Source organism: Chryseobacterium cucumeris (genome assembly GCF_001593385.1).
Classification (GTDB): Bacteria; Bacteroidota; Bacteroidia; order Flavobacteriales; family Weeksellaceae; genus Chryseobacterium; species Chryseobacterium cucumeris.
In genome coordinates, this window is the sequence record NZ_LUVZ01000044.1 from 1 (window position 1) to 57,671 (window position 57,671).

The 57,671-nt window shown below is 36.5% G+C and carries 50 protein-coding genes; 19 read left to right on the top strand and 31 right to left on the bottom strand.

The features are described from left to right. Positions 1–399 precede the first annotated feature (399 nt). The 10 genes from A1704_RS19275 to A1704_RS19320 form a co-directional block, all read right to left on the bottom strand. On the bottom strand, positions 400–963 hold the full coding sequence (locus tag A1704_RS19275; protein ID WP_131797545.1) for a hypothetical protein: 564 nt from the start codon (positions 961–963) through the stop codon (positions 400–402). Positions 964–970: 7 nt separating this feature from the next. Continuing rightward, a complete protein-coding gene (locus A1704_RS19280) occupies positions 971–1,504 on the bottom strand; it encodes a hypothetical protein (RefSeq protein ID WP_062675676.1) in 534 nt (177 codons plus the stop codon). Beyond that, the gene (locus A1704_RS19285) at positions 1,501–4,254 is read right to left on the bottom strand and encodes a COG1470 family protein (protein ID WP_062675677.1); all 2,754 of its coding nucleotides are present in this window, start codon (positions 4,252–4,254) and stop codon (positions 1,501–1,503) included. Before A1704_RS19285 ends, A1704_RS19280 begins: the two co-directional genes overlap by 4 nt. After that, on the bottom strand, positions 4,247–5,047 hold the full coding sequence (locus tag A1704_RS19290; protein WP_062675678.1) for a WxL protein host-binding domain-containing protein: 801 nt from the start codon (positions 5,045–5,047) through the stop codon (positions 4,247–4,249). The genes A1704_RS19285 and A1704_RS19290 overlap by 8 nt, the downstream gene beginning before the upstream one ends. A gap of 104 nt (positions 5,048–5,151) precedes the next feature. Continuing rightward, a complete protein-coding gene (locus tag A1704_RS19295) occupies positions 5,152–5,730 on the bottom strand; it encodes a hypothetical protein (RefSeq protein ID WP_062675679.1) in 579 nt (192 codons plus the stop codon). 172 nt (positions 5,731–5,902) lie between these two features. Next, positions 5,903–8,248: a phosphocholine-specific phospholipase C gene (locus A1704_RS19300; RefSeq protein ID WP_062675680.1), complete on the bottom strand. Its 2,346-nt coding sequence runs from the start codon at positions 8,246–8,248 to the stop codon at positions 5,903–5,905. Between the two features lie 82 nt (positions 8,249–8,330). After that, positions 8,331–9,851, bottom strand: coding sequence for a SusD/RagB family nutrient-binding outer membrane lipoprotein (locus A1704_RS19305; RefSeq protein ID WP_082798836.1), 1,521 nt, complete (start codon positions 9,849–9,851; stop codon positions 8,331–8,333). Positions 9,852–9,871: 20 nt separating this feature from the next. Continuing rightward, positions 9,872–13,012, bottom strand: a complete 3,141-nt coding sequence (locus A1704_RS19310) for a SusC/RagA family TonB-linked outer membrane protein (protein WP_062675681.1) — start codon at positions 13,010–13,012, stop codon at positions 9,872–9,874. A 302-nt stretch (positions 13,013–13,314) separates the two neighbouring features. Beyond that, a complete protein-coding gene (locus tag A1704_RS19315; protein ID WP_238590661.1) occupies positions 13,315–14,973 on the bottom strand; it encodes an autotransporter assembly complex protein TamA in 1,659 nt (552 codons plus the stop codon). Positions 14,974–15,041: 68 nt separating this feature from the next. After that, a complete protein-coding gene (locus A1704_RS19320) occupies positions 15,042–15,836 on the bottom strand; it encodes an SDR family oxidoreductase (RefSeq protein ID WP_062675682.1) in 795 nt (264 codons plus the stop codon). A gap of 395 nt (positions 15,837–16,231) precedes the next feature. Here A1704_RS19320 and A1704_RS19325 point away from each other — a divergent pair, with 395 nt between their 5' ends. The 3 genes from A1704_RS19325 (at position 16,232) to A1704_RS19335 (ending at position 22,604) form a co-directional block, all read left to right on the top strand. After that, positions 16,232–19,120, top strand: coding sequence for a SusC/RagA family TonB-linked outer membrane protein (locus A1704_RS19325; RefSeq protein WP_062675683.1), 2,889 nt, complete (start codon positions 16,232–16,234; stop codon positions 19,118–19,120). Positions 19,121–19,145: 25 nt separating this feature from the next. Continuing rightward, complete coding sequence (locus A1704_RS19330; protein ID WP_062675684.1) at positions 19,146–20,654, top strand: RagB/SusD family nutrient uptake outer membrane protein; 1,509 nt, start codon at positions 19,146–19,148, stop codon at positions 20,652–20,654. 123 nt (positions 20,655–20,777) lie between these two features. Continuing rightward, positions 20,778–22,604 (top strand): alkaline phosphatase, encoded by a 1,827-nt coding sequence (locus A1704_RS19335; RefSeq protein ID WP_062675685.1) that lies wholly within the window; start codon positions 20,778–20,780, stop codon positions 22,602–22,604. A gap of 221 nt (positions 22,605–22,825) precedes the next feature. Here the strand turns inward: A1704_RS19335 and A1704_RS19340 are convergent, their stop codons facing one another. The 5 genes from A1704_RS19340 to A1704_RS19360 all read right to left on the bottom strand — a co-directional run bounded on the left by A1704_RS19340 (position 22,826) and on the right by A1704_RS19360 (position 27,941). Beyond that, positions 22,826–23,824, bottom strand: a complete 999-nt coding sequence (locus A1704_RS19340; protein ID WP_117753118.1) for a phosphatidylinositol-specific phospholipase C — start codon at positions 23,822–23,824, stop codon at positions 22,826–22,828. Positions 23,825–24,155: 331 nt separating this feature from the next. Further along, positions 24,156–24,836, bottom strand: coding sequence for a hypothetical protein (locus A1704_RS19345; protein ID WP_062675686.1), 681 nt, complete (start codon positions 24,834–24,836; stop codon positions 24,156–24,158). Between the two features lie 79 nt (positions 24,837–24,915). Then, positions 24,916–26,136 carry a 3-phosphoshikimate 1-carboxyvinyltransferase gene (locus A1704_RS19350; RefSeq protein ID WP_062675687.1) on the bottom strand — a complete coding sequence of 407 codons (1,221 nt, stop codon included), beginning with the start codon at positions 26,134–26,136 and terminating at the stop codon, positions 24,916–24,918. Between the two features lie 69 nt (positions 26,137–26,205). After that, a complete protein-coding gene (locus A1704_RS19355) occupies positions 26,206–26,532 on the bottom strand; it encodes a nucleotide pyrophosphohydrolase (protein ID WP_047385875.1) in 327 nt (108 codons plus the stop codon). Then, the gene (locus A1704_RS19360; protein WP_062675688.1) at positions 26,532–27,941 is read right to left on the bottom strand and encodes a hypothetical protein; all 1,410 of its coding nucleotides are present in this window, start codon (positions 27,939–27,941) and stop codon (positions 26,532–26,534) included. Before A1704_RS19360 ends, A1704_RS19355 begins: the two co-directional genes overlap by 1 nt. A 184-nt stretch (positions 27,942–28,125) precedes the next feature. Here A1704_RS19360 and A1704_RS19365 point away from each other — a divergent pair, with 184 nt between their 5' ends. From A1704_RS19365 to A1704_RS19400, 8 genes are all read left to right on the top strand, one after another. Beyond that, positions 28,126–28,377, top strand: coding sequence for a type B 50S ribosomal protein L31 (locus A1704_RS19365; protein WP_002976190.1), 252 nt, complete (start codon positions 28,126–28,128; stop codon positions 28,375–28,377). 103 nt (positions 28,378–28,480) lie between these two features. Continuing rightward, positions 28,481–29,641 (top strand): GlmU family protein, encoded by a 1,161-nt coding sequence (locus A1704_RS19370; protein WP_174525210.1) that lies wholly within the window; start codon positions 28,481–28,483, stop codon positions 29,639–29,641. Between the two features lie 99 nt (positions 29,642–29,740). Continuing rightward, a complete protein-coding gene (locus A1704_RS19375; protein ID WP_002976192.1) occupies positions 29,741–30,250 on the top strand; it encodes an RNA polymerase sigma factor in 510 nt (169 codons plus the stop codon). Beyond that, on the top strand, positions 30,225–30,914 hold the full coding sequence (locus A1704_RS19380) for a hypothetical protein (protein ID WP_062675690.1): 690 nt from the start codon (positions 30,225–30,227) through the stop codon (positions 30,912–30,914). Before A1704_RS19375 ends, A1704_RS19380 begins: the two co-directional genes overlap by 26 nt. 16 nt (positions 30,915–30,930) lie before the next feature. Beyond that, a complete protein-coding gene (locus tag A1704_RS19385; RefSeq protein WP_062675911.1) occupies positions 30,931–32,217 on the top strand; it encodes a DUF4252 domain-containing protein in 1,287 nt (428 codons plus the stop codon). A 13-nt stretch (positions 32,218–32,230) separates the two neighbouring features. Further along, positions 32,231–32,734 (top strand): DUF4252 domain-containing protein, encoded by a 504-nt coding sequence (locus A1704_RS19390; protein ID WP_062675691.1) that lies wholly within the window; start codon positions 32,231–32,233, stop codon positions 32,732–32,734. A 241-nt stretch (positions 32,735–32,975) separates the two neighbouring features. Further along, a complete protein-coding gene (gene guaB / locus A1704_RS19395; protein ID WP_062675692.1) occupies positions 32,976–34,436 on the top strand; it encodes an IMP dehydrogenase in 1,461 nt (486 codons plus the stop codon). A gap of 348 nt (positions 34,437–34,784) precedes the next feature. Beyond that, complete coding sequence (locus tag A1704_RS19400; RefSeq protein WP_062675693.1) at positions 34,785–36,653, top strand: GEVED domain-containing protein; 1,869 nt, start codon at positions 34,785–34,787, stop codon at positions 36,651–36,653. 54 nt (positions 36,654–36,707) lie between these two features. On the opposite strand, the gene A1704_RS19405 is transcribed toward A1704_RS19400, so the two are convergent. The 5 genes from A1704_RS19405 to ruvC all read right to left on the bottom strand — a co-directional run bounded on the left by A1704_RS19405 (position 36,708) and on the right by ruvC (position 40,240). After that, a complete protein-coding gene (locus A1704_RS19405; RefSeq protein WP_062675694.1) occupies positions 36,708–36,905 on the bottom strand; it encodes a KTSC domain-containing protein in 198 nt (65 codons plus the stop codon). Positions 36,906–37,001: 96 nt separating this feature from the next. After that, positions 37,002–37,685 carry a T9SS type A sorting domain-containing protein gene (locus tag A1704_RS19410; protein WP_062675695.1) on the bottom strand — a complete coding sequence of 228 codons (684 nt, stop codon included), beginning with the start codon at positions 37,683–37,685 and terminating at the stop codon, positions 37,002–37,004. 5 nt (positions 37,686–37,690) lie between these two features. Next, positions 37,691–38,284, bottom strand: a complete 594-nt coding sequence (locus A1704_RS19415) for a phage tail protein (RefSeq protein ID WP_062675696.1) — start codon at positions 38,282–38,284, stop codon at positions 37,691–37,693. 175 nt (positions 38,285–38,459) lie between these two features. Continuing rightward, positions 38,460–39,530, bottom strand: a complete 1,071-nt coding sequence (locus A1704_RS19420; protein WP_062675697.1) for a DUF4407 domain-containing protein — start codon at positions 39,528–39,530, stop codon at positions 38,460–38,462. Between the two features lie 155 nt (positions 39,531–39,685). Then, positions 39,686–40,240, bottom strand: coding sequence for a crossover junction endodeoxyribonuclease RuvC (ruvC, locus tag A1704_RS19425; protein WP_034692903.1), 555 nt, complete (start codon positions 40,238–40,240; stop codon positions 39,686–39,688). 100 nt (positions 40,241–40,340) lie between these two features. On the opposite strand from ruvC, the gene A1704_RS19430 reads away from it, so the two are divergent. Together A1704_RS19430 and A1704_RS19435 are read left to right on the top strand one after the other, a co-directional pair. After that, positions 40,341–40,826 carry a hypothetical protein gene (locus A1704_RS19430; protein ID WP_131797546.1) on the top strand — a complete coding sequence of 162 codons (486 nt, stop codon included), beginning with the start codon at positions 40,341–40,343 and terminating at the stop codon, positions 40,824–40,826. Positions 40,827–40,828: 2 nt separating this feature from the next. Next, positions 40,829–42,187: a T9SS type A sorting domain-containing protein gene (locus A1704_RS19435; protein WP_062675699.1), complete on the top strand. Its 1,359-nt coding sequence runs from the start codon at positions 40,829–40,831 to the stop codon at positions 42,185–42,187. Between the two features lie 30 nt (positions 42,188–42,217). Here the strand turns inward: A1704_RS19435 and A1704_RS19440 are convergent, their stop codons facing one another. After that, positions 42,218–42,742 carry a 2'-5' RNA ligase family protein gene (locus A1704_RS19440; protein ID WP_062675700.1) on the bottom strand — a complete coding sequence of 175 codons (525 nt, stop codon included), beginning with the start codon at positions 42,740–42,742 and terminating at the stop codon, positions 42,218–42,220. 81 nt (positions 42,743–42,823) lie between these two features. On the opposite strand from A1704_RS19440, the gene A1704_RS19445 reads away from it, so the two are divergent. Both A1704_RS19445 and A1704_RS19450 read left to right on the top strand, forming a co-directional pair. Continuing rightward, positions 42,824–43,147, top strand: coding sequence for a PadR family transcriptional regulator (locus A1704_RS19445; RefSeq protein ID WP_062675701.1), 324 nt, complete (start codon positions 42,824–42,826; stop codon positions 43,145–43,147). Beyond that, the gene (locus tag A1704_RS19450) at positions 43,144–43,863 is read left to right on the top strand and encodes a hypothetical protein (protein ID WP_123279029.1); all 720 of its coding nucleotides are present in this window, start codon (positions 43,144–43,146) and stop codon (positions 43,861–43,863) included. The genes A1704_RS19445 and A1704_RS19450 overlap by 4 nt, the downstream gene beginning before the upstream one ends. A 17-nt stretch (positions 43,864–43,880) precedes the next feature. Here A1704_RS19450 and A1704_RS19455 read toward each other — a convergent pair whose 3' ends face one another. The 3 genes from A1704_RS19455 to A1704_RS19465 form a co-directional block, all read right to left on the bottom strand. Further along, positions 43,881–44,993 carry a serine hydrolase domain-containing protein gene (locus A1704_RS19455; RefSeq protein ID WP_062675703.1) on the bottom strand — a complete coding sequence of 371 codons (1,113 nt, stop codon included), beginning with the start codon at positions 44,991–44,993 and terminating at the stop codon, positions 43,881–43,883. A gap of 211 nt (positions 44,994–45,204) precedes the next feature. Further along, complete coding sequence (locus tag A1704_RS19460) at positions 45,205–45,915, bottom strand: Dph6-related ATP pyrophosphatase (RefSeq protein WP_062675704.1); 711 nt, start codon at positions 45,913–45,915, stop codon at positions 45,205–45,207. Between the two features lie 69 nt (positions 45,916–45,984). Then, entirely contained in the window at positions 45,985–49,332 is a 3,348-nt protein-coding gene (locus A1704_RS19465) for a methylmalonyl-CoA mutase family protein (RefSeq protein WP_062675705.1), read from the bottom strand. Between the two features lie 135 nt (positions 49,333–49,467). Between A1704_RS19465 and A1704_RS19470 the strand changes: the two genes are divergently transcribed. Further along, complete coding sequence (locus tag A1704_RS19470) at positions 49,468–49,920, top strand: hypothetical protein (protein ID WP_311228365.1); 453 nt, start codon at positions 49,468–49,470, stop codon at positions 49,918–49,920. A gap of 38 nt (positions 49,921–49,958) precedes the next feature. Here A1704_RS19470 and A1704_RS19475 read toward each other — a convergent pair whose 3' ends face one another. Then, a complete protein-coding gene (locus tag A1704_RS19475) occupies positions 49,959–51,056 on the bottom strand; it encodes a DUF3667 domain-containing protein (RefSeq protein ID WP_062675706.1) in 1,098 nt (365 codons plus the stop codon). 349 nt (positions 51,057–51,405) lie between these two features. Here A1704_RS19475 and rplM point away from each other — a divergent pair, with 349 nt between their 5' ends. From rplM to rpsB, 3 genes are all read left to right on the top strand, one after another. After that, positions 51,406–51,861 carry a 50S ribosomal protein L13 gene (gene rplM / locus A1704_RS19480; RefSeq protein WP_002976217.1) on the top strand — a complete coding sequence of 152 codons (456 nt, stop codon included), beginning with the start codon at positions 51,406–51,408 and terminating at the stop codon, positions 51,859–51,861. Between the two features lie 6 nt (positions 51,862–51,867). Beyond that, positions 51,868–52,254: a 30S ribosomal protein S9 gene (gene rpsI, locus A1704_RS19485; RefSeq protein WP_002976218.1), complete on the top strand. Its 387-nt coding sequence runs from the start codon at positions 51,868–51,870 to the stop codon at positions 52,252–52,254. 207 nt (positions 52,255–52,461) lie between these two features. After that, positions 52,462–53,223 carry a 30S ribosomal protein S2 gene (gene rpsB, locus A1704_RS19490; protein WP_062675707.1) on the top strand — a complete coding sequence of 254 codons (762 nt, stop codon included), beginning with the start codon at positions 52,462–52,464 and terminating at the stop codon, positions 53,221–53,223. A 73-nt stretch (positions 53,224–53,296) separates the two neighbouring features. On the opposite strand, the gene A1704_RS24665 is transcribed toward rpsB, so the two are convergent. The 6 genes from A1704_RS24665 to A1704_RS19515 form a co-directional block, all read right to left on the bottom strand. Continuing rightward, positions 53,297–53,482, bottom strand: coding sequence for a bacteriocin-like protein (locus A1704_RS24665; RefSeq protein WP_131797547.1), 186 nt, complete (start codon positions 53,480–53,482; stop codon positions 53,297–53,299). A 387-nt stretch (positions 53,483–53,869) separates the two neighbouring features. Further along, positions 53,870–54,310 carry a DUF6759 domain-containing protein gene (locus A1704_RS19495; protein WP_062675708.1) on the bottom strand — a complete coding sequence of 147 codons (441 nt, stop codon included), beginning with the start codon at positions 54,308–54,310 and terminating at the stop codon, positions 53,870–53,872. A gap of 6 nt (positions 54,311–54,316) precedes the next feature. Then, positions 54,317–55,006 (bottom strand): DUF6759 domain-containing protein, encoded by a 690-nt coding sequence (locus A1704_RS19500; RefSeq protein WP_062675913.1) that lies wholly within the window; start codon positions 55,004–55,006, stop codon positions 54,317–54,319. 17 nt (positions 55,007–55,023) lie between these two features. Continuing rightward, positions 55,024–55,701, bottom strand: coding sequence for a tRNA (guanosine(46)-N7)-methyltransferase TrmB (gene trmB / locus A1704_RS19505; protein WP_034692928.1), 678 nt, complete (start codon positions 55,699–55,701; stop codon positions 55,024–55,026). Between the two features lie 96 nt (positions 55,702–55,797). Next, positions 55,798–56,562 carry a DUF6759 domain-containing protein gene (locus A1704_RS19510; protein ID WP_062675709.1) on the bottom strand — a complete coding sequence of 255 codons (765 nt, stop codon included), beginning with the start codon at positions 56,560–56,562 and terminating at the stop codon, positions 55,798–55,800. A 295-nt stretch (positions 56,563–56,857) separates the two neighbouring features. Then, positions 56,858–57,652 (bottom strand): hypothetical protein, encoded by a 795-nt coding sequence (locus A1704_RS19515; protein WP_062675710.1) that lies wholly within the window; start codon positions 57,650–57,652, stop codon positions 56,858–56,860. Positions 57,653–57,671: the final 19 nt, after the last annotated feature.

The window sequence follows — 57,671 nt, forward strand, 5'->3', positions numbered from 1 at the left end:
AGTATTCTTCATTAAAATGCTTCGACTCCGCTCAGCATGACAATGCTAATACTAAAGGCTAAAAAAAATGTAGATATTATCCTGTTATCTTACATCCTTTAAACCTCTAATAAATAAGTCTGGATTCTTGAGGAATGAAATAATTGGAATAAACGTGCATCCTTACACTTGCAATTCTGGGATCTAATCGCTGTACCTCGTACCCCGGAAATTAGGAACTCTATCTTTTAAGGCCGTAAATCGCTTATTGTGGTTGAAAGCTGATTCAAGTATATAAACGAGATTTAATCCCTCAGAATTCACCTTATTTTAAGTCAAAAGAAATAAAAAAACCGCTTCTCTAAAGAAACGGTTCTTATGGGTTACATTTTGATTGTAATCTAGCTTACCAATGATGACTTAGTTTGCTGCTATCGTAAAGACGATTTGTGTGCTATAAGATGCTGCAGGAATAGTCACAGAAACACCTCCTATTTGGAGCTGAACACTAATGGCTGAGTAATCTACACTATTATTGACACCCAATAATCCACTAAAGGTTATTGTTGATAATGTGACGGCGCCAGCCTGTGGAATTTCTATAAAATTTGCACTACCTCCATTGATAGAAGCGGTACAAAGGACACAAAGACCATTGATTATTGCTGTTCCTCCACTTCTTTTTGCGGACAGTTTCAGGGAACTGTTCCAGGAAGTCGGGTTAAGTTGCATGGTTATTTTGGCTCCGGAGGCTGAAAGAAGATTAAGAAAAGATCCTGGTAAATGACCAGATATTGTTAATTGTGCAGGGTTCTCATAAGTTCCGATATAATTACTTCCTGCCTCAGTAATGGTAGGTACACTCACAGTCCAGTTAGTTCCGGCAATACTTATGGTTTGCCCTTCAAGATAGCTTCCCATTATTAAAGCAATAATGTAAAGAGATCTTTTTAAGAACTGTTCTTTGAGAAAGAGACTTTTCATTTTCATTTTATTCTGTGATGGTATAAGTGATGACGATTGCTGTATTGGCCTGAGCCTGTAAATTGGCATAAGTATTAGTAGCAAGTGAAATGGTAAGAGCATGGCCGTTATTCGCTCCGTTTCCTGTATATGCTCCGCCAATACCACTAATGATGGTAGTAGGAGTTGTGGTGAGAATTATTTGCCCTGAAGATGTTCCCAATGTTCCGCCGCCAGCTCCTGAAGCCGCCGCCGCCTGAATTCTTATATTGACACCTGCGATAACTTTATTTACTGAGGCCGTAATCCTTCTGGTAAGACCTCCGGAAGCAATAGCTGAAGTATAGTTGATCCATTTGGATGTATTGGGAGTAGGTGCTCCAAGAGCATTTCCAGCTTCTGTAGGAGCTGTAAAATTTAACACAATATTGCCTGTAGGCTCAATGTCCATTAAAGTTACTACAGGCAATGTAAGACTAACAGTAGTATTTGCGGTCTGGGAATAGATTGGCCCGGATACAACACAAAATGCAATTAATAATAGGGTACGGATCAGAATCATCTCTTCTTTTTTATTTCATTATATCCTACTTTCAAGGATTCCTTTTGATATTTGATCTCTATCTGTTGCTTAACAACATTGATGCTTATTTTTTTTGTTTCCGAAGGCTTTAAAGTAAACAGAAACTTGTCTGATGAAATTTTATATCGTTTATCAAGCCCGTTACGATAGACTTTAATAGTCCAGTCTCCAGGCCTAAGATAAGTAAAGTCGAAGTTTTCTCCAATGAGACAGATCTTACGGTAAGTCTGATCATTATTGGTAGCTTCCACAATAATACTTTCTTTTTTCTTTTTTCCTTTTTCAGATTGTATCTGGTCAAAATCAGGTTGATCTTTTTCTCCTGTCTCTAAGAATTTAACGTGGCCCTGAACATTTGCAGCTGTGGTTAATCCAAAGTTAAAAGTGTTTTCCTTATTGATCAATGAAAGAGCAGCAGGAAACGTTTGAGTCGGAATATCATTGATTTCCGTAGTGGAGCGGTCAATTTCAAGAAAATAATTCCCTGGGATAACGTTTTTAAATATATAATTTCCTTCCTTATCCGTAATGGATAGATAACTTCCAAGCATTAATCTTATGCCTTCAGTCTTTTTTATACCCAGGTTACCAACATTTCCAGACAATGAAATATATTCGGCAGTTTTCTGTACAGGAATATTGGGACGCCATGTATAACGCATGGAGAATATAAAATCTTTATCTCCGATTTCTCCTCTTTGCAATGAATATCTTCCGGAAAGATCAAGTTCATTTCCGGGAAATAACTGCTGGTGAAATAGAAGTTCAAACAGATTTCTGTCTTTAAAATACTCCTCAGGCATATAATTATTCTGATAAAATATACTTAAGCTGGTCTTATCAGAAAATCGACTAAAGATTCTGGCTCCATAATAGATATTTCTCTGATTTTTAAGCTGATATCTTGAGCTGATGGCATAACTTCCGAAGATGTTAAAAGATGTTCTGAGCTTTTGAAATGACAGATTTGCGGAATAAAAGCTTGAATTGCCACTGAATCCCGTCAGATAATTATCTGTTTTTCCAAATTGTCCATCCACATTTACCTGAAATACCCCAATCTGCTGATTAATACTTACTTTAAAGTAACGTTCATAATAATCAAACTGTTTAGGTTCTAAACGGTCTTTATAGGTTTGATATCCATTATTAAGGATAATGAAACCACTCGGTATATATTTGTACTGTATACCATATTGAAAATACTTTCTATAGGGTGCTGCCAGGAGCAGTGTATCTCTTTGGAAATTTTTGGCATCCTGCATATAATTGGCAAAGAAACTTATTTTCTTTGTGAGATTGTAGGAAATATTACCATTAAAAGTATTTGTATTGGTAAAATATCCTCCGAAATCAGGACTGGCTTTCATGTACATGAAATTTCCATTCAACTTTTTAAAAACGGCCTCAGCCTGTAGTAAATAAGCTGTTCCATCTGTTTTTTGTGTAGTACTGTATGCCAATTCTCCAGAAAAAGTTATATTGTTTGAAACCTTAAATTTTCCCTTGGCGTAAGGTAAATGAGCATTAGAATCAAGTCTTACTTCACTATATCTGATTTCTTCTTTTCTTGGAGTTTTGTAAAGGTATCCTACAGAAATTTCGGACTCTTTTCGGATTTTAAAGGCTGAATAGAAATTGAATTCATCTTTAATATCTCTGAAAAATCTCGGATGGTTATAGAATCCACCGAAGCTCACTTTATCAAAGTTATACCGGATTTCTGCCCCGCGACCATATCTTGCAAATTCTGTAAGATAGGATGAAGAGTAGGTTTTATCACCTAAATGAATAGAAAGATTGTTTCGTTTATAATTCACAAAATATTCTTCATATTGAGTAAATGTATTGAGTTCTACAGGATTGTGAGTAACCGCCCTAAACTCAATCTGATTCTTATTGTCTTTGTCAAGTGCTCCTTTACCATAGATTTCTCCCTGAAAACCATCATTATACACTCCCATATTCTGCATGCCAATAAAAGATAATGAGAAAGCAACAGGAAGCCTGTGATAAATATCTTTCTCAGAAGGTTTTGCTGATATCACCTGAGTACTCACATAGACATCCTGATTTTCTTTGGGATTACCCTTTGAGTGCACCGAAAGGTTTAGGTTTTGAAATTCATTTTGAGCGAGTTCAGGATTTGTTACTTTATGAATAGTAATTGTTTTGGACTCATTAGGCTCCAGTACCAGTGATGTTTCATTATCGACAATAGCATTTTTACTTTCGAGAACAATACTTTCTGTTACATTACCATTATTTTTTAAAAGAAAAGAGGCACGGATTGTTTCTCCTGCTCTTACAAATTCAGGTGTATTTAAAGCGGTAACTAAAAGATTCCTGTGTCCGGAAACAATGATTTTTGAATTTTTTGTAAAAGATATTCCGTTATGGCGATCAGTTACATTCATTATCACGGAATAAATACCCTGTCCTGTTTCTGTTCCCACCCGTAAAGGAACAAGATATACAGAGGTTTCATGAGGAAGAATCTGAAATTCTCCTTTTGCTAAAATAGGATTAATAGAGGAACTTGATGTGGTAATTGAAATATCATAGGTCTTGGCTTCATCCGAATTGTTTTCTAAAGTGAAGGGAATAGAAGTAGACATTCCCGGCATTAAACTATCTTTTTTACTGATCAATCTATTGGATTGCTCTTGAGAAAAAATAAATACCGGGAATAATGATATGATAATAAATAAAGTCCAAGTTCTACTCATTTTTTACTTCTAATTCCACATTGAGTGCAAAAGCATTCTCTTCTTCATCGGCAGCTATGATAGCAGCTTTATATTTGTCTGGTGGTACTTTACTAATGTCAATGTAAAATGTTTTGGAGGTGTTGGGTAACAGCCCCATCGTTAAACTTGAATAAGTTCCCACCTTCTCACCCGTTTTTCGGTTATAGATTTCTATGGAAGCAGTCGGTTTACAGTAAAGATTACCATTATTGGCTATTGCTATCTTTGCCGTTTGTTTTCCTTCCTGTTTTTCCACCTTGATACTTTCAAACTTAAGATCCGGTTTTGCTTTTTCTGTTTCAAAATCTGTAATGACCTGAATGGCATATCGTATAATAGAAGTGATGCTGACTCCTGGTTTACTGTCACTGGGTTTTATATCTTCTACCGGTTCTACAATGATCACACTCCAATAGCTTCCCGGATCCATTGCCTGATTGGGAATGGTTATTTCATAGAAGATCTCAGTCTTTTCTTTACCTTTAAGGGTAACAAGATTAGTGTTGAGTTTCAGCCACTCTCCGTTACTTCGTTTATTGGTACGTAATGCTGTATAATTGATCGTTCCGTCCGCATGGTAGGTATAATCCTGTAAAAATATTTTTACGCTTTGAGGATTGCTGCCCGTGTTTTCAATGGCAACTTTTCCCTTATAAACCTTTCCGTTTTCTATTTTGTAAGAATGCGTAAGTCCGTTGAGAATCACAATACCGGCATGTAAAAAGCTGAACTGCAAAATCAGGGTGATCAAAAGAAGGATACGCTTTATCATTGTGTAAAGTTTGAAGTTAAATCATGAATAATACAAAACCAGGAAGAAACTGGATACTAATTTCTTCTTGTTTTTGAAACGTAAAATAGAATTTTAATTAAATTCTAATTGTCTGATATTGTATAAGTAACGGTAGCAGCAACAGTAGCTGTAGCCTGTAAATCTGCATACGCGGCTACCCCTCCAGGACCACTTCCTGCAGCGAGTGCATAGGTAAGATTATGACCGTTATTAGCTCCATTTCCTGTATAAGCACTTCCAATACCAGAAATAATTGTCTGGTCAGTACCAGTTAATGTAAGCAGTCCTGCGGAAGTTCCCAATGTGCCTGCTCCTGCTCCGGTGGCCGCCGCCGCCGTTACATTAAGATCTACTCCAGGAATGATAGCATTCATTTTTACGCTTACGTTACGGGTAGGATCTGCCACAGATTTAATAGAAGAATAATTAAGCCACAACGTAGTGTTGGCCGCAGAGGGAAGAATAGGATTTCCTGCTTCAGTAGGAGCTGTAAATCCAAGAGTAATGTTTTTGGTTGCTGCTGGTTCAATATCGACCAATGCGACTTCGGGAATAGAAATGGTAACCGTATGGTTATCTGTAGCGAGATCTTGGGCACTAAGATTCCCGGATAGAGCAAACGCAAATAAAGACGCTGCAATAGTTAAATTTAGTTTTTTCATGACACTGTTAATTAGTAAAGTGAAGATAACAAAATTCAATATGTTTTAAAAAAAATATACCACATATTTTTTATAATTGCTTATTTCTCATATGTAATGCATTATAAGATGAAATAACTCAAAAAAAATACTGCACAATTTTGTGCAGTATTTTATGAATATATAGGCGTTTTTAAGCCCAATGCGGGTCAGAAACGGAAACTTTTCCGGTTTCTATTCTTCCGGCAAAGTGCCACAGATGATCGTTTAATTTTAGCTGCAAATCATACCAGCCTTTGTATTTATCAAGGTCAATAATGATTTTTTCTTCCATTTTTTGTACAGAAATTGTTCTTTCGCTTCTTGTATAAAGATCTTCCAGACTGATGGAAAAATTTTTCTTTTTGTGATTTTTGATAATTAATTCAATCTGATTTTTTGAGGTCATATTCGTCAAGATCACCTCTGTTTCTGCAGTTTTATTTCCCTTAAATTTCCTGAAAAAGCCATTGGGACCGAAAACTTCATAATCATAAGCTCCCGGCTGCACAGTATGGGATAGCGTTTGCTTTTCATATAAAGCATATGAAAAATGATAATTATTATTGTCGAATTGAGTTCTGTCATATACCAAAAGCGGAACCCCATTATCTTTCAGGTTAGTCATTTTTATATGGTCTCCTTCCAGATTTACATGGAAATGATAAGGCAATGGGTTGGAAGGTTTCAGTCCTTTTTCCTGAATGTCAAGCAGGCTATCTTTAAGTTCATCTTCAGAATACCATTTCAAATTAGGGACAGGTTTATTTTTAGCTGCGTTGATGGTTTTAGCATAATCCTTCTGATTCAGATAATCCATTTTCGGAACTTTCACGCTGGAAGAATTGAAAGCGGAAGTAAGATCTCCACATATCGCTCTTCTCCAGTCACTGATATTTTCTACACGGACATCCTTTTTGAATTTCTTCATAATGAATTTTTCCAAAAACTGCAGGACAGACGTGTGATCCGATACTTCAGAATTGACAAAACCTCCTTTCGTCCAGGGAGAAGCGATGATCATAGGGACTCTGTAACCCAATCCGACAGTTCCTTCTACTTTTTCATAGCTTTTTAAAGAAGGAGAGCTCATATATTCCTGAGTTTTATCCACATATTCTACCCCTTCTTTTCCGTTCATATCTACGGGCTGGCTTGGATTCACTGGTGGGGCAAAAGGCAATACGTGATCAAAATACCCGTCATTCTCATCATAATTGATGATAAATATGGTTTTCTTCCAGGTTTCAGGATCTTTGGTCAGAATATTCAGAACTTCAGAAATATACCAGGCTCCGTACCATGGTGAACCCGGATGATCAGAAAAATGTTCCGGAGCTACCAGCCATGAAACCAACGGAAGCTTTTTCTCTTCCACATCTTTACGGAACTGAAATAATACATCACCTTCCGGAACAACAAGCCTTTCTCCGTTTTCATCCTTTCCAATTTCCAGTTTCCAGTAATCAGGATCGTTGGAATTAGTGGTAAAGGCTTTTTCATGAAGATTTTTTTCTTCTTTTGAAAGTTTGGAATAATTGTCAGGGTGGTATTTCACCTGATCTTCCTGAACTTCAGCCAGCATGGCTTCCAGTCTTTCTTTCTGATTAGGATTTTTTTCAATCTCCTTCTTCAGATAGGCGATGATATTGGGAATATTCTGATAATATCCTTTTGAAAATTTAACGTTGAATTTTGAAAACCACTCAATCGGGTTATCTGTAAAATTACTCAGCCAGGCTTCCTGTTCTCCGGACATTCCTTTTGGAAGACTGATTTCATTCTGATAAATTCTCCACGAAACATTTTGCTGCTCTAATATTTCCGGGAAACTTTTCCATTTTGCCTGCCTCGCTTTATCATAATCAATATTTTCATTGACAACATTGGCTTTTACCTTTCCATTTTGCTGTTCTCTCAATGTTCCGGACCAAAGAAACAGCCTGTTGGGAGTAGTTCCGGTAAGCGATGAGCAGAAATACTGATCGAATATGGTGAAGGCATCTGCCAGCTGATAATAAAACGGAAGGTCTTCGCGGTTGTAATATCCTAACGTAAGCGGAATATTTTTATAATCTTTATTTCCTGAAGCTTTCGCCTGAAGCCATTGGTCAAATTTACCTTTGTTCAAAGCTTTCTGCTGATCTGCCCATGAGTGTGGCAGTGAGCTCATCCAGGTAGATTTTGTATTTCTTAAATCCAGACGGGCAGGAGAGGCATATTTTCCTTCGTCACTTTTTTGAAAGAAAACAGAATGGCCGTCCTGTTTTATAAAAGCTCTTTTATCCAAAAAACCTCTTACTCCTTTAAGAGCACCAAAAGCATGGTCAAATGAACGGTTTTCCTGCATCAGGATGACAACATGCTCTGCATCATAAAATGTAGACTGGGCAGCCGGATCAATGGCTAAAGCTTTTAAAATGGAAGGATGTAAAACATTTGAGGTTCCTAATCCTGCTAATAAAAGACTTGATTTCTCTAAAAATTCTCTTCTGTTCATGTTCAATCGTAATAAGAAAGAAACCGCAAGTTAATAGGATTTTCCTGCGGTTTCTTTGTTTTATATAAAATTAATCAGATTTTTATTGTAACCACCAAGGTTTGGAGCTGATATTATCATTTCCTCCATACTGAGCCGTTAAAGCAGCTTTTAAATTATTGCTGTTGTAATTATATTCAGATTGCGGATACCTGAACCTGAAAGGAGCTGCGACTCCTGCTTTTAAAGGATAATTTGGAAAGCCTGTTCTTAAATAATCAAAGTAAGAAGTCCACTGTGCCTGATGGAACATCGTCATGTATTTTTGAGTCATGATCTTTTCCAGTTGTGTTTGTAGTGGATCAGCATCATTATATACTACCAAAGGAGTTGCAAGATATTGGTTGACATCAAAGCCTGAGAAATATTGTCCCGGATTTTTTACATAGGTCTGATAAAAATTGAAACTTGCTTTGATCGCATTATCATAATGTGTTTTTGCCGACCCGGAAATCCAGCCTCTTGCTGTAGCTTCAGCCAGAATAAACTCAAGTTCTGAATAACTTAATACAGAAGCAGGTTCATTGGTAGGGTCTTTATAAAAACGATCGTTTACTTTGGAAATGTTTTTTGCAGTGATCAGTGCTGCATTATCAGAATACGGAGAAGTAGGATTTCCTCCGTTATATCCTGTATAGTCTGTGATGGCTTTTCCTGCTTCTTTTGCTCCTGTAGTCTGTGCTGCAAACGTGAACAAACGTGGATCATGCCTGTCTTTGAACATATTAATAAAATAATCAGCCATGTACAAACTTGAACCATATCCACTGTTGTTAAACATCGTGTATCTGCTGTCTGCTGCATCAGCAAACTTAAGTTCACCGTTATCTGCAATAGAGGTCATGAGAGACTGGCTTCCTGCAATAGAAGCAAATTCTGCAGTGATATTATAACTTCCTACTGTCGTTTTTTTAGATAAAGTGATCAGAATTTTCAGACGGAATGAATTAATCAGCTTTTTCCACTTTAAAGCATCTCCGTTGTAGACAATATCACCTTCAATTTTATCGGTGGTATTAATAAGATCATTGGCTTCTTTTAATTCTGATAAAATTCCGGACATGATAGCTTCCTGTGTATCATATTTAGGCTGGGTAATGCCGGATTCACCCTTTGCTGCTTCAGAATAAGGAGCACTTCCAACTTTTAAACTGATATTGAAGAAATGATACGCTCTCAAAAATTTTCCGATGGCCAGATAATTTTTGTTTCCTCTTTTTTCAGCTTCCTGCATCATTTTTCCAGTGTTCAGAAGTCCTTTGGTATAGACTTCAAAAGAAGTATCATTCCATTTCATATACTGGTATGAATTTTCACCATCAGTACCAATCATCATTCTGGAGGCATACATATTGTCCCCGTTTACCTGAAAAGTATATTTTTCAACGTAAGTCAATAGATTTTTGGGATCAATACTGGCCTGGTCATTAGGATTTTCATTGATGGTATCAAGGTTAGATTCACATGATGCTAATGTCAGAAGTCCGGCTGCAAATAAAGATTTCATCAGCCATTTTGCTGTTTTACCTTTTTGCTCTGTCACTTTGTTTATATTATTTTTCATTGTCTTGACGTACTTTTTAGTTAAAACTTAAGATTAAATCCGATTCCAAACCATCTGCTGGATGGATCCTGAATATCATTGTCTGTTTTTGTCTGGAAGTCTGGATCAGAATAAAGGTTTTTTGATTTTTTCCACATCGCCAGATTGTAAGCAGAAATATTGGCGGTGAAACCTTTCACCATTCCTCTTGGGTTGAGTAATGAAGAGAAGTCATATTCTAATACTACAGATCTAAGCTTGACGAAAGTTCTGTCAAAAACGTTAGCAAACTCTTCGCTTTCGTCCTGTGTTACTCTTGCACGGTAGGGATAATTTTGCGCCCAGTCCTGGTAGCTGATAGCTTTTGTGTGTGGAGTATAGGTTCCGGTTGCCGGATTGTAGTTAACCCCATCAGGTACAAAATAATACGTTCCCGGATTTGCATATTCAAGATCTCTGTACGCTACAGAATTAGGGTGTTTTCCTCCCCACCACATTTTTTCCACAACCTGGGATCTCATCACACCTCCGATGCTTCCGTCAATTCCGATGTTTAAAGTGAATTTTTTATATTTGAATGTGTTGTTGAAACCGAAAGTCCAGTCAGGATTGAAATGTCCCAGATTACTTGGGTTATTAGCTCTTGTCGGCATTCCTGTATTCGCATCAAGAATTACTTTTCCATCCGGAGACTTTTGCCATGTATAGTCGTAATAGCTATCCATTCTTTCGCCTAGCTTAATATTTTTGTAGTTCGGCATATTATCATAAATGGAAGTCAGCTTTTGTTCATAAGTACTCCAGTTGATTAATGTTTTCCAGCTGAAATCAGAAGTTTTTACCGGAACTAAACCAAGGGAAACTTCAAATCCTTTGGTTGTATATTCATTTCCGTTTACATATTGAGAAGTGAAACCGGATGATTCTGCAGCAGGAAACTGGAGAATATTATTATAATCTAATGTTCTGAAATAAGTAGCGTCTAAAGTGATTCTGTTATTCAGGAACCCTGCGCTTAAACCTAATTCATAAGATTTTGTCTGCTCCGGTTTCAAAGAATTTTCTACATTTAGAGTGGTTGGATAATAATAAGTAGGATTTCCATTGAATGTGATTCCCCCATTGTTCAGATAATAATTTCTGATGGAATAAGGCTGGAAGTCATACGCTACTTTCGCCCATGAAGCAGAAAGTTTCAACATATTGATAGATTCCGGCATTTTTACCAGGTTGGAAATAACCGCACTGATGGAAGCAGAAGGATAGAAGTAAGATCTGTTGGCCTTAGGTAGTGTAGAAGACCAGTCATTACGCCCGGAAACATTGATGAAGAAAGCATTGTACAACCCGATATCAATCGTTGAATACGCACTGTAAATCAACTTTTCCTTCAGATAAGTGTAATTTTTCAGTGCTCCGATAGAGTTCTCAAAAGTGTATACTTCGGGAATTTTTAATCCATCCGTAGACCTTTCATTGTTGTTGTTTTTATAATAGAAAGCAGAACCTCCCGCATTGATTGTAAAATCAAAATTTTCAGATATCTTTTTCTTGTAAGTTGCCAACACATCATAATTGAGGTTCCATGTTTTATTATCCTTCAAAATATAACCGCCACTTCTTGGTGCATCATAATTGAAATAGGAATAAGGGCTCAGAATTTCCGTTTTGCTATGGTTTTCGACAAGAGATATTTTCCCTTTTACCGATAGATCCTGTGTCGCTTTATACTCTAGACCTGTCTGGGCATTGATAATATTGGTTCTGTTCTGGTTCTTGTAATACTCGGCTCCGAACCATGGGTTGTTGTACCAGGCATAGTTCCAGTTGGCTTGTGCTCTTCCTTCCTTTCCTGGGATCCACATATGATTTTTCAATGCTTTTCCATCTACATCTCCTCCCATCCAGATCAGGATGGTGTACATGTGTCCGCTTGGATTATAATCATAGTTGGGAATATTAGGAGTAAAAGCCTGGTTGAAGTTGAATTTTGTATCGAAGGTTAATTTATCTCCTAAATGGTTTTCAGAAGAGAAGTTGATTCCATATTTCTGAAGATAAGAATTGGGAACTCTGTCGTCATAATTCATGAAATTCCCGGAGAATCTGTATACGTCTTTATTGCTTCTATAGCTGATCGCGAAGTTATTATTGTTGATTACTGCTGGTTTTAAGAACGTACTTAAGTTATCATGGTATTTCCAGTCAATCGGAATTCTTTCATATCTTGATTTATCATCATACTGAGTTCCTGTTACTGCTCCATACCACGGAACAACCTGCCCTGTTACTTTATCTCTGATAGGGCTGTTCCATTGAGCGATCTGTAATCCCGGAACAAATTTTGGTCCCCAGATCATATCTCCGTCATTTACCCCGCCATCGGCTCCGTCCCAGAATTCGTATTTTCCATGGGAACCGTTACCATATTCAGTCTGGGTTTTCGGAAGATTGGTAAATCCTGCTGTAATCATGGTGTTTTGGGAGAATTCTACAGAAAAGCCTTTCTTTTTAGCATTTTTTGTGGAGATTAAAACAGCTCCGTAACGACCTCTTGAACCATAGAGAGCAGAAGCGGTAGCTCCTTTCAGGACGTTGATGTTTTCGATATTATTAGGATCTAAATTCTGGAAAACCTCTTTTTCTACAATCACACCATCAATGACGAAAACCAGATTGGAGTTTCCTCTCAGCGTAAACTGTGGAGCCTGCTGCATTCCAGTAGGATTGGAAACGTTCAATCCTGCTACCTGTCCGGAGAATAAATTTCCAATACTTGGAGTAGTGATGGTTTCAAACTGTTTTGTTCCTACTTCCTGAGTAGAATATCCGATTTTTTCTTTCTTTTTGGCAATACCTAAAGCGGTAATAACAACGCCTTCAATCTGCTTTTCGTTTTGCTTTTTTAAGACAACAGAATACTGTTTTTTGGAAGAAACCTCAACGGTATAAACGGAAAAATCAGGAGCAAAAAATTCAAGAATATCTTTGGGGTTTGCAGAAATGGTGAAATTACCATTTTCATCTGTAGTAGCAGTCTTTCCTGTGTTTTTGTCGGTGATGTTCACACCGGAAACACTAGAACCGTTTTCTGATTTTACATTTCCTGAAATATTGATTTCCTGGGCAGAAAAATAAAGAGGAAGTAAAAAAACGGCAAAAGTGGCTAGAGTTTTCTTCATTTTTTTGAAGGCAAATTTAGCAGTGCACTGTTACCAGTACTTTAATGATGTATTAAAATAAAAATACGATTTAATATTTTTTAACAATAAGAATTAATAAATAAGTAAAATGAAAAATGTCCTTTGTATAGGGACTTTTGCTTTATTATATAAATATTAATATAATGAAGGAGGCTGGAGAGGAGTGCTGGAGGTTGTTATCGTGTTATAAGATTAACATAAAACCTTTTAAAAATACTGGGATAGTGAAACCGTGACCTCAATAACTTGCGGCATCACGCTTCCCACTTCCTTCTTTTTTTCTAAAACCTACTCAGAATTCCCCAATGGATTTTAATATCATTAAATTTAAAAGGATTTCCGAACTCATTACCATTAGACAGCTGGAAACTCATCAGACCAATAGGAATGAAGAAATTGAAACCGAGCCCGACACTGTAGAGCTTGGGTTTTACATTTAAAGATTTATTATTAAGCTGCCCATATTGTCCAAAGACGTCAAAGAAGGCCTGGTTTCCGATCAGATACCGGTATTCCAGACTTCCATAATAATAAAAGTCAGCAGCGAGGGAGTTTTCATTGAATCCCCGCATGGAGTTCCATCCTCCGAAACGGTATAATTCATTGGCAGAGAATTCTATTTTAGAATCCATCATCGCACCTTCCGCTTTGATGTTCAGGAAGTGATTCCCGGAAATGTGGTAATTGTGTTCTCCAAAGAAATAAAACTGGTTTTGATTAGCTTTAATATTATCTTTAGAATAAGTAGTTGTTAAGAAATCATATCCGGCATTGATCCTTGTTTTGTACAGGAAAAGGTCAATATCAGTAGGTTCTGTCATTTCATACCATATCCCGATCCCTTTTTTATTGTAGTCTTTTCCCTGAACGTATAAGGTATCAATAATAGTAGAGGTTTCCAAAGTTGCCCTTAGACCTATTTTATTCCTGTTATTGATATGGTAATAGAAAGCAGGAAGGAACTTTACATTGGCAAACGTAGAATCCTGTCGGTAGATATTTACCTTCGTATCCATCCCTACATTTGATTTGAAAAGGTATGGAATATCTACTCTAAGATCAAAAGTCTGTCCTTTGTCCGGGTTTCTCTGCCAGTATAAATTGACGGTTTCAAAACCATTGAACATATTCCTGAAATTGACGTTCATTGTACCGTTTAAGGTGAACTTGGAGGTTTTGTCATTTCCAAAACCGATAACCCCATCAAAAGTATTGGTTTTTTTCTTTTCCAGAAACAGGTAAATACTGGTAGAGTCTTTCGTAAATAAAGTTTGTGGCTGCCGTTCAAGGGTTAGGAAAGGATGACTCTGGAAGGTTTTATTGATGGCTAGAAGGTTTTTGTCATCATAGTTTTTACCTTTAAACTCCTTTTCCAGGTTTTTGATGAATCTTTTGGGAACTTTTTCGTATCCTTTTACTACGAATCCGTTGATTGTTCTTTTATCATTCTTGTTGATGTCAAGTTCTACTATTGGATAGCCGTTTTTCTGCCCTTTGTATTTAGATTTTATTCTGCTGAAAGAATATCCTTCATCAATATAAGTTTTGTTGATACTTTTCTTGGTGGAGTCTAAATTTTTAGTGAAAAAATCTTTCTGAATTTTCAATTTCTGAACCAGAGAATCCGTAAGGTTTACATAAGTTTCATTGAAGTTTTTCCCTTTATCGTAGAAAATTTCCGTGCTGTCACCTTTTACTTTTACGTCTTTCAGTTGAGTGAAGAAATAATTGCTCTGGGCTAATGAATCCAGAAACTTTACTGCGGAAGTGGAATCTTTTACTTTTTTCCTGGCTTTGGTTTCCGTATCAATCAGCCAATACTGCTTCTTCTGCGCTTGTGTGAAAACGCAGAACAGTACAAAAAATATTTTTAAAAGTAATTTCAATTTATTCTTCTGAATATGAACAGGAATCTCTATAAAATACAAAAGATTCTTCACTGCATTTCTGAACTACGTTCGCAGACTTTCAGTCAGTGTTCAGAATGACAATGCGCCTTATCAATCAACTAATTTTTATCCAGTTTATTATACTTCTTCATCAAATTCTCATAAGTTCCCTGCGGAAGAATCCATTTCAACGGAACTCCGATTTTCTGTCCGAATTTACCAAAATAATAGTGAGCTTTCCATTTATTTTTTGCTAAAAGTTTTTCAATATATTCTGCGACTTCCAAAGGCTCTGTTCCGTCATTCACATGAGAATTCATCAAAGCATATACTTTATCAAAAACACTTTTATAAGGTTGAGAAACCTGTGCAATCACTCTGTTGTCTGCAATATTGGTTTTAATATCTCCCAGATGCAGAGAACATACGTCAATATTCCATGGGTAGACTTCATACCTCATCGCTTCCGTTACTTTATCCAAAGCCGATTTGGAAGCCGAATAAAATCCACGGAAAGGCAGACCCATTTCACTTCCGATACTGGAAACATTGATGATTTTTCCGAATTTGTGTTCACGCATATTCGGAAGAACGGCACTCATCATCTGTACAGGTCCGGCAAGATTCAGACTGAAAAGTTTCAGAATATCTTCTTTCGTAGAATCTTCCACGGCTCCTACCATTCCCATTCCGGCATTATTGATCAGAACATCAATTTTAGTTTCTGTTTTTAAAACCTCAGCTACAGCATTTTGAACTGCTGTATTGTCTGTCACATCAGTGGGTATAGATTTGAAGTATTGGCTTTCTGTATGCTTTCTGCTTAATCCGTATACTTTATGTCCTTTTTTACCAAAATATTCGGCTAATGCAAAGCCAATTCCTGATGAGGTTCCTGTTATAATGATGGTCATTGAATTCGTATGATTTTTAATGTTTTATTTTTCTTCTGATACCAGTGAGACGTTTTTAATAGTCTGTGTTCAAAAGTAAAATCTATTTTCAGCAAATGTAAAAAAAGAAAAATGAACTCAGTTATTTATTATTTCTGAAATAATTTTTAATGAGTCTTCATTTATTGTCCCGGTTTGATAATAAATTTAAGACAAACTTAATATTAATTCATTACTCATCATCGGAGGAATGATTACTTTTAATTACATATGTTTCTGGAAAACAGATGTTTATTTTTACTTTGTGGTAGGTGGTATCTGAAAAAAGCCAAAATTTCTTAATAAAAACATAAGAAAACCTTAATGAGGTATGGAAGCAGACTGATCTAATTTTGCACCTAATCAAAAAGGAGATCATGAATGTATTTAAAATCCCTGTATCCGTAACGTACTTAACGGGAAGGGTATTACTTATTGGTGCAATATCAGCTTCACCGATGTTCCTCGCTCAGAAAAAAGACAGCTTAAAAGAAAAATCCATCGACGAGATTGTTGTGGTTGGATACGGAACACAGAAAAAAAGTAAAGTTTCCGGAGCTGTTTCGGAGGCTTCGCTGGATAAGCTTACTTCCAGATCTTTGTCCGGAGTAGGAGAAGTACTTCAGGGTAAAGCGCCCGGAGTTACTGTAGTGAACGAAGGCGGTGATCCTAACGGAGCACCGAAGGTCAATATTCGTGGTCTGGGAGGAATCAATGGTGAAACTCCCCTTTATGTTGTGGATGGAGTGGTTTTCAACGGAACACCGTCTATCAATCCCAACGATATTCAGGATATTTCTGTACTTAAAGATGCTTCTGCAGCTATTTATGGAGCAAGATCTTCAGGAGGGGTTATTCTTATTACCACTAAAAAGGGGAAAAAAGGAAATCTTACTGTTGATTTTGATGTTAAGTACGGAGTAAACCAGGCGTGGAGACTGAAAGAATCTCTGAATGCAGCAGAATTTCAGGACGTGATGTACAAAGCCTATGAAAATGCCGGGAAACTGGGAAGTTTACCGATGGCTTTTAATCCTAATCAATATCCGGACGGAAGAATTACCAGAACAGACTGGATGAAAGAAATTTTCAGAACAGGAACGATTCAGGAATACAACGTAAATCTGAGCGGTGGAAGTGATAAATCAAGATATTTTGTGGGCATGAATCACAGAAGTCTTGAGGGGATTTTACTGAATACTCAGGCAAAACGATACAATTTCAGAGTTAATTCTGAACATAAAGTAAAAGACTGGCTGACGATCGGAGAAAATATGTACTATAATTACTCTGACGGCAATACAGCCGATACCAAAAGTGGATATACGGGAGCTTTGGTAGCGGCTATGTACTATCCGCCCAATGTTCCGGTATATACGCCAAGTGGTGCGTTTTCCGGACTGCCGATTGATGTGGCAGGTGGTTACGGAGATATGATCAACCCTGTTGCGTATCTTAAAAGAATCAGTATCAGAAATCCTACCCACGAAATTTTAATCAACCCTTATGCTGAAATTACACTGGCGAAAGATTTAAAATTCCGTTCCAATTTCTCACAGACTTTTAAACTGGGAGATGTAAAGAACTTTACATACAGAGTCCTTGAAATTGGGAAAATTTTTGATACCAATAATCTGGAATACCAATCCAATAATTCTTCAACAGCGCTTGCAGAACAATTGTTAACGTATAAAATCTCAGCAGGACAGCATAATTTCGATTTCCTTGGAGGTTTTACTTTCCAGAAAACAATTGATGAGGGTTTTGTGGCAAAATCATATGATTTCAGAAGTGAAGCTGAGGTTTTCCAGCACCTTCAGAACGCTGCGGATACCAATAAAGATGTTTCCAGTTACAGATTCAAACAGTCTTTGGTTTCTTATCTGGCGAGAGTAAATTACGACTATGCCGGAAAGTATATTGTAAGTTTATTGGGAAGACGTGATGGCTCTTCTCTGGTAGCGAAACAAAACAGATTTGCTAACTACTATGCCGTTTCCGGTGCCTGGGTGGTTTCGAAAGAAAACTTTATGAAAGATATCTCATGGCTTTCAAGTCTGAAATTAAGAGGAAGCTACGGTATTTTGGGTAATCTTGGAGGAATTTCACCTCAGGCTGTAAATCCTTTGATGACGAGAGATAATAATGTGATTTTCGGTCAGGATCCTTCTCAAAATATTGCTTATTATGCCACCACACGTCCGAATCCAGATCTGAAATGGGGGAAGTCTGAGCAGGCCAACTTTGGGGTAGATGCTTCATTCCTTCACAACAGCCTTTCTTTACAGTTCGATTACTTTGTGAAAAATTCCAAAGATCAAATTTTCAATGTAAGCTTACCAAGTACGGCAACATATAATAATCAGTATGTGAATGCGGGATTATTCCAGGATAAAGGATACGAATTGGGAATCAATTATAACAAAGTAGTTTCCGGCGATTTCACGTTCTCAATAGGAGCTACGATGAGTCAACTAAAAAATACGGTGAAGCAGCTTGCCAATGTGGATGAGATCTTCATCAATGATAACGGAGTAAGAGGTGTATTAAAGCCAACCCGTGTGAAAGTGGGTGATCCTTTGTATTCTTTCTATGGTTATAAGACAGGAGGAATTTTCCAGAGTCAGGAAGAAATCAACAATTATAAAGATGCCAACGGAAATCTTATCCAGCCTAATGCCAAGCCGGGAGATATCAAATTCCTGAAAAAGGAAGGAAATACGGGAGTACTCAATAATAATGACTTCGTCAATCTTGGAAGTCCATATCCTAAGTTCTCCTATGGCTTTTCATACAATATGACCTGGAAAAACTTTGATCTGAATTTATTCTTCCAGGGCGTTTACGGAAATAAAATATTCAACGGAATGAAGTTTATTTCTTTGAATCCGGGCGGAACGGGGCAGAATTATAATATGGACAGAGATATCCTGAATGCATGGACACCTCAGAATACCAATACTGATATCCCAAGACTGGTACACGGTGACCCAAGCGGTAATTATTCCAAAGTATCAGATTTTTATGTGGAGGATGGATCTTATTTAAGACTGAAGAACCTTACCATCGGGTATTCATTACCAAAAGAATTGTACAGAAAACTGGATGTAAACAAAGTCAGAATTTATATGACCTCCAACAACCTGTTTACCATAACGAAATATACAGGATTCGATCCTGAAGTAGGGATGAATTCTTACGGAGTTGATACCGGAAGATATCCTCAGGCACGCTCATTCATCTTTGGAATAGAGGTCGGATTATAATTTTTAACCAGCAAAAAGTAAAAAAATGAAATTTTTCAATAAAATATTGTTAGTATCAGGAATATCAGTGATGCTTCTGTCATGCACTGGAGAACTGGATATTCAACCTGAAGGAACACCTACTGAAGCAAGCTTCTGGAAGACAGAAAACGATCTTATTACCGGGGCAAACGCTATGTACAAGCCTTTATTCGATGGTGAATTTTACGGAAGAGGTTTGTTCTGGTTTATCAATGCCAGTGATGATATGGTAACCGGAAGAGCAAAAAGTGAGGCAGATAATGCTAAAAACTTCAGCAGCAATTATATCGCAGCAGGTGATCTTGAAACCCAATGGAACAAAAGATATAACGTAATTGGAGTGGCCAACCGTGTGATCCGTAATGTTGATAATATTCAGACTTCGCAGGCCACCAAGAATAAATATCTTGGAGAAGCACTCTTCATGAGCAGCAGAATGTATTTTGAGCTTGCCTATTCTTATGGAAATGAAAAAGCAGGTGTTCCTATCATCGACCGTTCGAAAGATCCGGATCCCAACCCGATTCCAAGAGCAGCCAACGTAATGGAAAATTACACGTACATTGTCAACGACCTGAAAAGAGCTGCTGAATTATTACCTACACAGGCAGAACTTCCAGCAAAGGATTACGGAAGACCTCATAAAGCCGCAGCTTGGGCATTGTTAGCAAAAGTATATCTGTTTATGAAAGACTGGAAGAATGCAGAATTCTGGGCTAATGAAGTAATGACCAAAGGAAACAGAGCCTTATTAGGTAATTTTGCTGATGTTTTCAAAGCTGAAAATAACTACAGTTCAGAATACATCTGGTCGGTTCCGGGAACTACAAAGTTTACTGCCTGGGGAAGTATTCTTCCGGGAGTAATGCTTGAAAACAAAGGATGGGGAGAATATAACGGATGGGGATATTTTCAGCCAACAAAAGAGTTGTTTGATGAATACGAAACGGGAGACCTTAGAAGAAGTGCGACCATTCTGAAAATTGGAGATAAATTTACCTTCAACGGAAAAGAAAGAATATACGCTTCTACGAATTCCCTTACCGGATACCAGTTTAATAAATATATGGATGCCTTCAAGTATGAGCTGAAAAATGGTCACGTGAGTGCCAACGGAGATTATCCGTGTACAGACCTTGCCGTTCCGATCATGCGTTACGCTGAGGTGATCCTGATCAAAGCAGAAGCTTTACTGATGCAGGGAAAATCTGCAGATCAGGAGATCAATATGATCCGAGTACGTGCAGGATTACCTGTGAAAAACGGATGTACATTGGCTGATCTTAAACATGAAAGACGTTGCGAACTGGCGGGTGAATGGGCAGACAGACACAGAGATCTTGTACGTTGGGGAGATGCGCAGGCAGCGTATGCGAAGCCTCTGCACGGTATCAATGGACAGGTAGTGTGGGCCGCAAGAAACTTTAATCCGGCTGTACATAATGTTTGGGCAGTTCCACAGGCTGAAATCGTAAACAGTCACGGGATCATTAAACAAAATGAGGGCTGGTAAAATTTTAATCTTTTTATATATAAGTCACTATATCATTACAGAACCTTCTGTGGTGATATAGTTTTTTCAAAGGTATGGAGATAGGTTGTTTCATTTGACCTATAAAATAATAACGATATACGAATGAAATTATCAAAAATATGGGCTGTATTAGCCCTTGCTGTTTTTTCTGAAAATCAGGCACAAAATTATTTGAATTATAATGTAGGGAATGCACATTCACATAATGATTACATGCAGGAGATCCCATTCTGGCAGGCTTATTATGCCAATTTCGGTTCTATAGAAGCAGATGTTTTTCCGGTAAAAGGCCAGCTTTGGGTTGCTCATACTGAAAAAGAACTTTCTCCGGACAGAACATTGGAAAGTCTTTATCTCGATAATATTTCAAAACAGATTAAGCTGAACAAAGGAAATGTCTATCCTGATGCAGGTAAGAAACTTCAATTGCTGATTGATATAAAACAGGATTATAAAACTTCACTGGCAGCTTTGGTGAGTATGCTGGAAAAATATCCGGAGATTACCGGAAATTCCGGAATTAAAATTGTCATTACCGGAGGAAGACCTCAGCCTGCAGATTTTAAGAACTATCCCAACTATCTTTACTTTGACGGAGATCTTGACCAAAATTATTCTGCAGATCAACTGAAAAGAGTAGGTATGTTCAGTGCAGATCTTCCGGGATTGGTAAAATGGAACGGGAAAGGAATTCCAAGGGATGAAGAAACCACAAAAATTAAAACTGCGGTTGACAAAGCTCATGCGAAGCAAAAACCTGTTCGCTTTTACGGAGCTCCGGACTTTCCGAATGCATGGGTAAATCTGATGGATTTGGGAGTAGATTATATCAATACCGATCATATTCCGGATCTTAAAAAATTCATGAACACGATTCCGAAAAACTTTTATAAGAATACAAAGGAATATGCCACTTATACTCCAACGTATCAGTCAGATGGTGTAGAGAAAAAAGTAAAGAATGTCATCCTTCTTATTCCGGACGGAACTTCTTTACCACAATATTATGCTGCCTTTACAGCTAATAAAGGGAAACTGAATGTTTTCAATATGAAATCCACAGGGCTTTCAAAGACCAATTCATCCAATGCCTATATTACAGATTCAGCACCGGGTTCTACAGCGTTCGCAACAGGAGTTAAGACTAAAAATACTTTTGTAGGAGTTGACAATATGGGAAAAGCACTGGCACAGATCCCTGATATAATTGCTGAAAAAGGAATGACTTCCGGTTTAATTTCCACAGGAGATATTACAGATGCTACGCCTGCTGATTTTTACGCCCATTCGGATAACAGAAACAGTTCGGAATCTATTTTAAAAGATTTTGCGGCTTCAAAAACAAAAATATTAATTGGAGGTCCTACAAGTGGATTGTCTCAGGATAATCTTCAGAAATTTAAGGAAGCAAAAATAGATTTGTATCAGGATTTGAAATCAGTAATGAAAATTAATAATCGTACATTGGTTATTGATCCTCGGGCTTCACAAAGAATCACTAATGGAAGAGGAAACTGGCTTGGCGAAGCTTTTGATCTTACTTTAAATGATTTAAAAAATAATAAACAGGGATTCTTTATGATGATTGAAGCTTCTCAAACGGATGGCGGAGGTCATAGCAATAATATAGAACAGCTGGTTACAGAATTACTGGATTTTGATTATGTGGTAGGGAAGGCTATGAAATTTGCTGACGAAAATAAAGAAACCTTAGTGATTGTAGTGGGGGACCATGAAACCGGAGGTTTAACACTTTTAGATGGCAGTCTGAAAGAGGGTTGGGTATTCGGGAACTTCAGTACGAATGATCATACTTCCATTCCGTCAAGTGTTTTTGCGTACGGACCGAATTCAAAAGAATTCACAGGATTGTTCGAAAACACTGAGATCTTCAACAAAATACTGGCTGCTTACGGAATTAAGAAATAGCTTTTTTACACTTTTACTTTTACAAAGAGAGATTGTTTCATTGCTGGAACAGTCTTTTTTTGTGAATTAATTTAGAATTCCCGCAGATTCTACAGATTAAGCAGATGGTTGAGTTAATCTGCGTTATCTGCAAAATCTGCGAGAGATAAAAGCAGAACAAAACGCAAAAAGGCTGCCTCAAAAAGAAAGACAGCCTTTGAATAAATCTAACAAATAATAATTTAGAAATTGGTGTTAACGATCAATTGGGAAAGTTCAGCATTCACAAAATCAATCGGCATTATTCCGAAAGATCCGTGAGTATTGGATTGGAAGAATGTTTTAAGCCTTGGATTGATATTGTTGGATACGGTAGGAATATTTGGGATACCAAAGATTCCTGGTTTATAACCGCTGGTAAAATTCACGAAAAGTTTACCATTCGTATCATTTTTAGCTTCATTAAGCAGGCTGGAAATTCCATTCCACTTATCGTCGTTATTAGTTACTTTATAATAATCCTGCACTTTTAACTGTACCCCGGAATTGTTAATGTCAAAAGTTGTATTATCAGCCCATGGTGAAGCGTTGATTCCCTTAGTTGTTCCTGAAGAGAATCTTCTTAGTAATTTGATCTTTCCTCTTACAGCACCGAGCGTAGGAATGTTTGCTCCAAGATCCCATTTCGAAGGATTTTTCTGTACATAAGAATCAAAAGTCTGTTCAAAACTTCTGGTGGTATTGGAAGCATCATATTCTTCTTTTACAGACATGATGATTGTTTCTGATGGATGGCTGTTAAGGAACGCATAGCACGCATTAAGCACATCATCAAAATTCAGATTTTGGTAAATCGCTCCGTGATGAATGGTGAAAGCATTGTCAATATGTCTGCAACGTATATCCAGAAAACGGACTCCGGCGTTCAGTTGTTCTGCGATGCTGAGGTCCTGAGTTTTAGCCGTACCTGATACAACAGGGGCATCTACACGTGCTCCGGAATCATGGGTTCCGGGAATCGAGATTTTTGAAATGGAAATATTATCCTGAAGACCAGACATCCAGCTGTTCATCTCGATAGGTGCTAAAGAAGCTCTACTGCTAACTTTTGCTAAAGAAGCTAAGCTGTTTTCATTAGAGTCTCTTTCCATAAGGCTGTCATTGGAACAGGAAAAAAAGACAGATGCAGTAACTACTCCAAGAGTGATAGCTGTCATACGTTTCATGCTTTGTTTGAACATAGTTTTTTTATTTTTAAAGTAGCTTAAAAATAAGAATATATCAAAGCACTAGGAGTTAATTTAACTTTAAGAGATAATTAAGTTGGTATAAAGTAAGGGAGCTGGAAGAAAGAAGAAAAACGACGATTTTTATTAACGCAAAGCTTATTTTGGTTCCGGATATAGAGAGGAAGCAAAGATGAAATCAATAAATTGACTCTTTCTAAGCGGATGCATAACAATTAAGCTTCATCAGCGACATTGTCGCCTTCTTTGCTTTCTTTAAATAGAACTATAGAATTGTTTTCTTTGCGTTTTCAAAAGATATAGCTTTTCCAGATAGAAGTCTCTCTTAAAACGCAAAATCCTCCTTCAACCCGGGAATTTTGAAATTGTGGTCTCCGATAAAGAAATCATTCATTTTAATAAGAGCCGGGAATTTATGAGTAAATTCTTTATGTAAGTTTTCGGGTAGTTTGGTATGATCATCACAGGAGGAATATTCTCTGTCAACAATTACTTGGCCTGTAGAAAAATTAATTTCATTGGTGAAACTGAAATCACAGGTATCTTCAAAATGATCGTACAAACCTATCAGATAAAAATCTCCGTTCTGAAATCTGAAGGTATGTTTATATTGCTGTGTATGCCTTGAATTGGTAAAAAACAGCTGTTCGATAACAAGACAGTTATTTTTTATATTGATTGTAAGAGTATTATCGGAAGGATAAAATCCGAATCCGCTTGAAAAAATGATGTCAGAATTTTCTTTCCATACTTTCAGACTACTGTTTCCCTTTTTCAGAATATAGAAAACCCTTTTATAGTCACTTATACCTTCCGGGTTCTGCTTGTATGATGCTTTTATATTCGTATTAAATACCAGGATAGTTTCATCTTTTCCATCTTTGTCAAGATCGCCTTTGGCTTCTGCAATCTGAGTATAATCTTTCGGAACCGAAAAATTTTTCAGCTTCTGAGCAGATAAGCTCGTCACAGATAAGAATATCAAAAAGTGAATGACAGATTTCATGATTATCAGTATTATTAAAAATGTGGTAATCCGAAATAAAAATCATTTTTTCAAATTACCACATTTTTATATTGTTAAATTAATGAGTCAGTATACTTTCAAGATCTTTCCAGAACATTGGATAAGACTTTTCTACTACATCTTCATCTTCAATATTGAGCTCGCCGATCAGACAAAATGGTGCAAAACTCATGGCCATTCTGTGATCCTGATAGGTCTTAATAGAAATATGGCTTTGTGGCTCCCCAAAACTGATTGATTTAATCGTCAAATCTGTGATCTCTGTTTCGGTACCCAGCTTTTTAAGCTCATTATATAAAGCCAGAAGCCTGTCGGTTTCCTTTACTCTTAAGGTCCCCAGTCCGGAAATCTCAAAAGGAATTTTTAAAGCGGCGGCTGTTACACAAAGAGTTTGTGCAATGTCCGGACAGTCGTTCATATCCAGCATAATTTTTTCCGGGAAAGAAAAGTCAGGCTGAGGTTCAAGCGTTAGTTGATGTTCATCTTCAGAGAATGTAGTTTTGATTCCGAAGAACTTTTCGTAGATGTTGGCAATTGCAGAATCTCCCTGTGTGGATTCTTTGTAAAAACTTTTTAGATGAATCTTTTCTCTTCCTAATGCACAGATAGAGTAGAAGTAGGAAGCCGAGCTCCAGTCGCTTTCCACTTCATAATGTACTACTGCGGAATTGTCAGGAGTGAAAGGTTCTACTTTGATGGTATTTCCTTCAAAACTGCTTTGAATACCAAATCTGGTCAGGATATCAAGCGTCATTTCAATATAAGATCTTGAAGTAACGTCACCCACAAGATTAATCACCAATCCATTCTCAAGTTTTCCTGCTATAAGTAGCAGTGAAGTGATAAACTGGCTTGAGATATTCGCAGGAACATTTACCGAAGTCTGGGTGATTTTTCTTCCTGTAATTTTTAAAGGGGGAAAACCTTCATTCTCCATATATTCAATTTCCACTCCAAGATCTCTCAAAGCACTTACCAGATTTTTGATAGGTCTTTCCTTCATTCTTCCGGAACCTGTAAGAACAGTTGTCTTTCCTTCCTGAATAGAATAATAAGAAGTGAGAAAACGCATTGCTGTTCCCGCATGATGAATATCTACCACTTCGGTATTCTCAGATAAAGCTTTTTTCAGCAGCTGAGTATCCTGAGAATTGGATAAATTCCCGATTTTTATATTGTTAAACAGACTTTCCAGAATCAATAAACGATTCGAAATACTTTTCGAACCGCTGATCTGTACTGTTTTATCACCTGATAATTTTGATTTTTCTAGCTTCATTATGATCTACATTTCTAAAAAAATAATGAGTTACAAATTGATGTATTATTTATAACTCATCATTTATCATTATTTCAATTTTTCGTTGTTCTGATGCCGGTCTTTATCACGGTCAGTTTTTATTTTCATTTTTCTGTCAAAAGCGTCCTGTAGGTTGACTCCGGTTTGATTGGCTAAACATAATGTTACAAAAAGCACATCTGCCAGTTCTTCACCAAGATCTTTAGTCTTATCACTTTCCTTTTCGCTTTGTTCACCATATCTTCTGGCAATAATTCTTGCTACTTCGCCTACTTCTTCTGTCAGCATTGCCATATTGGTAAGCTCATTAAAATACCTTACACCGATGGTTTTGATCCATTCATCTACCTGCTGTTGTAACTGTGTAATTTCCATTATTGATAAGCTCCTAAAGTTGGGTTAGTGGTTCTGGAAACATTAACAATATCAAAAGGTACCGTTGCTGCAACAGCCGCATTTCCTTTTCCAAGAGCCGGAGAACCAGGTTTTACCCTTAAATTCATTTTAGCCATAAAATAATTGACAAACTGAGGTTCTGCATTCTTCACCGTTTGTATCACATTCGGATTATTGTCAAAAGTGAAACCTGCTCCGGTGGCACTTGTATATTTGATTAATGAATTTTGAAGCAAGAATTCAAACTGCTGTCCCGGAGTTTGCTCAAAATGAACAGCATCATCCCTGTCAGAATAGACAATACTGTTTTTGATGTCAAGCTGCTGTAAGGCTCCTTGTTGCGACTGCCCGGCGTCATTTTTCCATTCATTGGCTGCAAAAATTCCTGCTCTGTCAAAAGAACTCATTGTTTTAGAATAATTCGCAATGGTAGCATGAGTATAGCTGTGTTTTCCACCCAGGAAAATCCCTACACAGGATAAACCGCAGTTGTTCATCACAAGATTGTTCGCATTCACGGTAGAACCTACGGCATAAATTCCGTACTCAAAGAAAGTATGGATGAAGGAATTGGTGATGGTAGCATTGGTTTGCTTCATGTCCAGCCCTCTAGTCCCTCCGAAAAGTCTTGCATGGTTCATCTTAAGGGTAGAATTGGCCTCCATTTTAATAGAATTCCAGTTTTTAGGAATCGTATCATAATAAGGATCATTCCTGTCTCCGCGAAGAATAACCTGATCTGCCTGAGTACCGTTAATATTTAAGACCGCTCCGGAAGAAACTTTCATTCCGCTGTTTTTGTGGAAGTATACTTTCGTTCCGGGATTGATATCCAATGTTATATTAGGATTAATGGTAAGATTTCCGTAGATGATCTTTGCTTTATTGTTATTCCATGTAGTGGAACTGGTAATTACATTCGGGTTTCCGGGAGTCTGAATGAAAAATTCAGCATCCTGAACGACAGAAAATAAAGTTACATGCTGTTGTCCGCCAGGACTTGTAAAAAGAACTTTGTCTTCTGCAATGGCTTCCGGTCCTGTAGCTTCCGGAGCAATTTCAACAAAAATATAAAGGCTGTCTTTCTTTCTTAAAGGAACATTTTTAAAATCATATCCCGGTTTTCCATCTACATTGATTCTATATAATGAAGCAGCTCCTTTTTCAAGGTTCACTCTTGGGATCATGATATCCTTATCTTCATTATTATATACTTTTACAACATAAGTTTCTGAACGTACCTGATGATATACCGTATCACAAAATACCGTATCTCTGGAGAAGCGGAGTTCCTGTGAAGGACTGTCAAACGTTATGTCATCTTTATTACATGATACTGCTACAAGTAACATCCAGAAGGAAAAAGCCAGTAATAATTTGAATTTCATTGAAATTAAAGTTTAAGTAAGTTCCAAATTTAACGAAAATACTTTGAATTTCTTATCTATAAAAAAATATTGAATTCAGTATTTGGAATTTTAAAAAAATGTTGTATTTTTGCAACCTAAAATTTAGCAGAGAAATATCCATTACTATTTCGAAAGCAAACTTAATTTTTTTAAAAATAGTATTATGAAAAACGGAATCCACCCAGAAAATTATAGACTTGTTGTTTTCAAAGATATGAGTAACGACGAGGTGTTTCTTTGCAAGTCTACTGCAGAAACAAAAGACACTATTGAGTACGAAGGACAAGAGTATCCTCTAATCAAAATGGAAATCTCTTCAACTTCTCACCCTTTCTACACTGGTAAAGTGAAACTAGTTGACACTGCAGGTAGAGTTGATAAGTTCATGAACAAGTATAAAAAATTCGCTAAGTAATTTTTATACATTAAAAATATTAAAGTCTTCCAATTTTTGGGAGACTTTTTTTATTGTAAATTTGTTGACCTTTAACATAAACCTTAAACTTAAAAACTGAATGATGCAGTTGGTATTTTCAGACGCACAATATTGGGAAGATTTTCTTCCGCTTACTTTTACCCGTCCGGTTGCTGCTATGCGATGCGGAATCCTTACATTTTCTGAAAGATGGCAGAAAATACTTGAAAACACTGAAGTAACTTATTTCACGGAAATATACCTTCAGGATAAATTTAAAAGCCCGGAGGAAAAAGAAAGTCTATTTTTAGTTCCCAATTTCCTTCCTACAGAAACCGTAATTCAACAGATTAAAGATCTTAAGCAAGGGGAGGCACTGGTGTATGAAGACGAATTAATCGCCGCTAAAATCAATATGAAAGGGTTTTCTCTGAACCAGATTGAAAAAATGACGGATATTAAGGAAGAACTCGTTTTTTTCAAAAGACCGAAAGATCTTTTTACCTATAACCATCACGCGATTGATTTTGATTTTGAACTGCTTACTAAAGGAAGAACTTCACAGGAATTGTCTTCAACCAATGGTTTCTTAGGCGATAAAAAAGATCTGTTTATTGAAGAAGGAGCTTATGTTGAATTCTCTACCATCAATACAAAAACAGGGAAGATTTACATCGGGAAAAATACTGAGATCATGGAAGGCTGCCATCTTCGCGGGCCAATTGCGCTTTGTGATGATTCCAAATTCAACCTTGGCGCTAAAATTTACGGAGCTACCACCATCGGCCCTCACTGTAAAGTAGGTGGTGAAGTGAATAACATTATTATCTTCGGATACTCAAGTAAAGGGCATGAGGGTTTTGTAGGAAACTCTGTGATTGGGGAGTGGTGTAATTTCGGAGCGGATACGAATTCTTCCAACATGAAAAATAATTATGGTAGTGTAAAATTCTGGAACTACAGAACAAAATCATTCGAAGATACAGGATTACAGTTTGCAGGTCTGATTATGGGAGATCATTCCAAAACAGCCATCAATACCCAATTGAATACAGGAACGGTAATCGGCGTTGCTTCCAATATCTTCAAACCAGGTTTTCCCCCTAACCTTGTGGAAAACTTTTCATGGGGCGGCTCGAAAGATGATGAAAGATTCAAACTTGATAAAGTATATGAAGTCGCAGAAAGAGCCATGGCGAGAAGAAAAGTGGCTTTAACAGAAGAAGATAAAGCGATTCTGAAATATATTTTTGATACGTATTAATTCAATAAAAATAAAAAACTTCAAATTATTTGAAGTTTTTTTATTTTTGATGTAATAGATAAGTAATAGCAATTGTCTTACCTATAAGAAACAAAACTCATGACCCAAGAAACTTTCAAGAATACGGTGTTTATTCTCAAAGACGAGATGTATCGTTTTGCGAAGCGGTTTGTCATGAGCAGTGATGAAGCAGAAGATGTGGTACAGGATCTCATGATGAAGTTTTGGCAGAAGAGGGATGAGCTTGAGCAATTCGGGAACTTTAAATCCTATGCGCTGAAGTCTGTCCGGAACGAATGCCTGAACAGATTGAAGCATCACGACGTAAAGATCGGCTTTGCGGATATGCAGCTTCACCGCTCGGAGCTTTACAGTATGGAAGTTGATAACCTTAAGGAACATATTGTAGGATTTATCAATCAGCTCCCTGAGAAACAGAAGATGGTCATCCACTTGAAAGATGTAGAAGAGTATGATGTTTCCGAAATTTCTGAAATGCTGGAAATGGAGGAAAATGCAGTAAGGGTAAACCTGATGCGTGCGAGACAAAAAGTAAAAGAACAAATCTCACAACTGATGAGCTATGAAAAAAGATCAATTACAAGATAAATACAACGAAGTCTTCCGGGAAATTAAGGAAGAAAAAATGGACTGGAGTTTTGAAGATTTTCTTCAGACTGCAGAAGGTACGGAGCCTGAACAGAATATGGCACCTATCATCCCATTAGGCGAAAAAAAGAAACCTTCATTTCCTAAATGGTTCTGGATGGCCGCCAGTGTAATGTTGGTTTTGGGTATCGGCTTATTTATCAATTATAATAATTCCGGTACGGCAGATGCCCTGGACAGAGAAAAACTGGTGAAAGACGAGATCTTAAAACAGAAATCAGGGTTCATTGAAGAAAACAGTGATCATCAGGAACAGGTTGCAGTGAATCATACAGACTCTATTTCCGGTGTGAAAAAAGATTCTGTTTTTCAGGACAACCAGGTGGCAGAAAAAGATGTAATGGATGAAATTCTGCCAAAAAGAGGAAGGCTTAAAAAAGAAAGAAAACCTAGATATGTTGATAATTCTTCCTTCCCAGGTAAAAATGTAAATGATTCTGCAACAGCTTACAATGACTCTTATGTTATTGTAAACGGAAAACGAATTAGTAGTGAAAAAGAAGCCCTGGATGTTACAAGATACTCCTTTATGAAATTAGGAAACGAGTTTAAAAAAACAGTAGCATCTTCCCAAAAAAATGAAAATCTTGACAGCGAATACTAAAAATCAGCTCAATCTCATGAAAAAAATATTTTTTATAATAGCCATAATGCTAAGCAGTTTTGCAACATCTTCTGCACAGACTGACAAACTGAACAAGCTTTTTCAGGATTTTGAAAAAAATGGAGGAGTAACATCTATCAATATCAAGAAGCCAATGTTCAAACTACTGAATACCATTGATGTTAATGATGCTTATGTAGGAAAGATAAAACCAATTTTGAACGAAGTAGAAGGGTTGAAAATCCTGATCATTCCCAAAATAACATTCCCGGATCGTTTAAAGGATGAAAATCTCGCGAATATAAGAATGAACGAAGAAAAGACGGATCGGGTGAATAAAGCTCTACGATCTCTTAATTTCAATGAACTGATGTCCATGAGCAGTGATGGTACTTCCATGAAGTTCCTGGCCGAAGAAGAAAAAGATAATTATCTGGAAAATCTTGTGTTCAATGTAGATTCCAAAGAAGAGAATATTATTTTTATTCTTAATGGAAAAATGAAACTGTCAGATGTGAACAAAATCATTAATTCCGGCGAAACAATTACTTCTTCTGTGACAAGTACCATGAAAAGCAGCCTTACTTCAGAGAATACATCTTCTTACCTGAATGGAGATAGCAGAAATGTAGGTGAGTTTTCAAAAATAGATGCCAGCGTGGGAGTAAATGTTACCTTCAAGCAGGAAAATAACAGAAGTGTAAAAGTGATTGCCGATGCAGATAAACTTCAATATGTCATCACTAAAGTGGAAAACGGAGTGCTGAAAATATATGTGGATAATAAAGGCGTTCGAAATCTTAGATTTAAAAATCTTAATGTGAACGTTTCGGCTCCTAATCTTCACGGTATAAAAACTTCATCGGGAAGTATTTTTACAGCTGTAGATACTGTTAATGAGAATAGCATGGAGATCGATGCAGAATCAGGCTCTATTATTAAAGGAGCTTTCAATGTAAAACAAGCTGCCGCTGTTACAGTGAGCTCTGGTGCTGTTGTGAATGCTGAACTTGTCACAGAGAAGCTGGCTTTGGATACCTCAAGCGGAGCAAGTGTAAACTTATCCGGAGAAGCTGTTTCTGCAGTAATAGAAACGAGTAGCGGTGCTTCGTGTAAAGCCGATGACCTTAAGATTACCACAGCAGTTGCAGAATCTACTTCAGGAGCAAGTCTTTCCTTACTTGTTACAGACAAATTAAAAGTAAGTGTTTCTTCAGGAGCTGATGTAAAACTGAAAGGAAATCCTGAGCTAGATGCCAAAGTGGACAAAATTTCGGGAGGAAGCCTCAGACAAATCAAATAAAAAAAACTAACCTATGAAGACTCTTAAAAACATTTTTCTCGTGATTCTGACAATTGGGCTGATGCAGTCATGTATTGTCTCAGAAAAGCCGAATATAGATTTTTTTCAGAATTCAAAATATGATTTCAAGGGCGCACAGTTTGCAAGTATTAATGTGCCCATGGTTTTAGCTAAATCTTATATTAAGAAAGCCCTTAGAGAAGAAGGAGAAGGTGAAGAGACCATAGATATGGTTAAGAAAGCCTCTAAAATAAAAGTCCTTACTGTAACCAATGGGAGTAAGGAAATGCTAAATGACTATGCTCAGTTTTTGAATAACAATCATTATGAAGAGTGGGCTAGCATAAAACATGATGGAGAAGATATCAACATTAGAGTAAAACAGGACGGAGAGATCATTAAAAATATGCTGATCACTGTAGGTTCCAGCAAGAATGAAATGGTTTTTGTAGATGTAAAAGGAAGTTTTACGGCTAATGATATTTCAAAAATGATTAATTCTGTTTCTGATAAATAATCATATCACCTCAAGAATTCAACCTGGATGAAAATGGAAACCTTATGAAACAGACCTTCAATGTTCATATTTAACATATAAATAAAGTAGTTTCAAACTTATTCAATTATTTTGTACAGTAACCGTTCTGATAAAAGGACGGTTTTTTGATTTAAGTTATTGATTATTAATTTTTATTTAAACTATCAAAAAGGATTTTCATATCTCACTAAAATAACCTAATTTTGCAAAGAAAGTAAAGATGTCTATTCATAACAAAATTGTAGAGACAGCCATCACTTTCGATGACGTTCTTCTAGTCCCTTCTTATTCAGAAGTTTTACCTAACCAGGTTTCATTAAAATCAAGACTTACCGACAAAATCACGCTGAATGTTCCGATAGTTTCCGCTGCGATGGACACTGTTACTGAAGCTGATCTGGCCATTGCTTTAGCAAGAGTCGGAGGGTTAGGATTTATCCACAAAAACATGACAATCGCTGAGCAGGCAGCTCAGGTAAACCGTGTAAAACGTTCCGAAAACGGAATGATCTCTGATCCGGTTACTTTATCTAAAGATCATACTTTAGGTGAAGCTAAAGATCTTATGTCAAGATATAAGATTTCCGGTCTTCCGGTTGTAGATCCCGATAATGTCCTGATCGGAATTATTACCAACAGAGATGTAAAATATCAGGAAAATCTTGATATGAAAGTAGAAGAGATCATGACCAAAGAAAATCTGATCACTTCAGACAAAAATACCAATCTTGAAAAGGCAAAAGAAATCCTTCTTAAGAACAGAGTTGAAAAACTTCCTATCGTAGATAAAGATAACAAACTTGTAGGTTTAATTACTATCAAGGATATCGATAATCAGTTGGAGTACCCTAATGCCAATAAAGATGAAAATGGTCGTCTTATCGTAGGAGCGGGAGTAGGAGTAGGAGAAGATACATTAATGAGAATTGAGGCTTTAGTACAGGCAGGAGTTGATATTGTAGCAATTGATTCTGCACATGGTCATTCAAAAGGAGTTTTAGATAAAATTTCAGAGATCAGAAAAGCATATCCTAACCTTGATATTGTAGGAGGAAATATTGTGACAGCAGATGCCGCAAAAGATCTTATTGCAGCAGGAGCAAACGTATTGAAAGTAGGAGTAGGCCCAGGATCTATCTGTACAACCAGAGTAGTGGCCGGAGTTGGAGTTCCTCAGTTATCTGCTATCTATAACGTTTATGAATATGCTAAATCTCAAAATGTAGCAGTAATTGGCGACGGAGGTATCAAGCTTTCCGGAGATATTGTAAAAGCTATCGCTAGCGGTGCAGGTGCTGTAATGTTAGGTTCACTTTTAGCAGGTACAGATGAGGCTCCGGGAGAAGAAATTATCTTCCAGGGAAGAAAATTCAAATCTTACCAGGGAATGGGAAGTCTTTCAGCAATGAAGAGAGGTGGTAAAGAAAGATATTTCCAAAGTGAAGCTAAAAAATTCGTTCCGGAAGGAATTGAAGGAAGAGTTCCGCATAAAGGAAAATTGGAGGATGTTATTTTCCAGTTGACAGGAGGTTTAAGAGCCGGAATGGGATACTGTGGTGCAAAAGATATTGAGACCCTTCAAAGGGACTCAAAACTGGTTATGATTACCGGAAGCGGACTGAAAGAATCTCACCCGCATGATGTCATTATCACACAGGAAGCTCCGAATTATTCTTTATAAAATTATAATTGAATTTAAATATGAAAAACCGCACAATTTGTGCGGTTTTTTTATTTTATGATTCTGTTTTAATGATTTGGTTGATAGGGTGTTGATTTTAAAATGTCTATTTTTTAAATTATCAATTTGTTTTTATTTTTCTGTGTTTTTTAATTATAATATAAATAAAATTAGCTCTGTTGGGTTTTGTGTTAATTTTATTTTTTAATTTAAATGTAACAATAGTTAAGTTTTTTCTACTAACTATAATAAAATTTTAAATTTATTGCTTGTTTTGGTTGTGAATATCACGATTCAGGATGTGTAGGCAGTAAATTTGCAAATTGTTTAATTTTTTAAATTAGTGAAATGAAGAAAACTATCCTTTGTGGGGCTTTGTTACTATCCCTTTCAGTATCTGCACAACAAAAAAAAGATTGGTGTGACTTTGATAATGAACAGAGAGTACATCAAAAACAGAATGCGGAAATTGATGAGATGATTCGTAATATCCGTAACAAAATTATTAGCGGTAATCAGAATACTACAGCTAAAAACGGAAGTGCATACAAAATTGTAAATGGAGTTTACGAAATTCCTGTAGTAGTACACGTAATAGCACCTACTGGTGCTGCTATTGGTTCAGCTTATAATAAGAGTGATGCACAAATTCAGGCTTGGTTGGATCATTGTAATCAAATGTATGCAGGTACTTATCAATGGGCGCAGGGAGTTCCTGCAGATTTTGGTAATGCTGCTACGATGCCGATTAAATTGGTGTTGGCTAAAAGAGACCCTAGCTGTAATGCTACTACGGGGATTATTCGATATAATGGAGGAGTCCTTACTGGATATGATACTTATGGAGTAAAGCGTAACGGAGCCAATGGAGTTACAACAGCACAGGTAAAAACAATTGCTCCTCATTGGCCGGAAGCATCTTACTTCAATATTTATATTATGAATAAAGTAGATGGCGGTGGTACTTATGGTATTATGGGATGGGCAGGATTACCTCAAAATCCTGATTCTTCTTATGAATCCTTTATGAAATCTTTTGTAGTTACACTACAGGATGATATTACTCTGGCACACGAATTTGGACATAGTATGGGATTACTTCATACTTTTGGAAATGTAAACCCGGATGCACCACAAGGAGATACAACTACTAATTTCTGTCCACCAACTACTGGTAACTGTGAGAATGATGATGATCAGGTTTGTGATACAGAAAGATCAAGAAGCTTGCTGAATGATTTTCCGGCACCTACCAATAATGATATGAATTATTGTTCAGGGGTGAACTATCAGGGAGTACAGTATAATATGATGAACTATACAAACCCAACAGCATTTAAGTTTACCAATGGGCAACATGATAGAGCAGCTCTTTATTTCTTCCTGATGAAAGGAGGGCTAAGTACTTCATTAGGAGCAACAGCTCCTTCTGCAGGAGCGGCTATTGGAACTCCTATTGCAGCTGCATGTAATCCAACAGGTATTACAACACCAAGTAATTATTTTGTAGGACCAACTTTAGTAAAACTGGGAAATATCAATAATGCATCAACAGGATATTGGCAGAGTGCTGCTAATTTCTATGAAGATTATACAGGAGCTAGCTGCTTAAGAGCAACATCAACTGAGCTTTCTGCTACTGGAACTCATAATCTTCAGGTGAATGTATCAGATTCATATAATGATGTAAGAGTATGGATTGATTATAATAATAACGGAACATTTGAAGCTTCTGAACTTGTAGGTTCGGCTGATAATATTATTGCAGATCCTGTTACTTTAATTGGTACTTACAGTACTACGATTACAGCTCCGGCTTCAGTAGTATTGAATACTCCTCTAAGAATGAGAGTCCTTGTAGATGATGAGAATGCTAACATGGCTCCTTGTGGACAATTAAAATACGGACAGGTTGAAGATTATACAGTAAAATTTGTTACCAACCTAGGAACAAGTGAAGTGAAAGCTGATAATGGTGATTTAACAGTTTATCCAAACCCGGTAGCAACCGGAGATAAGATCTTCATTAAAGCTAAAAATGGTAAGAATCTGAAAGTTTCTATTTCTGATATGTCGGGAAGACTGGTATCAAGTCCATCTGTATCTGAAGAAGGAAATGGTGTTTTCAAAGTAGACCAGCAATTAGAAAAAGGAGTTTACATGATTCAGGTTTCTAATGGAAAAGACAGTAAGTCTTCAAAGTTGATTATCAAATAAAATGATTATCATTTAAAATATATATAAATGTCTCCATTGTAATGGAGACATTTTTTATTCAATTTTTATATACTTAAATTTGGGCTTAATAACTTTGTTAAGAAATTGTCCCTTAGATTTTGCCTTTGCAAACTTTTCTATAATAGTAGAAGGTACTTTAAAATAGTCATAAACAGCCCCCGACTGATATATAATTCTCAATATTTCAGTTTCTTGGAAATAAATGAAATGATTTACAACACTTGAAGGCATACTGTATTTTATGCAAAAAACATTCCTTATCTTAAAATAAAAAGCTTCCGGAGATCCCGAAAGCTTTAATAATTGATTATTTAAAAAAACAGTACCTTATTTTTTTACAAATTTAAATTGATGCGTCTGAAAATTTCGGGTATTTATTTTCAGTACATATCCTCCGGGAGCGAGTTGTGAAACATCAATCTTAGAATCAAACATTTCAGACTTTACTAGACGTCCGTCAATAGTGTAAATCTGGATTGACGTTCCGTCGTCGATACCTCTAATACTGATGAGATCAGTCACAGGATTAGGGAAGATCTGAATTTTATTTTTAGTAAGTTCCGAAGTTCCTAATGTTGTGGTTTGCACATCACCGGTCATGGTAGAATTTCCTGCAGTAAGATTTCCATTGCAAAGCCCGGTTGTAAATGCCGTATTTTCAACCCAGGTTCCAATGTTGTTACCAGGAGGAAAAGAGACTGAATTATTTCCCGTTGAATTGTAATAAATAAGTTTAGGATTTGTAAATGTACCATATCCCTCATCAGCAAGAAATTCCCATCTTGTAAGAGTGTTGTTCCATTGTATTTTAAATTCGCAGGTTCCCAGGCCGCTGCATGGCTCTCCGTCAACAGGAGTCGTTACATAGATGCTTTTGTTATTGGTGTCAACCCCGGTTTTATTAAAAATAAAAGTTTGATCATCAAACAGATTAATGCATCCTTTAAAAGTTATAGTCTGCGCAAAAGCTGTGCTTCCTGCTATCAGGCATAATAAATAAAGAATTTTCATAGTTATTAATTTTGTGATGGGAAAACTCCAGCTAATGCAATAATACATTTCAAGGTAATAAATGGAGGTCTGTTTTCATGAGGTTGGCTTCCTCCTGTATTTCCTACCATTGTGTTTTTCATTACAGTGTTAGCAGCTGTATCGGAATATTCTTTATCGAGTCCTTTTGTGTCAGCAGGTAAATTATTTGTTGGAGTACTTTGGTTTCCTTCTGCCGTTACGGCATTTACAGTATGATTGTGAGCTGGCATTTGTGTTATCAATAGTGTTACACTTTCAGCTCCTCCGGTTTCTCCCATGGTGTATGTGGTAGGACTTCCCGGAGCTTGTCCGTTATGAACAAGTACCCTTCCTCTCATATCTGGTAAGGCAAATGTGGTTGTCCCATTTCCTCCATAAGTGGTTCCTAACAATGAAAAAAGTGCTTGATTTTGAGCGATGGGCAGAAGCTGCCCATTACATTCTGCCCAGTATTTTGGAGCAAAATTATAAGGTACAAAGGCTATTTGCCCTAAAAATGGTTCTGATGCCTGTGCTTTTAGAGCAGGAGCAAATGCACTGCCTATCAGCAGTGTACATGCAAAAATTAAGTTTTTCATGATAGCAAGAATTTTAAGTAATATAAAATTAAAAAAATATTTTACATAAAACACTTAATTAAAAGAAAAACCTTTCGTTATATAACAAAAGGTTAGATTTTATTTATTGAAAAATAGTTTATTATAGATTTTTTCTCTAATGTTTAAGATTGGATGATGGGAATAAGTTATCATTTTAATTTTTCAGATTATCCTTAAAATCATCAATTCTGAAATCAGTCAGAGCATTTCCTTTTTCAATTTTCTCTTTAGAATACAACCTGAAATCATTTTCTGTTTTTTCTAAAAGATAATCATAGGGCCCTACGTGAGAGATTAATTTTACCAGAACCGGAGAAATCTCAAGACAGATAAACAATCCCATGATAAAAGCGGCTGCAAGTCCAATGATCGCAGAATTTTTACCAAGCTCATCCAATGCCTGAAGTCTTGCTGCAAAACCATTGAATTTATCTTCAAAAGTTTCTGTAGATTTTCTTTCTGTTTCCAGATTAGTGTATACCTTGGAAATTTCTTTATCCAGATATTCCAGTCTGGGAGCAGCCTGTTTCTGATAGTTTTCAAGGTCCAATCGACGTTGCTCCTTTAATTGTTGCTTACGTTTGGCATTGGGGCCGTAACCTTCTTTTCCACTGGTTAATCCCGATTGTTTACCCAGGATTTCCTTCTCAAGCTCTACAGAAGCAGAGTCATATGACTGCTGATACTGAGCAATTTTTCCTGAAATTTGTTGCTTTTCTGTTTCAAAAGGACCGCTTTGTTGAAGAATCCTACCATTCATTTCACCCTGTAACTGCTTTTTATTTCTTTGAATAATGGTATTCAACTGTTTGTTCACCTCCTTTTCAAAAATTTTAAGTTCTAAAGGTTTAGAAATGATAATTCCCAGAAAGGTTGCAAGAATGAGACGTGGGATAGACATCAGAATCTGATTCCACCATGTTCCTGTTTTTTTGATGGAAGAAACAATATAACGGTCAAGATTGAAAATCATTAATCCCCACAGAATTCCAAATCCTATAGAAGCCCAAAGATTATCAAAAACCGTATACATAGCATAGCCTGCAGATAAAGTGGCGAATACTGCAGTGAAAAGGACAATACCTCCGATGCCGGAAAACTTATTCCATTCACTCGGAGTCTTTCTTAAAATATGGATGTTCCCGCCTGAACATACCATCAGAAACTTTTGGAACCAGTTTATTTTATGAGTCCCTTGATTTATAGTTTGTTGGTTTGTTTTCATAACTGAAAATTTATACAAAGGTAGTACTAAAAATCATACCAATGTAAAAGATAGTATTATGTTTTACCAAGTAATTGTGTGTGTTTATATAAAATTCTGTTTTTGAGGATGTTAATTTTTTTAATTTTGAAAATTTGCAAAATGAAGATGGAAAACTATTTCAATCTATCAGGATTTTGCTTTAAGAAACTCTCCCATCCGGAATATGATTTGGTATCTGCTATCGTTCCGGAATTAAAATGATGACATACTGCTACAGCAAGACCATCGGAAGCATCTAAATATTTTGTAGGAAATTCTTTTAATTTAAGAAGGTTTTGAAGCATACCTGCTACCTGTTCCTTACTGGCGTTACCATTTCCGGTGATAGCCATTTTGATTTTTTTTGGAGAATATTCTGTAATAGGGATGTTTCTGTAAAGACTGGCAGCCATGGCAACACCCTGAGCACGTCCAAGCTTCAGCATACTCTGTACATTTTTTCCATAGAAGGGTGCTTCAAGAGCGACTTCATCAGGATGAAACTCGTCAATAAGAGACAGGGTTCTTTCAAAAATGTACTTAAGCTTGGTTTCGTGATTGGGATATTTTTTTAAGATCAGTTCATGAATAGAGACCATCTCCATTTTTCCTTTTTTTACGGAGATAATACCAAATCCCATTACCGTTGTTCCCGGGTCAATTCCTAAAATTATTTTCTCTGAAATCATTGCGTCAAAGATATGACTTTCTATGTTTTAAGTGTAAAAAAGTATTGATAATGATTTCCGTTTTTATTTAAAACTTTAGTAACTTTAAATAAAAATGATTATGAAAAATGTATTTAATGTACTTATTGTTCCTGCTTTTTTGTTATGCAGCTTTCAGAAGGAAAGTAGTTTAATTCAAAGTAAGGATTCAGAAATCGTTACAACAAAGAGCGACCGGATTATTTATCTGTTTTTCAAGGCGGATAAAGATTACTCAGGAAATACAAAAATTACACTTCAGAGTACTAAAATTGCAGACGGCAGACTAAAACATGTACCCTCTTTTGATAGAGATGATGTTCGTAAGGGTGATCTTGTGATCATATTAATAGGGTTTGATGGAAAAGAAGTAGTTAAACAGCTTGTGAAAGATCCTTTTAATCCTGAACTGGAGGTATATGAAAAAGAAGGAATTTCCAGACATAAAGCTTCCCTTCAAAATACGGAATTCAGTGCCCGGTTTTCTTATTCTGAAAACGTAAAGTCAGTAAAGATTGAAAAAGCAACTGATGATGGAATACAAGTATTATTCACACAAAAACTATAATTATGAAAAAAACTTTATTATCCCTTTTAATCGGAAGCAGTTGTTTTGCACAGTCATTCGAGACTGTTCCTCTTTTACAGAATGGAGACAACAGTAAACGAGTTGTGATTGCCGTGTTAGGAGACGGATTTACCTCTGCACAGCAAGCTGCCTTTACAACATCTGCTCAGAATACAGTCAATTATCTTTTTACAAAAAGTCCGTATACGGAATATAAAAATTACTTTAATGCCTATGCCGTAAAAGTAATTTCTACCGAATCCGGAGTAAAGCATCCCGGAACGGCAACAGACGTTACCGAGCCCGTAATTCCTGTAACCAATCCCAATAACTATCTTGGGTCTACTTTCGATGTAGGAGTTCACCGTTGCATCTACAGTAATACGACCAATAAAGTAGGGCAGGTTCTGGCAGCCAACATTCCTGATTATGATATTACTTATGTTTTGGGTAACTCTACAGAATATGGAGGTTGTGGAGGAACTTATGCTTTTGCTTCACTCAATGGTTCTTCCAATGAAATTGTGGTACATGAGCTGGGGCATTCTTTTGGTAAATTAGCCGATGAATATTGGTTTTCAGGTTCACTGGAATCTCCCAATAAAACTCAGAATTCTAACCCGGCAACGATAAAATGGAAAAACTGGGTAGGATTGAATGGAGTAGGAGTTTATGCCCATGCTGAGAGTCCCACCTGGTTCAGACCGCATCAGAGTTGCGAAATGAGATATCTTAATCAACAGTTCTGCTCCGTATGTAAAGAGGCAATTATTGAAAAAATTCATAGTCTGGTTTCTCCTGTAGATTCCTATACCCCGGCAAATAATACCACTGTGGATGCTACATCCAATGTTACTTTCACTGTCAATGAAATCCTACCCATCCCGAATACGCTGGTTAATTCCTGGAGTTTAAACGGAACGGCTCTTGGGGAAACAGGAAGTAGCATTATGATAACTCCGGGACAACTTAGCAATGGAAGTAATACCCTGACTCTTTCGGTAGTGGATAACAATCCGCTTTTGAAAGTTGACAATCACAGTACACTTCATGTAACCAATGTTTCCTGGACTTTGAGCAAGACTACGCTTAAAATTTCAGAGATAAAAGCTGAAGAAAGGCGTTTTAGTATTTATCCTAACCCAACAGATGGAGAATTTTTCATTAAAGGCAAGCAGGTCTTTTCAAAAGAGTTGAAAGTAGAAGTTTATGATGCTTCAGGAAAGCTCATTCCATCAAGATTTGAACTGAATGATTCTGCTATAAAGGTTGATATTAAAAACTATCCCGCAGGTACTTATCTGTTGAATGTAAAAGAAAATAAAAACCTGATTATTTCTCAGAAGATCATCAAAGAATAAATGAAACGAAACCGGCTCCAGTAGCCGGTTTTATTTTTCCAGTTTTTTCTCTGCTACAGGTACCCATTGTCCATCGTGGCGAAGTAGGAGAATTTTATCAACTATAAATTTAGTTTTATACTCCTTGGTTTCATATTTTTCCCATGCTCTAAGATAATTTTCCCAAGTCAGATCTCCGAATCCCACAGTCATATGCGGGTGAAAAGAATATTGAGCAAAATTAAAATGCTCCTTTACCCTGTGGTAAAGCTCTGTTAATTGAATATTTTCTTTTGGCTGAATATAGAGTACAGGATTTTTAGGGTTGGGAAAGCTTCCAAAGCCATCCAGTTCTACTTCAAAAGGTGTAATTTCTGTATTGATTTTCTGAAAAGCAATGTAAATATCTTCTTCCAGTTCAATTTCTCTCGAAAAGGGAGGAAAGAGTGTAATATGTGCTTCGTTTTTCAAAGCCTTGGAATTGGCATAATTTGTTGCCAGATCCTGTTTAAAAACTTTTATTTCTTCAATAATTTCCTGAGGAGGGTAAATGGCTATGAAGTACATTTTTTTCATATGACAAATTAAAAGTTTTTAAATTATATTTTAATACATAAGAAAATTATGCATAAGTTTGTAAGGTATTTAAACCATTCTATGAAAAAAAATAGTCTCTATAAGGGTACTTTACAGAATATTATTTTAAAGCTCCTTTCGAAAGAAGTGAAGATGTATGGTTATCAGATTACCCAAAGAGCTAAAGAACTTACTTTGGGTGAACTTGAAATGACAGAAGGTGCGCTCTATCCATTGCTGCATAAATTAGAAAGCGATGGAATGATTACTTCCGAAATTCAAAAGATTAATGGGAGAGACCGGAAATATTACCTGTTGACTGACAAGGGAAAAAAACAACAGGCAGAACAGGAAACTGAGATGAAAAGTTATTTACTCAACCTACAGACAATATTTAACATATGATGACTGAAGCACAGGAAAATAAAATTACAGATTATCTGGTGGCCCAAGAGTTGTCTCTGGATATTCTGGTAGAAATCAGAGATCATATGATCAGTCAGATTTTGGATATTCAAAGCAATGAGAATATCAATTTTGAGGAAGCTTTCTTGAAGGTAAAAGAATCATGGAGCAATGAGTTTAAAATGGTTAATTATTTTTTATTTTATCCTACAAAAATTCCTTTGATTGCCAAAAGAATTATCCGGGAGAAATACAAAGGGATTTTCAAAAAATCATTGATGGTAGCTGCTCTGGCATTTGCTGTTAATCTGTTACTAATTTTTATGGCAGGAAATCAGGAAGAATATAAACTGTTTTTCCGACTTCTTAATGGTTCATTTGTAGTGACAACAATATTGATATGGATTTTTAATCACAAAATCTGGAAGTATATAAAAGCAGACTTTAAGTACAAAGGAAAATGTCTCTATACAATGTATCAGCAGAATCTTGGATTAATGGTTGTGTGTGCCAGCTCCATGACGCAGGTGGCCATAAGGAACGGGCACTATGCCTACCAGTTTTTCAGAGAACAGAATTATGCAGATGTTGCCGGGGTTCTGGTAACCTTAATTCTTCCTTTTGTATTACAGGCAGCTCTTGCTTTTGCGGTATTCAATTTTCTTGAGCATAAAAAGAATTTAGTCAAGATGCAGGAGTTCCTGAAGTTCGTGTAAACAAATGGGTGCTAAAACTAATGTTTTGATCGAAGTTGGTTCAGTGTATTCTCAAGATGATCAGTGATCTTTTTCACTTCAATATGAGGTCTGAAGATCACTCCTTTTCCTCTTTCTTCATCGGCAATATTAGAGAGAATAATCACAGACGTTTTGGTATCCGGATAATAGATGTTTAAGGAAGGAGAACCTTTTATATAGCCGCTGTGGAAATAAGAATTGGGTTGACCGATATTAAGCATAATTCCATAGGCGTAACCCATTTTTCCAAAAATAGCATGATGTCTTTCTGAACTTTTTGCCATAAAGAGTTTAAGGGTTTCCGGTTTTAAAATTTTTCCACCATAGAGAGCATTATTCCATGAATGAAGATCCTGAATCGTAGATAGTATTCCTCCAGCGGGTATCCCGATTTCTGATCCGCCTAATCTTTTCGGCATATTGGGAACTTCTGAGAATTTGGCAGGTGTCCCGACATACGCACTGGCAAAATTATTTCCTTTGAAAGTATTTCCTGTTGAAGAATGGGACATTCCTGCTTTTTTGAATAGTTCCGATACATTCTCATCATATGATTTTCCAGAAACTTTTTCCACAATCTTTCCAAGAGTATTGAATCCATCATTGGAATAAAAGAAATCTGATCCACTTTTGAACATCAGTTTTCCACCCATCAGATTCAAACCGGAAGTATGATTTAATAGCTGATGAATTGTGATGTTTTCATATTCTTTGATTTGAAATTCTTTCAGGTATTTTGACGCTTTATCTGTCACATTCAGTTTTCCCTGTTCCATCTGGAGCAGAATCAGAACAGCAGTGAACTGTTTGCTCACAGATCCGATTGCAAAAATAGTATTGCTGTCAATTTTAGTTTTTCTTTTAAAATCTGAATAACCGTTTTCCCTTCTGTAAAGAGGTATAGAATCTTTAAAAACAGCTATGCTTCCATTGAAATGATATTTCTTGAAAGTGGAATCAATCTGTTGCTCTAAAAGGGTTTTCTGAAAAGCAGCAATGGTAGAATCAATGATTGCTTTTTTATCAACCGGGGCAATTTTTGGAACCTCAGTTGTGGTACAGGAAGATAAAAAACAGAAAAAGGACAGGAATAATAAATTTTTGATCACAGGTGTTGTATTTTTTAAATGATGATTGATATTCTTAAAGATACTAAAATATCCTGAAGAGCATTAAGGGAAGCAAATTGCGTGCTAGGATGAGGTTCCGGAGCAATTTAGTGCTAATTGAATTAATATTTGTGGACAATTTTAGTCCTAATAAAATTCTCCTGTGATAAAAATGGTATATTTAAAAGCATGTGGAAGAAAATTCACAGGCCTATTTTAATACAAGGTCGCTAAACCAGAAAACATACTCTCCATCTTCTTCGTCAGGAGATGTTTTGGGTCTGGGATACGTTTTCTTTACTGTTTCTCCAATTTTAAACTGAATCGGATTTTTGAAAATGGGACCATCAAAAGTAAAAGTATGAAACTCTCCGTTTTCTCCGCATGGATCAACATTTTCAGGAAGGTCGGTAATGAATTGCTGATCAATAATTCGTCCGGCAAAACTTTGATCAAGGTAAGATCCGTTAACACAGGTTACGATAGTTCTAAAACCAAGATCTAAGAACTCATGGATGAGGTTGGAGGTGTTTTGTTTCCAAAGAGGAAATACTGCATTCATGCCAACAGCATTTAATTGGTCTTCTCTGTATTTTCTGAGATCTTCCAGAAAGATATCTCCAAAAATTGAATGCGTAATGCCCTGAGCCTTAATTTCAGTCATTGTTGTATTCATGATCTGTTGATATTCTTCCATGGATGGTTCTTTAGGGAGTTCCATTTTGGTTAATGGGATTCCGAGGCTTTCCGCTTGTTTTTCTAAAAGCGATACATGAACTCCATGCATAGAGATCCTTTGAAATTCCTGATTGATGCTGGTAAGCAGTGTAGTGATCTCGTACTGATCTTCCTGTAGTATTTTATAAAGAGCAAGGGTAGAATCTTTTCCACTACTCCAGTTGAATAAAGCTTTTGGTTTCATTGTAAAATAAAAATCTCCCAAAAATAGGGAGATTTCATGTATTATAAATTAAATGATTGTATCTGTATATTACATATTTCTTCTGTACTTACCGCCTACTTCAAATAAAGCATTGGTAATCTGTCCTAAAGAACAGTATTTCACAGCATCCATCATCACTTCAAACAAGTTTTGCTGGTTGATGGCTGCATGTTGAAGTTTTCTTAAGGCTTCGTCAGACTTACTTTCATTGGCTTGCTGGAAGTTGTGAAGAGATTCAATCTGTGCCTGTTTCTCTTCTTCTGTAGAACGGATAACTTCTCCTGGTAAAACAGTTGGCGAACCATCTTTTCCTAAGAAAGTATTTACTCCGATAATAGGATATTCACCGGTGTGCTTCAGCCATTCGTAATGCATTGATTCTTCCTGGATTTTTGAACGCTGATACATAGTTTCCATAGCTCCAAGAACGCCACCTCTTTCTGTGATTCTGTCAAATTCAGTATATACAGCTTCTTCTACAAGATCCGTTAATTCTTCAATGATGAATGATCCCTGAAGTGGATTTTCGTTTTTAGCCAATCCTAATTCTTTGTTGATGATTAACTGAATCGCCATTGCTCTTCTTACCGATTGCTCAGTAGGCGTTGTAATTGCTTCGTCATAAGCATTGGTGTGAAGAGAGTTACAGTTATCATAGATTGCATAAAGTGCCTGAAGAGTCGTTCTGATATCGTTGAAATCAATTTCCTGAGCGTGCAGAGAACGTCCTGAAGTCTGAATGTGGTACTTCAACATCTGACTTCTTTCGTCTGCTCCGTATTTTAATTTCATGGCTTTTGCCCAGATTCTTCTTGCCACACGTCCGATTACTGAATACTCAGGGTCGATACCATTGGAGAAGAAGAAAGATAAGTTCGGTGCAAAATCATTGATATCCATTCCACGGCTTAAGTAATATTCCACATAAGTAAATCCGTTAGCCAGTGTGAATGCCAATTGGGAAACCGGATTCGCTCCTGCTTCAGCAATATGGTATCCTGAAATGGAAACAGAGTAGAAGTTTCGTACTTTTTCTCTGATGAAATATTCCTGAACGTCACCCATTAATCTCAATGCAAATTCTGTAGAGAAGATACACGTATTCTGGGCCTGGTCTTCTTTTAAGATGTCAGCCTGAACAGTACCACGAACTGTAGCAATTGTTTTAGCTTTAATTTCTGCATACACATCAGCAGGGATTACTTCATCACCTGTTAATCCTAAAAGTTGTAGTCCTAAACCGTTGTTGGATGGAGGAAGTTCACCGTTGTATTTTGGTCTTTCTAATCCTTTATCATCAAATTTTTCTTTAAGCTTAGCTTCTACTTTAGACTCTAAACCATTTTCTTTGATGTATTTTTCAACATTCTGATCGATGGCAGCATTCATAAAGAAAGCCAGTAGCATCGGTGCAGGACCGTTGATTGTCATTGAAACCGAAGTTAATGCATTTACCAGATCAAATCCGGAGTATAATTTCTTCGCATCATCCAGTGTCGCAATAGAAACTCCCGCGTTCCCGATTTTACCATAAATATCTGGTGGTAAAGCAGGATCCTGGCCATATAAGGTTACAGAGTCAAATGCTGTAGATAAACGTTTTGCAGGCATTTCTGCAGAAACATAATGGAACCTTCTGTTGGTTCTTTCAGGACCTCCTTCTCCTGCAAACATCCTTGTAGGATCTTCACCGGTTCTTTTGAACGGATAAATACCTGCGGTATAAGGGAAGCTTCCCGGAAGATTTTCCTGGCCTTTCCATTTGATTAGATCACCCCAGTCATTGTATTTTGGTAATGCAATTTTTGGAATTCTCAAATGAGATAAAGACTCTGTAGAAGTTTCAACTTTAATTTCTTTTCCTCTTACGAAATAAGAATAAAACTCTGCGTGGAATGCTTTTTTCGTATCGTCCCATGTCTTTAGGAAGTCGATATTATCCTGTTGAAGCTCTTTCTCTGCTTTTTGGTATTCAGCGTCCAAAACTTCATTGGAGATGATATTTTTTACACCTTCAATATGATACATTGTTCTGGCCAGCTCAGCCTGCTTTTCAATATTGACATCATATTGTTTGTTGTTTTCAACGATTTCAGAAAGGTAGCGAACTCTTTTCGGAGGAATAATCGTTACTTCTTCAGTAACTTCCTGTTCTACAAAAGTTTTTAGATTTAAATCAGCGAATTTATCGTTTACTTTTGAAACTAATCTATTGTATAATTCTGTAGTTCCATGATCATTAAACTGAGAGGCTTTCGTAGCATACACCGGCATATCATCTAATGGGCTTTCCCATAGAAGATGGTTTCTCTGGAACTGTTTTCTTACCGCCTGAAGTGCATCTAATGCACCACGCTTGTCAGATTTATTCAATGCTACCAGATCCGCATAGTCTAACATGTCGATTTTTTCCAACTGTGTAGAAGCTCCATATTCAGGAGTCATTACATACATGGAAATATCTGCAAAATCAGAAACTTCTGAACCAGACTGCCCGATCCCTGAAGTTTCGAGAATGATGACGTCCGGATGAGCCAGTTTCAATACATTGAGTGCAGAGTGAATAAATGGAGAAACGGAAACGTTATTTTCTCTGGTTGCCATCGAACGCATATAAACTCTTGGATCATTGATCGCGTTCATACGGATTCTGTCTCCCAATAAAGCACCTCCGGTTTTCTTTTTCGAAGGGTCGATGGAAATAATAGCGATTTTTTTATCTGTATTGGAACGTAAGAAGCGTCTTACCAATTCGTCTGTTAAAGAAGATTTACCAGCTCCTCCGGTACCGGTGATACCAATAATTGGAATAATAAGCTCTTGAGATTTCTCGTCGATTGCTTTTACAAGCTCAGGCTTTTCTTCTGAGAAGTTTTCAACAGCTGAGATAATTTGTGCAATACTTGACGGATTTTCAAAACTGATATCGTCAAGATCTTTTGCAGTGACATCTTTTCCCGTTGCAAAATCTGATCTGTGTACCAGGTCATCAATCATTCCCTGAAGACCAAGTTCACGGCCGTCATCCGGAGAATAAATTCTGTCGATTCCGTAAGACATCAGATCTTTGATTTCTTCAGGCAGAATTACACCGCCGCCGCCGCCAAAGATCTTGATCTGAGGTGAATTTTTTTCTCTCAACAGGTCATAGATATATTTGAAATATTCATTGTGACCTCCCTGATATGAAGTTAATGCAATAGCATTGGCATCTTCCTGAATCGCTGTATTTACAACTTCTTCTGCCGATTTATCGTGTCCTAAATGGATCACTTCGCATCCTGTTCCCTGAATGACACGACGCATAATATTGATCGCAGCATCATGCCCATCAAATAATGAGGCAGCAGTTACGATTCTTACCTTGTTGGTTGGAGTATATTTTTGGGTTTCCATAAAAATTCTAGAAAGTTTCTAAGTTTCCAAATATAATAATAAAAAAAGAACATAGTGTTTGAATTTATGTTTTTGATTTTCAGGTTATTAATTTGTGTTATTTAATTATATCTCCCCAATTTTGTATTTAAATGTTTGAAAGTTGAATGGTTCGGTAACTACAGAATTAAAATGAGTTATGACGATTTCATTGTCAAAGGGGCTTCTTCAGATTCTCAAATTAATTTCTCTATTTTTGCACTATATTTTACAGATATGCAAAAAGCGTTGATATATTTCGCATTGGGAACTGCAGTAAGCTTCCTGATTAATTATTTCTTTTTAAGTTCAGAGAATATCGGTTTAGAGTTCTACTACGCTATTGCTTTTGGTGCAGCGTGGGGGATTGCTTATTATTTAGATACTCCGGATATTACATTGGTAAAGAAACTGGGACTGTCTTTTGTAGTAATGGCTATTCTGGTTTTTGCAGGAACTCTGATTTTTAAACTTGAGCTTGCTATTCCTTCTATTCTGAAGTTTTCCATGGTATTTGTTGCCTATTATGTTATAGCGAGCTTTAGGGCGACTAAGTCTTTAAGAAAATAAATAAAAGGAGGCTTTCACATTGAAAAGCCTCTTTTATATTAGTGTATCATCATGAAACTTATCAGGGCAAGGCCTAGGAGTAAAAACATGAATGCGATAAAATTAATGGAGAACAGTATTATTCCGACAATAATGCTTACCAAACCATGGGCACGATAAACGCGTCTGTGGGCAATAAAGAAATAGGCCATAGTATATAATAACAGGAATGATATTGTTAAATATAAAATAGTATTAATAGGCCAGAAGTCTGTGAGGCCTGTCAATTTAGAGAGTAAGAATATAAGTAAGACGGTTAGTAATAAAAACGAGAAATAATGCAGCGTAAAGATTCCATGATCAAAATACCACCACTTTTTCTTACTATGGAAAACCCATAAAAAGAATGCGAAAAGAGGAAGGTAAATGAAAAGGGCTTTAGGAAGATTATGGAAAGACTTTTCTATCATACCGGCAATAATCTCCTTTTTCTTAACGCCTTTTTCTTTAAGTTCAAAGAATTTGTGAACGATGGGAGCTTCAATAAAACTGAGAGATGACGGGTTTTTGGCTTTAGCAGAATCGTAAGCTTTTCTGGTTTTATATTCTCCAAAGCTAACGTCCGGATCTATTTTTTTGTCCATGTTCATCATGTCTTCTAATTCAGAAGAATCAGGAACAGCTTTTAGCTCTTCAATGGTAAGAGAGTCCTTTGCAGTCAGATGTTTTTTTGCTTTGATACTGTCTATCAGGTTTTGTTTCCCGACAGGGCTCATGATTTTTAAAAGGTTTGTCTTACTCTGCTCTTGTGTGTTTCCTTCTTTAGGGGAACCTATATTAACCATAGGAAAAAGGGCAAATACGAAGAATGTAATAAAACTGACAAAAATATAAAGCTTTACAGGAGGTACGAACTTCTGTCTCTTTCCTTCGAGATATGTGTTTGTCAGTTTGCCAGGTTTAAATAACAAATTTTTTACTGTTCCCCAGAACTGTCCGTCATAATGAGTAAAATCTTCAATGAAATGGGTGAAAAGAAAATAGAAAGGCTGTCGTCTTTCAATATTTTCCTGTCCGCAGTGGGGGCAAAACCTTTCTTCAACCTGATGTCCGCAGTTTAGACAGGTTTTATCTTCTCGTACTTTTCCGTGGCTCATGATTATGGAATATGATTGCCACAAATATAATTATTTTAGTGAAATTTTGATTATATTAATATGTTTTACGGGAATCGTTAAAGTAAAATTAATGAAAGAAAGAGTTGAGGGAATAAACTCTTTACTGTTTCATTGGTGTTTTTAGAATCTACGAAGTGTTTTTTTTCATCGGCTCATGAGTTCGCAAGATCTGTGCCAAAATTATAAATAGTGTTAAAATCTATTGATAGAGGGGTGTAGAGTAAAGATTATATAGATTAAATAAAATATGTTTTTGGGTTACGAAAATAATTTGTACCTTTGCACACCCTTTTAGGGGTAAATTATGTTTAATCTTTAACTAAAACGTGTGAATACATTAAGTTACAAAACTGTTTCAGCGAACAAAGCTACTGCTAATAAAGAATGGGTTGTGGTAGACGCTGAAGGACAGCCGTTAGGTAGATTAGCTTCTACGGTTGCAAAGATTTTGAGAGGTAAGCACAAAACGAACTACACACCTCACGTAGATTGTGGTGATAACGTAATCGTTTTGAATGCTGGGAAAATTACACTTTCCGGAAACAAGTGGGCTGATAAGACTTATATCTGGCATACAGGATACCCTGGTGGACAGAAGTCTATGACTGCGGCTGAACTTCAAAAGAAAGATTCTTTAAAGGTATTAGAGAAGTCTGTAAAAGGTATGTTGCCTAAAAACAGATTAGGAGCTGCTATCCTTAAGAACCTTTATTTATATGAAGGAACTGAGCACAAACATGAAGCTCAACAGCCAAAAACAATTAATGTTAACGAATTTAAATAATTAATTATGTCTATAGTTCACAAAATCGGAAGAAGAAAAACTTCTGTAGCTAGAGTTTATGTAAAACCAGGTTCTGGTGTTATTACAGTAAACGGTAAAGATGCTAAAGAATATTTCTCTACAGACGTGATGGTTTACAAATTAAACCAACCGTTTATCCTTTCTGAGACTGTTGGTCAGTATGACGTTACCGTAAACGTATTCGGTGGTGGTAATACAGGTCAGGCAGAAGCTATCAGATTAGGTATTTCTAGAGCTTTATGCGAAATCAACGCTGAGTTCAGATTAGCATTGAAGCCAGCTGGTTTACTTACAAGAGACGCAAGAATGGTGGAAAGAAAGAAGCCAGGTCAGAAAAAAGCAAGAAAGAGATTCCAATTCTCAAAACGTTAAGATTTCTCGTTGGCAGATGGCTTATGGCTATTGGCTACAGGAATGTATTAAATTTTTTTTAAACTTAATCTCGGCGAAAAGCCCATTGCCAAAAGCAAAAAGCAGACCGCCAATTGCCCGTTACGTTTAGCATCCAAACGCTTCTCCCATCTAAAGAAGTTGTTGATTGTTTAAAAGACGGAAAGTAAACTAACAAAAACAGAAAACATGGCAAAAGCAAATGTAAAAGACCTTTTAGAGGCTGGCGTACACTTCGGTCACATGACTAGAAAGTGGAATCCAAATATGGCTCCATACATTTTTATGGAGAAAAACGGTATTCACATTGTAGACTTACATAAAACAGCAGTTAAATTGGATGAAGCGTGCAGCGCTTTAGAAAAATTAACTTCTGCAGGTAAAAAAGTTCTTTTCGTAGCTACTAAGAAGCAAGCGAAAGAAGTGGTTGCAAAACACGCTTCTGAACTTAATATGCCTTATATTACAGAAAGATGGCCAGGTGGTATGTTAACGAACTTCGTTACTATCAGAAAGGCTGTAAAGAAGATGAATGCTATCGACAAAATGAAAAAAGACGGTACATTCGAAACTTTATCTAAAAAAGAAAGATTACAAGTTGACAGACAAAGAGCTAACCTTGAGAAGAACTTAGGTTCTATCGCTGACATGGTGAGACTTCCGTCTGCTGTATTTGTAGTTGATATCTTAAGAGAACACATCGCGGTAACTGAAGCTAAGAAACTAGGTATTCCAGTTTTCGGTATCGTTGATACAAACTCTGACCCTAGAAAAGTTGACTTCGTTATCCCAGGAAACGATGATGCTTCTAAGTCTATTGATATGATCCTTAGCGTAGTTTCTGAATCTATCAAAGAAGGTCAGTCTCAAAGAAAAGCTGATAAAGAAAAATCTAAAGAAGAAGGAGAAAAGGTATCTGCTGATACAGATGCTGATTTCGATGCAGAATAATTAAAGATTTTCTTTAATATAGGAAAAACGCTGGATTTCGGTCCAGCGTTTTTTATTGTTTATACCAGAGAAATTATTTCTTAGGGCATACCATCAACTCTGGTAGATCAGGGTCGGTACTGGGTATAATTACTCCAATTCTGCATACTCCATTGCAGCACATTTCGCCCAGTTCCATACTACAGCCATCCATACAGCTTCTGTATCCTCCTTTGATTGTTCTTAGCTCAGTTCTTGAGACTTTTTTTAAATTTTTCATGGTTTTAGTTTTAATTTTTTTCCTACTCTATATGCTTTTCGGATACCGCAATTATATTTCTAAATATAAGGAAATATTTTTTATATGTTTGATCTTCAAAATACTATTTTGATTTGATGCCAATTTTTACTTCTAATAAAGGGATTTAGCTCAGCACTATTTAAAGAACAATGAAATATGAGGACTGGTTTATGGATATTTGTTGATGCTGAGCGCTCTATTAAGCGTTTTCAGGCGGTATAAAGTATTTTATGTACTTTTTCCTATAGCGAGTTACTTTGAGAACTTTAAAAGCAATCTGATCTTACGGTAAAAAGCTATTAACTATAATAAAAGATGAGAGTCTTCATTAAAAACAAAAACCTGCAGACTTCTGCAGGCTATATTTTAGTTTGAAAGTTTTATAGAATAAGATGTTGTAACAAATTTTGTGGATTGGTATGTTGAGTTACAAACAATCCCGGATAACGTGTAGTTCTGATTTTTCGGAACCATGGTATATCCTATTTTACCTGCACCAATGGGAATCTTCTTGAAGAAATTGCCACCACTCACCGTAAGGACCATATTACAAGGAGATTTATTTTCCACGGAAATAGAGGTCTTTGGATTTTTAGGATCATCACTGTTGAGAAGGTCATTAAGTACATCAGCAGTTTCCGGCTTATAAGTCTTCATAAGATCGTTATACTCTCTTTCTATATTGGCTCTGTTCCCTGAATTGTTAGAAGGATAAGGGTAGGAGGTTCTTCCCGGATAGCCTCCATAATTAACATTACAGCTGGCAAGAATCAATAAAATTCCGGTAGGAACTAATAGTTTTTTCATCCTATTCTATTTTTTTGACTTTTGTTTTTTCTCTGACTTTTCCGTTATGGGCTCCTTTTGGGCAGACTTCAGTCCAGTGTTGGCAGGTCTTGGATTGTCTACCGTTACAAATATACTTTTTTTTATCTCTTTCTGAGAGGAATATTTCATATCACAGATATTGCTGCTCAATGTATATGAATCTTTTTTAAGTACAATGAAATTTTCTGCATGAGCAGGAACAGCAAGATTGTAAAATTCTTTTCCTTCTATCCGCAATACAATATTACAGTCAGAATTATTTTTGAATAAGAGAATCGCTTCATTACGGTTAATGTCCTCATTAAACATTGCATTCAGTACTTTTACAGTTTTTGCCTTGTGTTCAGCAGATGTCTCAGTAATAAGTTTTTTAAACTCTTCGGCATCGTCCGAATTAGGATTTCTCATTGCACTTTTAGGTATGTCTGCAATAACAGGTCTTGCTTCCATAGGTTTGGCCGTTAGCGCTCCCTTTGTCCATTCTGTGTTTTTTAAAGCAATAAGTTTTGGCTTCAGCACAGTCTTTTTAGGATCGTCAGGGTGTGCGTTCCTCAGGTATTCTTCGATTTCTTTGATATTTGTGCTTTTTAAGATGTCTTTACTGCTTTTCTGAGCTTGTGTAAAGTGGGGAATAAGAAATGTGAAGAATAAAATCGTTAAAAATTTTTTTTTCACCAAGTTTGTTTATTTCATCAGCTTATCCGGAATTTGATGTAAGTAATAGTTTTTCCTTTCGCTGAGAATAGCTCTTCGTAATACGTTTTGATATCTCTCAGGTGTTCCGTATTAGGATCATATTCTGGTGCGCCATAGATATCATGGTGGGCAGAAATGATTTCATAGCCTGCTCCTTGTAAATATCCTAGCGTATAGCCGTGCAGGAATTCTGAATCGGTTTTCAGGTGAATGATGCCTCCTGGCTTCAGGAATTTTTTATATCGGTTTAAAAAATCCGGATGGGTTAATCTGTGTTTTGTTCTTTTGTATTTAATCTGTGGATCAGGGAATGTAATCCAGATTTCGTCTACTTCATTTTCAGCAAAGAAATAATCTACAAGTTCGATCTGAGTTCGCAAAAACGCTACATTAGTCATGTTGTTGTCCACAGCTTCTTTAGCGCCAAACCAAAATCTGGCTCCTTTAATATCAACTCCGATGAAGTTTTTTTCAGGAAATGTTTTTGCAAGCCCTACAGAATATTCTCCTTTTCCACAGCCCAGTTCCAATACGATAGGATTATCATTTTTAAAAAAATTGTCTCTCCATTTTCCTTTAAGATCGAAACCATTTAAAGCATCTTCTCTTGTTGGCTGGATTACATTCGGTAATATTTTGTTTTCTGCAAATCTTGCTAATTTATTCTTGCCCATTGAGTTATAAAATGAGTGCAAAAATAGTGAAAATTTATGGAGTCTCTATGTCTTTTGGTAGTAAAAGACATAGATATCATTCGTATTTAGTTTGTATTATTGGCCTCCCAAGGCCACCATAATTGGTCTTTCAATCGTTTTTTGTGAAGCATATTGAGCCCCGCAAACCAGGCTGGTAAAAAGATATTGTCCTTTATCTATCACAATGGAACCTTCACCCTGGGCAGGAACTGCTAGTCTATATTTGGTCGTTCCTACACCTTCCATTCTTACAATGATGTTGCAATCTGATTTATTTCGAATCAAAACAATACATTCTTTAGCATTAGGATTATTATCAAATAGGGAATTTAAGATTTTTACTGTTCTGTTTTTGTGTTCTACAGGAGATACAGCCATCAACATATTAAATTCTTCTGCTTCAGTATTTGGAATGGCGGCATTAGCATTAGCGTTTACAACGTATGTATTTTGAGCAGTACTAGGTGTATAGACTGTAGTAGATTGTTTTGCAGCCAGCTCAGCTTTGTATTTTGCAATTTGTTTTTGTTTGATGATGGCATTCATTTCATCAAAAGTAATTTTGGTAGAAGGTCTTCTCCTCAACATAGCAAGCATTTCCTGCATGTCTTTTACTTTTTGATCAGCAGGGTGTGCATTTTTGATGTACTCTTTCATCATTTCCATTACCCTGGGTTTCAAAACAGATCTTCGGGGATCATCAGGATGAGCATCCCTTAAAAAGGCATTGATCTCATAGATATTCTTACTTTTTAAAATATCACTATAATCTTTCCCTTTCTTTTGGGCAGAAGCCATAAAAAAGAACATACAGCCAAGAAGTAAAAGTACTTTTTTCATTAATTAATATTAAGTTAGAAATTAGGTGCTTCACTCTTAATTTGCGTTTTGGTTGCTTAGTTTTTTATTTGATAACGAAATATCTGGTGTTTTTATTTTAAACACTTGTTTGTGAGATAAAATTAAACATATTTTTGAATATTGAGGAATAATATGTTGCAAAATTTGAATAATTCATATTGTGAATACTTTTGTAGTAAAGCATAGCTGGTGTTCTCAGCCATTCCGCAAAAAAATAACCCATGTAATGTACATGAGTTATAAAATATTTTGAATTGTTTTTTTGCCGAAATCTCTAGTTGCCGCCTACAACTTCCTGAAGATGTGAGCTTCTGAGCCTTTTCTGATAAATAGGAAGATATTTTTCAATAGGAATTTTTACTGCTTCAAAGTTGCCTGCTAATACGTAGGCCTGGATATTTTCGGAGGAATAAACAAACTGAAGGAAGTTATCAATTAAGTTTTCCGGTATTTTAAACTTTATAAAATAATCTTTCCCCAGATAATTTTTGATCTGTGCTACGGAGCTGTTCATCCTTTCATAGGCCTGGTAACGCTGTTTTTTCTTTCTTTCTCCGGAAAGGATATCATAAATACTTTCCAGGCTGAAGGTAAGTCCTCCATCTCTAAGTCCTGCAACAGGAAGTTCCGGAGGTGTTCCGTCTCCTTTGGGTTCAGGAAGACCAATTACTTTTTTAAGGGCATATGCTTTGTCTTCTTTTCTTAAAGAGTTCACGTCATATCGGAGGTTACCGGTAGGCTTGAACCTGCTGAGAACAATCTCCTGAATTTCGTAATAGGCGATTTTAAGCTCAACCAGATTTTTTTGTTCCATAGACTGAGGAGTCAGTTTGATGTCTTTTCTTTCGGTAACAATAGAGGTAAACCGGATGACATCCCCGGTATTGGCAGGGATATTAAAGTTTCCATTGTAGTCCGTAAGAACGGTTTTCTGTGTATTCAGATTGGTGACATACACCTGATTGAGATATAAAATAGAGTTGTCTCTCAGAAATACCTCCCCGGAATATATTTGTGCATTAATTTTTGCCAGAAAAACCAATAGCAGTAGAGTAAACAGTTTCTTCATATAATGCGCAAAATTACAT

Coding starts and splice junctions, on each gene's coding strand:
- A1704_RS19275 (WP_131797545.1), bottom strand. CDS start 963: ATGAAAAGTCTCTTTCTCAAAGAACAGTTCTTAAAAAGATCTCTTTAC.
- A1704_RS19285 (WP_062675677.1), bottom strand. CDS start 4,254: ATGAGTAGAACTTGGACTTTATTTATTATCATATCATTATTCCCGGTA.
- A1704_RS19375 (WP_002976192.1), top strand. CDS start 29,741: ATGACCCAAGAAACTTTCAAGAATACGGTGTTTATTCTCAAAGACGAG.
- A1704_RS19475 (WP_062675706.1), bottom strand. CDS start 51,056: ATGAGCCACGGAAAAGTACGAGAAGATAAAACCTGTCTAAACTGCGGA.
- A1704_RS19415 (WP_062675696.1), bottom strand. CDS start 38,284: ATGAAAAACTTAATTTTTGCATGTACACTGCTGATAGGCAGTGCATTT.
- A1704_RS19370 (WP_174525210.1), top strand. CDS start 28,481: ATGCAGTTGGTATTTTCAGACGCACAATATTGGGAAGATTTTCTTCCG.
- ruvC (WP_034692903.1), bottom strand. CDS start 40,240: ATGATTTCAGAGAAAATAATTTTAGGAATTGACCCGGGAACAACGGTA.
- trmB (WP_034692928.1), bottom strand. CDS start 55,701: ATGGGCAAGAATAAATTAGCAAGATTTGCAGAAAACAAAATATTACCG.
- A1704_RS19410 (WP_062675695.1), bottom strand. CDS start 37,685: ATGAAAATTCTTTATTTATTATGCCTGATAGCAGGAAGCACAGCTTTT.
- guaB (WP_062675692.1), top strand. CDS start 32,976: ATGTCTATTCATAACAAAATTGTAGAGACAGCCATCACTTTCGATGAC.
- A1704_RS19385 (WP_062675911.1), top strand. CDS start 30,931: ATGAAAAAAATATTTTTTATAATAGCCATAATGCTAAGCAGTTTTGCA.
- A1704_RS19380 (WP_062675690.1), top strand. CDS start 30,225: ATGAAAAAAGATCAATTACAAGATAAATACAACGAAGTCTTCCGGGAA.
- A1704_RS19335 (WP_062675685.1), top strand. CDS start 20,778: ATGAAATTATCAAAAATATGGGCTGTATTAGCCCTTGCTGTTTTTTCT.
- A1704_RS19350 (WP_062675687.1), bottom strand. CDS start 26,136: ATGAAGCTAGAAAAATCAAAATTATCAGGTGATAAAACAGTACAGATC.
- A1704_RS19465 (WP_062675705.1), bottom strand. CDS start 49,332: ATGGAAACCCAAAAATATACTCCAACCAACAAGGTAAGAATCGTAACT.
- A1704_RS19295 (WP_062675679.1), bottom strand. CDS start 5,730: ATGAAAAAACTAAATTTAACTATTGCAGCGTCTTTATTTGCGTTTGCT.
- A1704_RS19330 (WP_062675684.1), top strand. CDS start 19,146: ATGAAATTTTTCAATAAAATATTGTTAGTATCAGGAATATCAGTGATG.
- A1704_RS19300 (WP_062675680.1), bottom strand. CDS start 8,248: ATGAACAGAAGAGAATTTTTAGAGAAATCAAGTCTTTTATTAGCAGGA.
- A1704_RS19445 (WP_062675701.1), top strand. CDS start 42,824: ATGAAAAAAAATAGTCTCTATAAGGGTACTTTACAGAATATTATTTTA.
- A1704_RS19495 (WP_062675708.1), bottom strand. CDS start 54,310: ATGAAAAAACTATTAGTTCCTACCGGAATTTTATTGATTCTTGCCAGC.
- A1704_RS19305 (WP_082798836.1), bottom strand. CDS start 9,851: ATGAAAAATAATATAAACAAAGTGACAGAGCAAAAAGGTAAAACAGCA.
- A1704_RS19290 (WP_062675678.1), bottom strand. CDS start 5,047: ATGATAAAGCGTATCCTTCTTTTGATCACCCTGATTTTGCAGTTCAGC.
- A1704_RS19515 (WP_062675710.1), bottom strand. CDS start 57,652: ATGAAGAAACTGTTTACTCTACTGCTATTGGTTTTTCTGGCAAAAATT.
- A1704_RS19310 (WP_062675681.1), bottom strand. CDS start 13,012: ATGAAGAAAACTCTAGCCACTTTTGCCGTTTTTTTACTTCCTCTTTAT.
- A1704_RS19460 (WP_062675704.1), bottom strand. CDS start 45,915: ATGAAACCAAAAGCTTTATTCAACTGGAGTAGTGGAAAAGATTCTACC.
- A1704_RS24665 (WP_131797547.1), bottom strand. CDS start 53,482: ATGAAAAATTTAAAAAAAGTCTCAAGAACTGAGCTAAGAACAATCAAA.
- A1704_RS19320 (WP_062675682.1), bottom strand. CDS start 15,836: ATGACCATCATTATAACAGGAACCTCATCAGGAATTGGCTTTGCATTA.
- A1704_RS19440 (WP_062675700.1), bottom strand. CDS start 42,742: ATGAAAAAAATGTACTTCATAGCCATTTACCCTCCTCAGGAAATTATT.
- A1704_RS19390 (WP_062675691.1), top strand. CDS start 32,231: ATGAAGACTCTTAAAAACATTTTTCTCGTGATTCTGACAATTGGGCTG.
- A1704_RS19400 (WP_062675693.1), top strand. CDS start 34,785: ATGAAGAAAACTATCCTTTGTGGGGCTTTGTTACTATCCCTTTCAGTA.
- A1704_RS19420 (WP_062675697.1), bottom strand. CDS start 39,530: ATGAAAACAAACCAACAAACTATAAATCAAGGGACTCATAAAATAAAC.
- A1704_RS19365 (WP_002976190.1), top strand. CDS start 28,126: ATGAAAAACGGAATCCACCCAGAAAATTATAGACTTGTTGTTTTCAAA.
- A1704_RS19510 (WP_062675709.1), bottom strand. CDS start 56,562: ATGAAAAAAGTACTTTTACTTCTTGGCTGTATGTTCTTTTTTATGGCT.
- A1704_RS19435 (WP_062675699.1), top strand. CDS start 40,829: ATGAAAAAAACTTTATTATCCCTTTTAATCGGAAGCAGTTGTTTTGCA.
- A1704_RS19450 (WP_123279029.1), top strand. CDS start 43,144: ATGATGACTGAAGCACAGGAAAATAAAATTACAGATTATCTGGTGGCC.
- A1704_RS19405 (WP_062675694.1), bottom strand. CDS start 36,905: ATGCCTTCAAGTGTTGTAAATCATTTCATTTATTTCCAAGAAACTGAA.
- A1704_RS19340 (WP_117753118.1), bottom strand. CDS start 23,824: ATGTTCAAACAAAGCATGAAACGTATGACAGCTATCACTCTTGGAGTA.
- A1704_RS19360 (WP_062675688.1), bottom strand. CDS start 27,941: ATGAAATTCAAATTATTACTGGCTTTTTCCTTCTGGATGTTACTTGTA.
- A1704_RS19325 (WP_062675683.1), top strand. CDS start 16,232: ATGAATGTATTTAAAATCCCTGTATCCGTAACGTACTTAACGGGAAGG.
- A1704_RS19355 (WP_047385875.1), bottom strand. CDS start 26,532: ATGGAAATTACACAGTTACAACAGCAGGTAGATGAATGGATCAAAACC.
- A1704_RS19430 (WP_131797546.1), top strand. CDS start 40,341: ATGAAAAATGTATTTAATGTACTTATTGTTCCTGCTTTTTTGTTATGC.
- A1704_RS19280 (WP_062675676.1), bottom strand. CDS start 1,504: ATGATTCTGATCCGTACCCTATTATTAATTGCATTTTGTGTTGTATCC.
- rpsI (WP_002976218.1), top strand. CDS start 51,868: ATGTCTATAGTTCACAAAATCGGAAGAAGAAAAACTTCTGTAGCTAGA.
- rpsB (WP_062675707.1), top strand. CDS start 52,462: ATGGCAAAAGCAAATGTAAAAGACCTTTTAGAGGCTGGCGTACACTTC.
- A1704_RS19345 (WP_062675686.1), bottom strand. CDS start 24,836: ATGAAATCTGTCATTCACTTTTTGATATTCTTATCTGTGACGAGCTTA.